General features: G+C 55.7%; 52 protein-coding genes, 2 tRNA genes and 1 pseudogene (2 of these 55 running past the window's edge). 35 read left to right on the forward strand and 20 right to left on the reverse strand.

Annotation, left to right across the window (positions count from 1 at the left end; genetic code table 11):
• Together AGA_RS02470 and AGA_RS02475 are read right to left on the reverse strand one after the other, a co-directional pair.
• On the reverse strand, positions 1 to 809 hold the 5' end (the start) of the coding sequence (locus tag AGA_RS02470; protein ID WP_059022880.1) for a PQQ-dependent dehydrogenase, methanol/ethanol family. It extends 1423 nt beyond the left edge of the window; only the first 809 of its 2232 coding nucleotides appear in the window; the start codon lies at positions 807 to 809; its stop codon lies beyond the left edge, outside the window.
• 208 nt (positions 810 to 1017) lie between these two features.
• Positions 1018 to 1332 (reverse strand): hypothetical protein, encoded by a 315-nt coding sequence (locus AGA_RS02475; RefSeq protein WP_059022881.1) that lies wholly within the window; start codon positions 1330 to 1332, stop codon positions 1018 to 1020.
• 409 nt (positions 1333 to 1741) lie between these two features.
• On the opposite strand from AGA_RS02475, the gene AGA_RS02485 reads away from it, so the two are divergent.
• The 5 genes from AGA_RS02485 to cyoD all read left to right on the forward strand — a co-directional run bounded on the left by AGA_RS02485 (position 1742) and on the right by cyoD (position 6979).
• Positions 1742 to 2515 (forward strand): Bax inhibitor-1/YccA family protein, encoded by a 774-nt coding sequence (locus AGA_RS02485; protein WP_059022883.1) that lies wholly within the window; start codon positions 1742 to 1744, stop codon positions 2513 to 2515.
• 603 nt (positions 2516 to 3118) lie between these two features.
• Entirely contained in the window at positions 3119 to 4045 is a 927-nt protein-coding gene (cyoA, locus tag AGA_RS02490; protein WP_059022884.1) for a ubiquinol oxidase subunit II, read from the forward strand.
• A gap of 5 nt (positions 4046 to 4050) precedes the next feature.
• A complete protein-coding gene (gene cyoB / locus AGA_RS02495) occupies positions 4051 to 6042 on the forward strand; it encodes a cytochrome o ubiquinol oxidase subunit I (RefSeq protein WP_059022885.1) in 1992 nt (663 codons plus the stop codon).
• Positions 6042 to 6647 (forward strand): cytochrome o ubiquinol oxidase subunit III, encoded by a 606-nt coding sequence (gene cyoC, locus AGA_RS02500; RefSeq protein WP_059022886.1) that lies wholly within the window; start codon positions 6042 to 6044, stop codon positions 6645 to 6647. The genes cyoB and cyoC overlap by 1 nt, the downstream gene beginning before the upstream one ends.
• On the forward strand, positions 6647 to 6979 hold the full coding sequence (cyoD, locus tag AGA_RS02505) for a cytochrome o ubiquinol oxidase subunit IV (protein WP_059022887.1): 333 nt from the start codon (positions 6647 to 6649) through the stop codon (positions 6977 to 6979). Before cyoC ends, cyoD begins: the two co-directional genes overlap by 1 nt.
• 206 nt (positions 6980 to 7185) lie before the next feature.
• Here the strand turns inward: cyoD and fdxA are convergent, their stop codons facing one another.
• Together fdxA and AGA_RS02515 are read right to left on the reverse strand one after the other, a co-directional pair.
• Positions 7186 to 7518, reverse strand: coding sequence for a ferredoxin FdxA (gene fdxA / locus AGA_RS02510; RefSeq protein ID WP_059024603.1), 333 nt, complete (start codon positions 7516 to 7518; stop codon positions 7186 to 7188).
• Between the two features lie 165 nt (positions 7519 to 7683).
• A pseudogene (locus AGA_RS02515) lies at positions 7684 to 10268 on the reverse strand (helicase-related protein).
• Between the two features lie 112 nt (positions 10269 to 10380).
• Here AGA_RS02515 and AGA_RS02520 point away from each other — a divergent pair.
• From AGA_RS02520 to AGA_RS02530, 3 genes are all read left to right on the forward strand, one after another.
• Positions 10381 to 11805, forward strand: a complete 1425-nt coding sequence (locus AGA_RS02520; RefSeq protein ID WP_059022888.1) for a leucyl aminopeptidase family protein — start codon at positions 10381 to 10383, stop codon at positions 11803 to 11805.
• A 170-nt stretch (positions 11806 to 11975) separates the two neighbouring features.
• A complete protein-coding gene (locus tag AGA_RS02525) occupies positions 11976 to 12389 on the forward strand; it encodes a MarR family transcriptional regulator (protein WP_059022889.1) in 414 nt (137 codons plus the stop codon).
• Between the two features lie 197 nt (positions 12390 to 12586).
• Positions 12587 to 13030 (forward strand): hypothetical protein, encoded by a 444-nt coding sequence (locus AGA_RS02530; RefSeq protein ID WP_059022890.1) that lies wholly within the window; start codon positions 12587 to 12589, stop codon positions 13028 to 13030.
• 15 nt (positions 13031 to 13045) lie between these two features.
• Here AGA_RS02530 and AGA_RS02535 read toward each other — a convergent pair whose 3' ends face one another.
• Positions 13046 to 14071 carry an MraY family glycosyltransferase gene (locus tag AGA_RS02535; RefSeq protein WP_083503514.1) on the reverse strand — a complete coding sequence of 342 codons (1026 nt, stop codon included), beginning with the start codon at positions 14069 to 14071 and terminating at the stop codon, positions 13046 to 13048.
• A gap of 65 nt (positions 14072 to 14136) precedes the next feature.
• Here AGA_RS02535 and AGA_RS02540 point away from each other — a divergent pair, with 65 nt between their 5' ends.
• From AGA_RS02540 to AGA_RS02555, 4 genes are all read left to right on the forward strand, one after another.
• Positions 14137 to 16155 (forward strand): nucleoside-diphosphate sugar epimerase/dehydratase, encoded by a 2019-nt coding sequence (locus AGA_RS02540; RefSeq protein WP_059022892.1) that lies wholly within the window; start codon positions 14137 to 14139, stop codon positions 16153 to 16155.
• The gene (locus tag AGA_RS02545; protein ID WP_059022893.1) at positions 16152 to 17288 is read left to right on the forward strand and encodes a DegT/DnrJ/EryC1/StrS family aminotransferase; all 1137 of its coding nucleotides are present in this window, start codon (positions 16152 to 16154) and stop codon (positions 17286 to 17288) included. The genes AGA_RS02540 and AGA_RS02545 overlap by 4 nt, the downstream gene beginning before the upstream one ends.
• Before the next feature lie 14 nt (positions 17289 to 17302).
• Complete coding sequence (locus AGA_RS02550) at positions 17303 to 17767, forward strand: hypothetical protein (RefSeq protein WP_059022894.1); 465 nt, start codon at positions 17303 to 17305, stop codon at positions 17765 to 17767.
• Between the two features lie 78 nt (positions 17768 to 17845).
• Positions 17846 to 19084 carry a glycosyltransferase family 87 protein gene (locus AGA_RS02555; protein ID WP_059022895.1) on the forward strand — a complete coding sequence of 413 codons (1239 nt, stop codon included), beginning with the start codon at positions 17846 to 17848 and terminating at the stop codon, positions 19082 to 19084.
• Between the two features lie 49 nt (positions 19085 to 19133).
• On the opposite strand, the gene AGA_RS02560 is transcribed toward AGA_RS02555, so the two are convergent.
• Positions 19134 to 20972, reverse strand: coding sequence for a hypothetical protein (locus AGA_RS02560; RefSeq protein WP_157065279.1), 1839 nt, complete (start codon positions 20970 to 20972; stop codon positions 19134 to 19136).
• A 586-nt stretch (positions 20973 to 21558) separates the two neighbouring features.
• Here AGA_RS02560 and AGA_RS02565 point away from each other — a divergent pair.
• The 13 genes from AGA_RS02565 (at position 21559) to AGA_RS02615 (ending at position 31161) form a co-directional block, all read left to right on the forward strand.
• Complete coding sequence (locus AGA_RS02565) at positions 21559 to 21771, forward strand: Flp family type IVb pilin (RefSeq protein WP_194299296.1); 213 nt, start codon at positions 21559 to 21561, stop codon at positions 21769 to 21771.
• Positions 21772 to 21969: 198 nt separating this feature from the next.
• Complete coding sequence (locus AGA_RS14005; RefSeq protein WP_231945919.1) at positions 21970 to 22122, forward strand: hypothetical protein; 153 nt, start codon at positions 21970 to 21972, stop codon at positions 22120 to 22122.
• Entirely contained in the window at positions 22122 to 22391 is a 270-nt protein-coding gene (locus tag AGA_RS14425; protein ID WP_408735970.1) for an A24 family peptidase, read from the forward strand. The genes AGA_RS14005 and AGA_RS14425 overlap by 1 nt, the downstream gene beginning before the upstream one ends.
• Positions 22388 to 23275: a Flp pilus assembly protein CpaB gene (gene cpaB, locus AGA_RS02570; RefSeq protein ID WP_059022897.1), complete on the forward strand. Its 888-nt coding sequence runs from the start codon at positions 22388 to 22390 to the stop codon at positions 23273 to 23275. The genes AGA_RS14425 and cpaB overlap by 4 nt, the downstream gene beginning before the upstream one ends.
• Before the next feature lie 37 nt (positions 23276 to 23312).
• The gene (locus AGA_RS02575) at positions 23313 to 24671 is read left to right on the forward strand and encodes a type II and III secretion system protein family protein (protein ID WP_231945921.1); all 1359 of its coding nucleotides are present in this window, start codon (positions 23313 to 23315) and stop codon (positions 24669 to 24671) included.
• Positions 24626 to 25009 (forward strand): hypothetical protein, encoded by a 384-nt coding sequence (locus AGA_RS02580; RefSeq protein ID WP_157065281.1) that lies wholly within the window; start codon positions 24626 to 24628, stop codon positions 25007 to 25009. Before AGA_RS02575 ends, AGA_RS02580 begins: the two co-directional genes overlap by 46 nt.
• A 5-nt stretch (positions 25010 to 25014) precedes the next feature.
• Positions 25015 to 26256, forward strand: coding sequence for an AAA family ATPase (locus tag AGA_RS02585; RefSeq protein WP_059022900.1), 1242 nt, complete (start codon positions 25015 to 25017; stop codon positions 26254 to 26256).
• A gap of 4 nt (positions 26257 to 26260) precedes the next feature.
• The gene (locus AGA_RS02590; RefSeq protein ID WP_059022901.1) at positions 26261 to 27664 is read left to right on the forward strand and encodes a CpaF family protein; all 1404 of its coding nucleotides are present in this window, start codon (positions 26261 to 26263) and stop codon (positions 27662 to 27664) included.
• Complete coding sequence (locus AGA_RS02595) at positions 27661 to 28611, forward strand: type II secretion system F family protein (protein WP_059022902.1); 951 nt, start codon at positions 27661 to 27663, stop codon at positions 28609 to 28611. Before AGA_RS02590 ends, AGA_RS02595 begins: the two co-directional genes overlap by 4 nt.
• 3 nt (positions 28612 to 28614) lie before the next feature.
• Positions 28615 to 29523 carry a type II secretion system F family protein gene (locus AGA_RS02600; protein WP_059022903.1) on the forward strand — a complete coding sequence of 303 codons (909 nt, stop codon included), beginning with the start codon at positions 28615 to 28617 and terminating at the stop codon, positions 29521 to 29523.
• 28 nt (positions 29524 to 29551) lie between these two features.
• Positions 29552 to 30295 carry a tetratricopeptide repeat protein gene (locus AGA_RS02605; RefSeq protein WP_059022904.1) on the forward strand — a complete coding sequence of 248 codons (744 nt, stop codon included), beginning with the start codon at positions 29552 to 29554 and terminating at the stop codon, positions 30293 to 30295.
• Positions 30282 to 30734, forward strand: coding sequence for a TadE/TadG family type IV pilus assembly protein (locus AGA_RS02610; RefSeq protein ID WP_059022905.1), 453 nt, complete (start codon positions 30282 to 30284; stop codon positions 30732 to 30734). The genes AGA_RS02605 and AGA_RS02610 overlap by 14 nt, the downstream gene beginning before the upstream one ends.
• Entirely contained in the window at positions 30700 to 31161 is a 462-nt protein-coding gene (locus tag AGA_RS02615; protein ID WP_157065282.1) for a hypothetical protein, read from the forward strand. Before AGA_RS02610 ends, AGA_RS02615 begins: the two co-directional genes overlap by 35 nt.
• A 15-nt stretch (positions 31162 to 31176) precedes the next feature.
• On the opposite strand, the gene AGA_RS02620 is transcribed toward AGA_RS02615, so the two are convergent.
• The 4 genes from AGA_RS02620 to AGA_RS02635 form a co-directional block, all read right to left on the reverse strand.
• Positions 31177 to 32988: a TadE/TadG family type IV pilus assembly protein gene (locus AGA_RS02620; RefSeq protein WP_083503515.1), complete on the reverse strand. Its 1812-nt coding sequence runs from the start codon at positions 32986 to 32988 to the stop codon at positions 31177 to 31179.
• A gap of 108 nt (positions 32989 to 33096) precedes the next feature.
• Positions 33097 to 34452, reverse strand: coding sequence for a dihydroorotase (locus AGA_RS02625; RefSeq protein ID WP_059022908.1), 1356 nt, complete (start codon positions 34450 to 34452; stop codon positions 33097 to 33099).
• 11 nt (positions 34453 to 34463) lie between these two features.
• Entirely contained in the window at positions 34464 to 35861 is a 1398-nt protein-coding gene (gene gorA, locus AGA_RS02630; RefSeq protein WP_059022909.1) for a glutathione-disulfide reductase, read from the reverse strand.
• A gap of 58 nt (positions 35862 to 35919) precedes the next feature.
• Positions 35920 to 36816 carry a ferredoxin--NADP reductase gene (locus AGA_RS02635; protein ID WP_059022910.1) on the reverse strand — a complete coding sequence of 299 codons (897 nt, stop codon included), beginning with the start codon at positions 36814 to 36816 and terminating at the stop codon, positions 35920 to 35922.
• Between the two features lie 361 nt (positions 36817 to 37177).
• Between AGA_RS02635 and AGA_RS02645 the strand changes: the two genes are divergently transcribed.
• A complete protein-coding gene (locus AGA_RS02645) occupies positions 37178 to 39532 on the forward strand; it encodes a helicase-related protein (protein ID WP_059022912.1) in 2355 nt (784 codons plus the stop codon).
• 11 nt (positions 39533 to 39543) lie between these two features.
• Here AGA_RS02645 and AGA_RS02650 read toward each other — a convergent pair whose 3' ends face one another.
• Together AGA_RS02650 and AGA_RS02655 are read right to left on the reverse strand one after the other, a co-directional pair.
• On the reverse strand, positions 39544 to 40494 hold the full coding sequence (locus AGA_RS02650) for an SDR family oxidoreductase (RefSeq protein WP_059022913.1): 951 nt from the start codon (positions 40492 to 40494) through the stop codon (positions 39544 to 39546).
• On the reverse strand, positions 40491 to 41075 hold the full coding sequence (locus tag AGA_RS02655) for a DedA family protein (RefSeq protein ID WP_373319894.1): 585 nt from the start codon (positions 41073 to 41075) through the stop codon (positions 40491 to 40493). Before AGA_RS02655 ends, AGA_RS02650 begins: the two co-directional genes overlap by 4 nt.
• Positions 41076 to 41341: 266 nt before the next feature.
• Between AGA_RS02655 and AGA_RS02660 the strand changes: the two genes are divergently transcribed.
• Positions 41342 to 43303: a prolyl oligopeptidase family serine peptidase gene (locus AGA_RS02660; RefSeq protein ID WP_373319893.1), complete on the forward strand. Its 1962-nt coding sequence runs from the start codon at positions 41342 to 41344 to the stop codon at positions 43301 to 43303.
• 93 nt (positions 43304 to 43396) lie between these two features.
• Here AGA_RS02660 and AGA_RS02665 read toward each other — a convergent pair whose 3' ends face one another.
• The 4 genes from AGA_RS02665 to AGA_RS02680 form a co-directional block, all read right to left on the reverse strand.
• The gene (locus AGA_RS02665; RefSeq protein ID WP_059022915.1) at positions 43397 to 45025 is read right to left on the reverse strand and encodes an NAD-dependent malic enzyme; all 1629 of its coding nucleotides are present in this window, start codon (positions 45023 to 45025) and stop codon (positions 43397 to 43399) included.
• A 189-nt stretch (positions 45026 to 45214) separates the two neighbouring features.
• A complete protein-coding gene (nusG, locus tag AGA_RS02670) occupies positions 45215 to 45745 on the reverse strand; it encodes a transcription termination/antitermination protein NusG (RefSeq protein ID WP_059022916.1) in 531 nt (176 codons plus the stop codon).
• Between the two features lie 9 nt (positions 45746 to 45754).
• A complete protein-coding gene (gene secE / locus AGA_RS02675; protein WP_059024606.1) occupies positions 45755 to 45949 on the reverse strand; it encodes a preprotein translocase subunit SecE in 195 nt (64 codons plus the stop codon).
• 135 nt (positions 45950 to 46084) lie between these two features.
• Positions 46085 to 46161, reverse strand: a tRNA-Trp gene (locus AGA_RS02680).
• A 228-nt stretch (positions 46162 to 46389) separates the two neighbouring features.
• Between AGA_RS02680 and AGA_RS02685 the strand changes: the two genes are divergently transcribed.
• The 6 genes from AGA_RS02685 to atpC all read left to right on the forward strand — a co-directional run bounded on the left by AGA_RS02685 (position 46390) and on the right by atpC (position 51757).
• Positions 46390 to 46463: transfer RNA gene (locus AGA_RS02685), tRNA-Gly, on the forward strand.
• Between the two features lie 297 nt (positions 46464 to 46760).
• The gene (gene atpH / locus AGA_RS02690) at positions 46761 to 47378 is read left to right on the forward strand and encodes an ATP synthase F1 subunit delta (protein WP_059022917.1); all 618 of its coding nucleotides are present in this window, start codon (positions 46761 to 46763) and stop codon (positions 47376 to 47378) included.
• Positions 47378 to 48913 carry a F0F1 ATP synthase subunit alpha gene (gene atpA, locus AGA_RS02695; RefSeq protein WP_059022918.1) on the forward strand — a complete coding sequence of 512 codons (1536 nt, stop codon included), beginning with the start codon at positions 47378 to 47380 and terminating at the stop codon, positions 48911 to 48913. The genes atpH and atpA overlap by 1 nt, the downstream gene beginning before the upstream one ends.
• A 16-nt stretch (positions 48914 to 48929) precedes the next feature.
• A complete protein-coding gene (locus AGA_RS02700) occupies positions 48930 to 49817 on the forward strand; it encodes a F0F1 ATP synthase subunit gamma (protein ID WP_059022919.1) in 888 nt (295 codons plus the stop codon).
• A 31-nt stretch (positions 49818 to 49848) separates the two neighbouring features.
• Complete coding sequence (gene atpD / locus AGA_RS02705) at positions 49849 to 51321, forward strand: F0F1 ATP synthase subunit beta (RefSeq protein ID WP_059022920.1); 1473 nt, start codon at positions 49849 to 49851, stop codon at positions 51319 to 51321.
• A 28-nt stretch (positions 51322 to 51349) separates the two neighbouring features.
• Positions 51350 to 51757 (forward strand): ATP synthase F1 subunit epsilon, encoded by a 408-nt coding sequence (atpC, locus tag AGA_RS02710; protein ID WP_059022921.1) that lies wholly within the window; start codon positions 51350 to 51352, stop codon positions 51755 to 51757.
• Positions 51758 to 51818: 61 nt separating this feature from the next.
• Here atpC and queF read toward each other — a convergent pair whose 3' ends face one another.
• Positions 51819 to 52289, reverse strand: coding sequence for a preQ(1) synthase (gene queF, locus AGA_RS02715; protein WP_059022922.1), 471 nt, complete (start codon positions 52287 to 52289; stop codon positions 51819 to 51821).
• Between the two features lie 125 nt (positions 52290 to 52414).
• On the opposite strand from queF, the gene rnd reads away from it, so the two are divergent.
• Entirely contained in the window at positions 52415 to 53617 is a 1203-nt protein-coding gene (gene rnd / locus AGA_RS02720) for a ribonuclease D (RefSeq protein ID WP_059022923.1), read from the forward strand.
• Positions 53618 to 53652: 35 nt separating this feature from the next.
• Here rnd and AGA_RS02725 read toward each other — a convergent pair whose 3' ends face one another.
• Entirely contained in the window at positions 53653 to 54651 is a 999-nt protein-coding gene (locus tag AGA_RS02725; RefSeq protein WP_059022924.1) for an adenosine kinase, read from the reverse strand.
• Between the two features lie 215 nt (positions 54652 to 54866).
• Here AGA_RS02725 and AGA_RS02730 point away from each other — a divergent pair, with 215 nt between their 5' ends.
• Positions 54867 to 55553, forward strand: a complete 687-nt coding sequence (locus AGA_RS02730) for a bactofilin family protein (RefSeq protein ID WP_172793713.1) — start codon at positions 54867 to 54869, stop codon at positions 55551 to 55553.
• A gap of 68 nt (positions 55554 to 55621) precedes the next feature.
• Here the strand turns inward: AGA_RS02730 and AGA_RS02735 are convergent, their stop codons facing one another.
• Together AGA_RS02735 and nadC are read right to left on the reverse strand one after the other, a co-directional pair.
• A complete protein-coding gene (locus AGA_RS02735; protein ID WP_059022926.1) occupies positions 55622 to 56239 on the reverse strand; it encodes a GcrA family cell cycle regulator in 618 nt (205 codons plus the stop codon).
• Between the two features lie 242 nt (positions 56240 to 56481).
• Positions 56482 to 56808, reverse strand: partial view of a carboxylating nicotinate-nucleotide diphosphorylase gene (gene nadC, locus AGA_RS02740; protein WP_059022927.1) — the final stretch only. Its footprint extends 537 nt past the window's final position; 327 of the gene's 864 nt are visible here — the last part of the coding sequence; its start codon lies beyond the right edge, outside the window; the stop codon is at positions 56482 to 56484.

Consider the following 56808-nt stretch of genomic DNA (forward strand, 5'->3'; position numbering starts at 1 on the left):
CATGCCCCGTTGGGGCCCCAGGTCTTGTAGGCTTTGGTCATCAGAACGTTGTCCGACGCAGCGTGGTCAGGCTCGTTCTTGTTGTTGGGAACCGTGTAGAAGCGCCATTTCAGCTTGCCGGTTTCCGCATCAAAAGCGGACACAAAGCCACGGGCGCCAAATTCTGCACCACCATTACCAATCAGGACCAAGCCTTTGGCAATGCGGACTGCACCGTCAACCGTGTAGGAGCGCTGTTTGCCCAGGGAGGCATCGGCGGGAATGGTGTTGACTTCCCACGCCTTTTTGCCGGTCTTGGCGTCCAGTGCAATCAGGCGGCCATCAAACGTGCCAAAATAGACCTTGCCGTTCCAGTAGCCAGCGCCGCGGTTTACGGTATCGCAGCAGCCTTTGTCGGCAATGTTACCCGGCACCTTCGGGTCGTATTCCCACAGCAGCTTACCGGTTGCTGCATCAAGGGCCTTCATTTTGGACCAGTTGGTCGTGGCATACATAATGCCGTCCACAATCAGAGGCGTGCCTTCCTGACCGCGGTTGCTGTCCAGGTTGAAGTACCAGGCCAGCTTCAGGTTTCCAACGTTGGAGCGGTTGATCTGATCCAGCGGGCTGTAGCGCTGTTCAGAGTAGGTGCGACCATAGGACAGCCAGTTTTCGGGGTGCTCATCAGCGTGGATGATGGCTTGTCCCGTGTCACCCTGACTATCGGCGCGGGCAGGGGCTGCTGCGTAAGGTAGGGCAGCGGCACAGATTGTTCCAGCCGCGAGAATTCCTAGCAGCGAACGTCTCTTGGCGGAGGCGGGGCGGGTCATGCGTTCATGTCCTCGACTGTGTATCAAGATGAGGAAAAATAGAGCCGGAAATCCGGTTTCTCACACATCAGCCAAGGCACGCGCTGTATGTCAATCACGCCAAGAGAATAGCTGCATCCCCACGTATTCGTTCTTTGTGCGGATCAGGCACACAAAAAATCAGTTCTGGTGCATGAGCAGGCTGGAACAGCCCCACGGAAAGGCAATGTTATAACAAATGGACGGGGGGCGTGAACATATTTGCAAACTGGTATTCCGCCATCACTTCCCAAAAAGGGTTTTCGCGGTTTTTCCCAGTCTTAAACACGGTGAATTCGCAAACTTCTTCTGTTTGGGCAAAGAGATGGCGGTGGGTTGCAAGCCACAGGTTGCACGCCTGTGGCTCGACATCGGTAATGTCTGCCAGCGCGATACCAGAGGGGAGCAGGGAGCGGCTTGAAGGCACCCCAGCACGCCGTGCCAGGTTCCGGATTTTCACGGAAAGGTGATCTATAACAGAGGCTTCCACCGTGGCCTCCAGCATGATTCGGTTCCGTTTCAGAGTCACATCAAAGCCCGTATGCCGAAGCGAGACGGGGGCGGGCATCTGGAGTGAGTACAGAGTCTGGTCCAGTTCCTCCCAGATGGGGGGGCGTTAAGCGCTCGAAAGCGACCAGGGGCAGATAGAGCTGTGGTGTGGGTTTCCATTTTTTGGATGGGAAAAATTCCTGAAAACCATGCAGGAACAGACGCATATCCACCGGGGGTGGAAGACCGGCAATAAGGTGCATATCTGGCCTTATGACTGGGGGCAGAGCGTGGGTAGGCAACAAACTGCACAGATTGTTGGTAGGTGCCTACTTATATGATGTGTCATACCCTTGACGGAAAGACAGGGCAGCCACAAGTATAAAGCAAAGCCAGACCTGTCTGGATAAGGAGAGTAGAAAACCATGTCGTTTAGTCGCGACTACCGTTCCCCCGCATCAGCGTCAGGCTGGAACGATCAGGCCAGTCTGGACGCTGGACTGCGTAGCTACATGCTGCGCGTTTACAACTGGATGGCGTCAGGTCTGCTGCTGACCGGCATTGTGGCCTACGCCATTGCCAATACCGGGCTCAGTGGCCTGTTCTTTCAGGTCTTCCAGACTGCCGCAGGTCCATTGCCGCGCCCCACATTGCTGGGTGATGTGGCTATGTTGTCCCCGTTGGCGTTTGTGCTGGTCATGTCGTTCGGGATCAATCGTTTGTCCCTTCAGGGGGCACAGGCGCTATTCTGGGCGTTCTGTGCGGCCATGGGGGCCAGTCTGGCCAGTGTGTTTGTCATTTATACGGGCACATCCATTGTGCGCGTGTTTTTGGTAACGGCCTGCATGTTCGGGGCGACTTCCCTGTGGGGCTATGTCACCAAGGCCAATCTGCTGCAGTTCGGATCGTTCCTGATGATGGGGCTTTTTGGACTGGTGATTGCCGGATTGGTGAACCTCTTCCTCAAGAGTCCGACGGTGTACTATCTCTATAGCATCGTGGGTGTCTTCATCTTTACGGCGTTCAGCGCCTTTGATGCCCAGCGGATTCGGGTGACTTACCCGCAGTTGGCGGCCTATGAAGGCCCGGAAATGACAGCAAAGCGCAGTGTGTACGATGCGCTGAGCCTTTACCTTAACTTTATCAACCTGTTTCAGTTCCTGTTGCAGTTCATGGGGGTCCGCAACTCCAGCGACTGATCCTCTACCCATAGAGTCCTCCAGAGCGATCTGGTTCTATGAAGGGAAGCCCGGCCTGTTATGGCCGGGCTTTTTTGTATGGGCAGTCATGCTTGCTTCGAATGCAGACATGAAAAACGAGAATGGGTGCAAAAATGGTCCTGATTTCAATTCTTTAAGTTGTAACAGGGATGTGAGATTTTGTGTGCTCTCTAACAATATGAAATTTCAGACTAAATTTTGCCATTATTGGAAATTTTGAAATATAATGAAACATTCCGTGATGACGCATTTCCCCCATCCAGACGCCTCAAAAGTAGGCAAATGCCATGCCGAAAATGGCTAACTGATTGTGACGAAAGGCAGATGGAACTTTTCTGACGTTTGAGAATCCGCCCGTAGGGAATAAAGTAGGCGCAATGCGTTTCCGCCGAGCTTGGGGGGCTGCATCGTGAGCAACAGATTTCGGGTATCCATCTTGGATGGCCAAAATGTGTTGCAGGTGCGGAACAGAAAGGGCTCCCTAGGCCGGGACGCGGTTTTTCTTGCTGTTGTCAGGCTTCTGTGGCAGCAGGGCAAAAGTCTTTGTGAGGCTAAGTTGATGTCAGAACCAAGAGGCGTGCGATGAAAAACAAGTTACTGGCGAGAACGGCGCGATTGGGCGGCCTATCGTCAGCGTTGCTGCTTGCCGGGTGCGAACTAGACGTTCTGGACCCGAAAGGCCCGGTGGGAGAGGGGGTTAAATCTCTTATTACCACCTCTGTGATCGCAATGCTGATCGTAGTGGTTCCGACCATTATTCTGACACTGTGGTTCGCCTGGCAGTATCGCCAGTCCAACACAAGTGCCGAATATCTGCCGAAATGGAGCCATTCCAACAAGATTGAAGTGGTGATCTGGGGCGTTCCGTCTCTGATTATTCTGTTTCTGGCAGTGATCACCTACCAGACCTGTCATTCTCTGGACCCCTACAAGCCGCTTGAGGCAGAAGCCAATACCAAGCCGCTGCATGTTCAGGTTGTGGCGCAGGATTGGAAATGGCTGTTCATTTACCCCGAACAGGGAATTGCAACAGTTAATCAGCTGGCTATGCCGGTCAATACGCCTGTTGATTTCGACATCACCTCTGATTCCGTGATGAACTCGTTCTTCATCCCGCGTCTTGGTTCCATGATTTATGCAATGGCAGGCATGCAGACCCAGCTTCATCTGCTGGCAAGCGAGCCGGGCGATTACATGGGTGAATCCGCCAACTACAGTGGGCGTGGTTTCTCGGACATGCGCTTCCACGCTCTGGCGATGAGCAATGATGAGTTCAATGCCTGGGTCGAAAAGGTGCGTGCATCTTCCGAACAGCTGGATAGCCAGACCTATCCTAAACTGGCTGCACCAAGCGAAGCGAACCCCGTCGAATATTTCGCGCATGTTGAACCCGGCATGTTCAACACGATCGTTGCCAAATACAACAACGGCATGGTCATGGACAAAAGCACTGGCAAAATGATTCAGGTGCAGCAGTCCGCGATGTCCGACATGAATATGAAGGAATAGGATCTATGCTAGGGAGACTATCGCTTTCGGCCATCCCGTTGGATGTGCCGATCCTAGTAGGTACGTTCATCGGCGTTCTCATTGTCGGTGTCGCGGTACTGGGACTGATTACTTATTACGGCAAGTGGGGCTACCTCTGGAAAGAGTGGTTTACCTCTGTCGATCACAAGCGTCTGGCTGTCATGTACATTGTACTGGCGCTGGTTGCTCTGGCCCGCGGTTTTGCGGACGCCATCATGATGCGTACCCAGCTTGCGCTGGCTTACGCAGGTAACCCCGGTTATCTGCCCCCGCATCACTATGACCAGATCTTCTCCGCTCACGGGACGATCATGATCTTCTTCCTGGCCATGGCGTTCATGACCGGTCTGTTCAACTTCATTGTGCCGCTGCAGATTGGCGCACGTGACGTGGCTTACCCGTTCCTGAACAACCTGAGCTTCTGGATGACGGCTGTTGCGTTCATGCTGGTGAACATCTCCCTGTTCATTGGTGAGTTCTCACAGTGCGGCTGGCTGGCTTATCCCCCGCTGTCCGAAATGCAGTTCAGCCCGGGCGTGGGTGTTGACTACTATATCTGGGCTATCCAGATCTCTGGTGTCGGTACGCTGCTGACTGGTGTGAACTTCTTCGTAACCATCGTTAAGATGCGCGCTCCGGGCATGTCCTGGATGAAGATGCCCGTGTTCACCTGGACGGCTTTCTGCTCCTCCATCCTGATCATGGCTACCTTCCCCGTGCTGACGGTTGCTGTCGCCCTTCTGGGTCTGGACCGTTACTTCGGTATGCACTTCTTCACCAATGATGGTGGCGGCAACCAGATGCTGTACCTGAACCTGATTTGGGCTTGGGGGCATCCGGAAGTTTATATTCTGGTCATTCCTGCTTTTGGTGTGTTCTCCGAAGTTGTGCCGGCCTTCTCTGGCAAGCCGCTCTTTGGTTACAACACCATGGTTTATGCGACCTGCTCCATTATGGTGCTGTCCTTCCTTGTGTGGGTGCATCACTTCTTCACCATGGGCGCTGGTCCGGACGTGAATGCCTTCTTCGGCATCGCAACCATGATCATCTCCATCCCGACCGGTGTTAAGCTCTTTAACTGGCTGTTCACCATGTATAAGGGTCGCATCCAGTACCATGCTTGCATGTATTGGGCTGTTGGCTTCATGGTGGTGTTCACCATCGGTGGTATGACCGGTGTTATGATGGCCATCCCCGGTTCTGACTTTGTGCTGCATAACAGTCTGTTCCTGATTGCTCACTTCCATAACGTGATTATCGGTGGTGTGTACTTCGGTTACATCTGTGGCATGAACTTCTGGGCTCCGAAGGTTCTTGGCTTCAAAATGAACGAAGCTTGGGGCATCCGCGCCTTCTGGTTCTGGCTGGTTGGCTTCTTCTTTGCCTTTATGCCGCTGTATGTCCTCGGTTTCGAAGGCATGACCCGTCGTATGAACCACTATGACAACCCGGCTTGGCATCCTTGGATGCTGATCGCTGAAGTTGGCGCAGTGCTCATCCTGTTCGGTGTTGTTTGCCAGCTGGTGCAGATTTACGTCTCCATCCGTGACTGCAACCTGCCGGAAAACCGCGACGTAACGGGCGATCCTTGGAACGGCCGTACGCTGGAATGGTCCACTTCTTCTCCTCCGCCGGTGTATAACTACGCCATTGTCCCGCATGTTAGCTCTCTTGATGCTTATATGCACGACAAGGAAAACGGCATTGATACCCGTCAGGCTGGCGGCCAGTATGAAGCAATCCATATGCCGAAAAACACGGCAGCTGGTATTACATGCGGTGCCTTCGCCCTGATCTTCGGTTTTGCTGCTGTGTGGTACATCTGGTGGCTGGCAGCCATTGGCCTTGTGGGCGTGATCGGTACGGTCATTGCACGCAGCGCTAACAAGGATATTGATTACTATATCCCTGCCGAAGAGGTTGCCCGGATCGAAAACGAGCACACCCGTAAACTGATGGCACAGGCAGCAGAATAATGGCACAGAACACAACTGTACCGACCGCAGGCCACGACGAACATCATCACGAATCTCCGGTGGTGTTCGGGTTCTGGGTCTATCTGATGACGGACTGCATTATCTTTGGCTCTCTGTTCGCCACGTTTGCAGTTCTGCGTAACCAGTTCAATGGTGGGCCAACCCCACACGAACTGTTTGAGTTTGGTGGGCTTGGGCTGGAAACAGCCCTCCTGCTTCTCTCTTCCATTACTTATGGGTTCGGCATGATTGCCGCCCATAAGACCCAGATCAGCAAGGTTATCCTGTGGCTTGGCGTCACATTCCTTCTTGGTCTTGGGTTCGTTGGTCTGGAGCTGCGTGAATTCGCACACATGATCGCCGAGGGCGCTGGCCCGGATCGCAGTGCATTCCTGTCTGCGTTCTTCACGCTGGTTTCCACCCACGGTCTGCATGTGACGTGTGGTCTGATCTGGATTGTTACCCTGATGGTTCAGCTGATGGGGACAACTGAAATTCCGGAACGCATGATGAACAAGCTCACTTGCCTGAGCCTGTTCTGGCACTTCCTGGATATCGTCTGGATCTGTGTTTTCACCTATGTCTATCTGGCGAGCATGATCTGATGAGCAATCCGAACACATCCTCCTCGGGCGAGAGCCACGGTAGCGTATCTTCGTACCTTATCGGCTTTGTTCTTGCCGTTATCCTGACGGTCCTGTCGTTTGGTGTGGTGATGAGCCACAGCCTTGCGCCAACCGGCACCATGGCTGCGCTTTCCATTCTGGCACTTGTTCAGGTTCTGGTGCATCTGCACTACTTCCTGCACATGGGTAGCGGCTCGGAAGCACGTTGGAACAACATTGCGTTTGTTTTCACCGTTGCATTCGTGTCCATCCTTATTGTCGGTACGGTCTTCATCATGGCCAACACGTCCATGAACATGATGTCTCGCTGATATCATGGAGGCTTTGTGGCTCTGACTTCGGTTAGGGTTGCAGCCAGCAGCAAAAAACCCCCGGGGCTTTGGCTCCGGGGGTTTTTTTGTTGTGTTGGTTTGGGGGGCCGCCTCGTTAGAGTGATGGCTGTATCGGTCTGGGGCATAAAAAAAGGCACCGGGATGTCCGGTGCCTTTTCTGTAGGGAGCCTGTTGTTGTGGCAGGCTTAGTCTTTGTGTGGCTCGGGGGAAAGAAGCTCGGCCTTGTTGGGCTTGTCCTTCCACTCTTCCGCATCTGCAGGCGCTGTGCCCTTGCGTGTGATGTTAGGCCACTGGCTGGCGTATTTTGCGTTGATTTCTGCCCACGCTGCTGAACGGTCATCGCTGTCGGGGAAAATGGCTTCAGCGGGGCATTCAGGTTCGCACACGCCACAGTCAATGCACTCATCCGGGTTGATAACCAGAAAATTTTCACCGGCGTAGAAGCAGTCAACGGGGCAGACTTCCACACAGTCCATGAATTTGCAGCGGATGCAGTTTTCAGTGACCACGTAGGTCATTGCCATCTCCGAAATTATCTGGCGGTCGAGGGGGGCTCGCCGCGTGGGGTCAGATGGCCAACCAGCCGGTCGTGCCACCAAGGATGGCGCAGATATGATGGGGTTTTTGCCCTATGGCAACCCGCTTGCACGAAAGGGCGCACTTCGGTAGCGGCAGGGCTGCTCCTACATGCGGCTTCGTAATGTGCTTAAAATGGCAAAAGGGCTGTTATTTAGGGCGTTTTGCAGATGTTTGGGGTGAGTGGCCCGAGCGGAGCGCTGTTTTCTTTTTTCTGTCTGCCGTGTTGGTAAAACCATAAAAGGAGCCGGCGGCCCTGCATAATGGCGGGGCAACGCTGCCGGAGCCTGTAGGCGGATTCCTAGCCCCTTGAGCACCTCTGGCAGTTCCTTTTTGCTTACCCCAAGGCGAGATGCCAAGGCCAAAGGTAAAGGTTTGGCCGTACGGGCGCAGAACTGGCGCATGTCCTGAACGATGCTGGCGGCAATATCGAGTCGGACCAACGTATGGTGGCTTGCCACCCAGCCAATGCTGCGGAGCAATTCCTGCGCGGGGAGGGGGAGAGGCGCGCTCAGACGCATGGAGACAGCGCCATCTGGTGGCAGGGCGGTAACGGGCAGGGCGTTGTACAAGCGTAACAGCAGGCTACGCAGCACCATGGCATGGGGTTTGAGCAGGGGGGTGCAAAAAGCCAGCGTGCCATGCAGTCGTATGGCCTGCCGCCGAAGGAATGTTGCTTCCTGAGGAGGGAGAGATGGAGGGGCCGGCAGGGCCGCAACCCCTCCGTTTTCCATCATGGCATGGACGATGCCGCGGAGCAGTGGGTGGTCGGCTACCGCTTGCTCGGCACGGAACAGTGGCGCCAGAGTCTGCTGTAATTTTGCCGTCAGAGACTGGGTAAGCCGTTGGCGTATTTTGGCCTTATGGGCGGATTCCAGAAATTCGGCGTCTTCAACATGAATAACGGGCTGGAGAACGGTGTCGCCTTTGCGCAGATGGGCAATCCGCTCGCCGTTCCACAGGAAGTGGCCTGTTAGTGTGTCCAGCGTAATGTCGCTTTCCGGTGCCTGCAAAAAACGGGTGACAAGGCGGGGAATCTCGCTACGGGCAGCGCGGCGTGCAGCTTTGAGAATAAGGGCTTGGTCGGAGCGGGCTGCCTCCTGGTCAGGCACAAAGGTGAAGCCACGCATATGCCCAACATCATGCCCTTCCACGCGGACTTCGCCGAATTTGCTGATAGCGCAAAGCAGGGGCGAGTTGTCTGCTTCCTCCAGCCTGCGGGCCAGACTGGCGGCACGTTTGTCCACAAACCGGCTGGCCAGCCTCTCATGCAGGGCATCGGAGAGTGTGTCCTCCAGCATCCGGGTATGGCGTTGCCAGTGTTCCGCGTTTTCTACCCAATCGGGGTGGGCCGAAACATAGGACCACGTGCGAATGCCCATCAGGCGGTGCATCAGGTCTTCTATTTCTCCGCCTGTATGTTCCAGATTGGCAAGGCGGTTTTTGAGCCATGAGGAGGGCAGACGCCCCTCCTTGGCCAGAATGGTAAAGAGCTGGCCGCACAGGCGGATATGGCTATCCACCCCCAGTTTACGAAAATCCGGGATCTGGCAGATTTCCCACAAAAGACGGGTCTGTTCGGGTGTGGTTGCCAGTGTCCGCACGGCAGGTGTTTGCATGAGCGCGCTGAGCGTCTGCATGTCGGAGGCAGGCTCGGCGGGTCTCAGGCAGGGGTGGGGTGTCTTCTGGCATAGGCTGGCATGGAGTGCCTGTGGGGAGGCAAAGCTGAGCCGGCTGCTACGCCACCATAAAAAGGAAAGGGGTTCGAACCTGTGTTCCTCAATGGCTTCCGCCATGTGGTCGGGCAGAGGCGGGCATTCCCCCGTTGTGCCAAAGGTACCGTCCCGCGTGCCACGGCCTGCGCGGCCTGCAATCTGGGCGATTTCGGCAGGGGCCAGCATACGGTGCCTCTGCCCGTCAAATTTGGACAGGCCCGCAAAGGCAACATGGTCGATATTCATGTTCAGGCCCATGCCAATGGCGTCTGTTGCCACCAGATAATCTACCTCGCGGTTCTGGTAGAGGGCGACCTGTGCATTGCGGGTGCGGGGGGAGAGCTGCCCCATAACCACGGCACACCCACCCCGTTTGCGTCGGATAAGCTCGGCAATGGCGTACACATCCGCCATGGAAAAGGCGACAATGGCCGTGCGCGGCGGCAGGCGGGACAGGCGCGTATGCCCTGTGTAACTCAGGCTGGACAGGCGTGGGCGTGTTTCTACCTCCACACCGGGGATCAGGGCCTTCATGAGCGGGGCAATGGTGTCTGCCCCAAGGAACAAGGTCTCGGACCGGCCGCGGGCATTGAGCAGCCGGTCGGTAAAAATATGGCCGCGTTCGGGGTCCGCGCAGAGTTGGATTTCGTCCACTGCCACAAAGTCCACCGCGCGGCTCATGGGCATGGCTTCCACCGTGCAGGAAAACCAGCGGGCCTGCGGGGGGACTATTTTTTCTCCCCAGTAATCAGGGCGACTGCACGTACGCCCTTAAGGCGCACCATGCGCTCGTAATTTTCACGCGCCAGAAGCCGGAGTGGAAAGCCGATAATGCCCGAGGTGTGCGCCAGCATCCGCTCCAGCGCCAGATGCGTTTTGCCGGTGTTGGTAGGGCCCAGAATAGCCCGAACTGGTGCCTGATCTGCAAGAGGGGAAGAGTGCAGGGCAGAGGCAAGCTGGCGGGTGGAAACCTTCATGCTGTGCATGGTCGGATGCCCAGCTCCGAAAAGCAAGCCAGCAATGTGCATAACCTCCCCCGTTGCATGATGGAAAAGGGAGGCGCAGGGTGCGGACAGAAGGAGGAATGCCATGCCTATTCACGATCTGGACTGCCTGACTGTTGCGCGCAGGCGGAAGGCTCTTTGTACTGTTCATGCCGTGCGGGCCTCTGGACGAGAGACGTGGGAGGCATTGGTAGGCGCCCCCGCTGCGGCTTTTGCCAAAAGCTGTGGTTTTGGTGGCAAGGCAGGGCAGCTTGTGCTGGTGCCCGGCCCGGATGGCAGGATGCAGGCTCTGTTTGGCCTGCCGGAAAAAGGGGTGCGGGACCCGTTTGCGTTCGGCAAGCTGGCGCTGGACCTGCCCGAGGGCGACTGGAGCGTTCAGGCACCCGATGACGTGGCGCGGGATGACGTTATTCTGGGCTTCTGTCTGGGTGCTTATCGCTACAGTTTAAAAACGGATGACAAGCCAACCGGCGCGCCCCGGCTTGTGGTGACGGCAGGCGAACGTAAGGGGCTGGCGGCGCAAATGGCGCAGTCCATCTGCTTTGCGCGTGATCTGATTAACACCCCCGCCAATTTGCTGGGACCATCCGATCTGGCACGGGAAGCCAAGAATGCGCTGCGCCCCTTAGGGGCCGAGGTCGACGTGGTTAAAGGTTCTGCGCTGGATGAGGCCTACCCGTTGCTGGCGCATGTGGGCAATGGGTCAGACCGCAGCCCTCGCGTGGTGGTGGCGCGCTGGAGCGGCTCAAGCGCGGGCAAGGATGCCCCGCTGGTGTCCCTCGTAGGCAAGGGCGTGTGTTTTGATAGCGGGGGGTATGACATCAAACCCTCCAGCGGCATGTTGCGGATGAAAAAGGACATGGGCGGGGCGGCCTCGGTGCTGGCTCTGGCGCATCTGATTATGGCGCAGGACCTGCCCATCAGGCTGGAGTTGCGGCTAGGCTGTGTGGAAAACAGTGTCTCCGGTCACGCCATGCGCCCGCTGGATGTGGTTCGTAGCCGCGCTGGCCTAACAGTGGAAATTGGCAATACGGATGCCGAAGGGCGGCTGGTGCTGAGCGATCTGCTGTATGAGGCGGGAGAAAGTCATCCCGATCTGCTGGTAGATGTGGCGACCCTTACAGGGGCTGCCCGTGTGGCGCTGGGGCCGGATCTGCCAGCCTTGTTCTGTAACAACGACTCCACAGCTATGCTGTTTGCGGAAGCGGCAGAGCACGAGGCCGACCCCCTGTGGCGGCTTCCGCTCTGGCAGGGTTATGCAGGCTGGCTCAAAAGCTCCGTGGCGGACCTGAACAACATTGCCTCCCGCCCTATGGCGGGGGCGATTACGGCCGGTCTGTTTTTGGAACATTTTGTAAAACCAGACCAGCGTTGGGCGCATGTCGATAGCTACGCGTGGAATGATTCCAGCCGTCCGGGCCGCCCGGAAGGGGGAGATGTTCCCGGAATTCGTGCACTTTTTCGTGTAATCCGTTCTCTTTGTGGAACGAATGACACGAAAAAGACTTAAAGCCGATACAGGAAGGTCAAGCGCGATAATTTTTTGTTACAACGCTTTAAAATTTCGTTTCGGTGTCTATATAAAGCCCAGCAGATTCATTCCGGTTTGAACATGGGCCGGGAAAACACCGCTGGGTGGGCCAGAGCACTGGCCCCCAGTAGAAAAGGAAGTTGATTATCATGGCACAGGCCGCAGAAAAGGCAGAGGATCTGGTCAAGACCCTGCGGGATACCATTGTTGCACTGGTGCGTGGCGAAGGGCCGGATCTGTCCGCCCGTCAGCTCGCTGTGTTCCTGACCTGCTATCTGGACGAGAGCGGGCATACGGTGCGTGGTCTGGCAGCAAGCCTGAATGTGTCCAAGCCTGCCATTACCCGTGCTCTGGACCGTCTGAGCGAGCTGGATCTGGCACGTCGTAAGGTAGACCCGCTGGACCGTCGTTCCGTTCTGGTGCAGCGTACCCCCAAAGGTGCAGCTTACCTGAAGGAAATCCGCTCCATTATGGGCACCACTGTGCGGGATGCCGCTCAGAAAACCCAGCCGGAAGAAAAAGTGGCAACGGTGCGCCGCCTGCGCCGTGTTGCTGCTGCCTGAAAGTCGGTTTTATCCGGAATTCAGATGACGAAGGTTGCCGTGTGGCGTGCCATGAACCATTTTTTACAAATGGTCATGCGCCCCTCACCGGCAACCTTTTTGTATGAGGGGCGTTGATTTTTCTAACTTGTCTGGCTGTTAGCATCCGCGCAGCTATTGGTTATTTTCCAAGACAGACCTGTAAAGGAAGCCGTCCCATGCGTTTTTCTTCTGTTGTCGCTGCTGCTGCTCTGGCTGTTTCTTTTGGTGCTGCGTCTGCGGCACATGCGGCTGATACTCTGGGTGCGCCTACGGCCAAACTGACCCTGACGGCCAAGTCTGCCGATATCGGGTTGGGCTATACGTGGGGTGATGGCACGTTGACTTATGCTGGCAAGGCGCACGCCTTCTCCATTACAGGGGGGACCATTGCCGCAGTCGGTTTTTCCAAGATCGAGGGGACCGGCACGGTGTATAATCTGCACCGCCTAAAGGACTTTAATGGCACCTACGCTGCTGCTCATGGTGAGGCTACGCTGGGGCAGGGCCTAGGCGGCGCTGTGCTGGAAAACAAGAATGGCGTGCGCATCAAAATCGAAACCATCTCCCAAGGGGCAAGGCTTGCTGGCTCCGCGCAGGGGCTGACGCTTACACTCAAATAATCTTTGGGAGGCAGCCTACCACTTGCCGATGGTGCCTTGATGGGCGCGTAGAACGCTCCACGCAGTCCATACCAGTTGGGGGAGTATGAGCAGGGTTATGCCGCTTATACTCCCCCAAACGTGTGTTTGGGGAGCAACAAGGCAGGCTATGGCGCCGCCCCATAGGGTCAGCCCCCATTCCAGAATGGAAATGGTGGTGATAGGCAGGCTGCTGCGGTGGAGAACCTGATACAGGTGCCCTCTGTGTGCGGTGACCAGCGACTGGCCCGCAGACCATCGCCGCACGAGTGTAAACAGCACATCGTAAATCAGTGGGAAAAGCAGGGCCGGTCCCAGTAGCCAGCCAGAGGGTTGTGTGGTGTGGCTTGCACCATACAGGGCTGCGGCTCCTGCCAGTAAGCCACAGCCCTGACTGCCAACATCTCCCAGAAAAATACGGGCATGGGGAAAGTTGAAGGGCAGAAAGCCTAATAGGCAACCAGCCAGTAGCAGAGCAGGCCAGAACAGTTCAGGCACACCAAAAAATGGTGCAACAAGAGCAAGAACAAACGCTGCGCAGGTCAGGCACCCCGCAATCAGCCCATTCAACCCATCCATAAAGTTGACCGCATTGGTGATGAACACCAGCCAGAGGATGGATATGGCAGCCCCAGCCAGCGGCGTTGGCCATGTCAGGCGTATGCCTCCCCCCACAATTAGGCAGGCGGCGATGATCTGCGCGGCGAGCTTGATGGACGGGGGCCACTGGTAAAGGTCATCCAGCCACGAAACACCGCACAGAAGCACAAGGGCGCAGGCTTCCATCAGAAATGGAAAAGAAAGTACCATCTGGCCGGTTGCCGCCTGTAAAACAGGGTAGAACAGACCGAATGTGGTCATGACCCCTATACCCCCACCTTTGGGTGTAGGCCGGGTATGGGCGCTACGGTGGTCGGGATGGTCCAGTATTGCCAGCCTGACCATACTGCGCACAATAATGGCGGAGAGCAGGGTTGCGCAGGGCAGGCAGAAGAAGGCCAGAGCATATGAAGGCAAAAACATGAAAAAGACCGTTGTCCGGTTGGCTGCTTCTAGGATGTCAGGCGCTAGGTTATAGGGACAGGATCATGCTCTCGTACCGTCCACCGTTCCAGCATTCCTATCCAAGATTGTGGCCGTTGAACAGGATGGCCGGGAACATCGTGCTTGATGGTGCGCTGGCAGCGGTGGCGGCGCCTCTGGCGCGTTGGCTGGCTGCCCCGCAGGATGGTCTGCTTCACCCGCTGTGGTTTCTGGCCGGGGGGAGTATCTCGCTGGTGGTGAGTGGTCTGCCATTCAGGATACCGCAGCAATACTGGCGCTTTTCCGGTGTTTCGGACCTGTTGGGCATTGCGGGCGCATCGGTTGCCAGTGCGGTGTTGTTCTCTCTGGGGCTGGTTCTGTCAGGCTTTCCGCTACCCAGCGAGACATTTCCCATTATCTACGCGCTGGTTTTGCTGGTCCTGTTGGGCGGCCTGCGTGTGTCTTACCGTTTGGCGCACAGAATCGCCGCGCGGCAAGCTAACCAGAAACAGGTTGTGTTGATTGGGTCGGACACCGTGGCCGACCTGTATCTGAGTGCGCTGGACCGTAGCCAGGATATGAATATCAGCATTATCGGGCTGGTGGGAGTTGGCACCCGTCAGGCAGGGCAGCGGATTCAGAATGTGCCGATTCTGGGGCATGTTGAAGATATAGCGTCTGTTCTTGAACGTATGCGCAAGATGGCGACCTTGCCTGAGGCGCTGGTTGTAACGGACCCGGCGTTTAGGGGGCGTGCGTTAAGCCGTGTGCTGGACGTGGCGGCGGAGTACGGCATTGCCGTGCTCAGAACACCCGTTATGACGGATCTGACCCCGGCGGACCATGTGCAGTTGCGGCCCATTCCGCTGGAGGATTTGCTAAACCGCCCACAGGTGCCGCTCGACCATGCGGGTATGGAGCGGTTGATCCGGGGCCGTACGGTTCTGGTTACGGGGGCTGGCGGCACCATTGGGTCTGAACTGGCACGTCAGATTGCCGGGTTGGGACCTGCCCGCCTTGTTCTGCTGGACCACGGTGAATTTGCGCTCTGGCAGATTGATGTCGGGCTGACAGAATGCGCGCCGGACATTCCACGCCACATGGTTGTCGCTGATGTGCGTGATGAAAACCGGATTGATGCCGTGATGGCGCATTTTCGGCCAGACTTGGTGTTCCATGCGGCGGCACTCAAGCATGTCCCAATTGTGGAGGCTAACCCAACGGAGGGACTGCTGACTAACGTGCAAGGCACACGCGTTGTGGCAGATGCCGCCGCTCGCAACGGTGTTGCCGCCATGATTGTGATTTCGACCGATAAGGCCGTTAATCCGTCCAGTCTGATGGGGGCGTCCAAGCGCGCGGCAGAAATGTACTGTCAGGCGTTGGATGTGCAGGCCCGTGCCAGCGGGCAGGATGGCGCCATGCGTTGTATTACGGTCCGGTTTGGTAATGTGCTGGGGTCAACCGGTTCGGTCGTGCCCTTGTTCCGGCGGCAGTTGGAGCGGGGTGGTCCGCTGACCGTTACCCATCCAGAGATGTGCCGCTACTTTATGACCGTGCCAGAGGCTGTAGGCCTTGTGTTGCAGGCCAGTGTGCGTGGGATGTCCGGTAAGGGAGAGAGTGGTACGGACGACCTGCTCCGGCATGGCGGCATTTTTGTGCTGGATATGGGTGAGCCCGTTAAAATTGTTGATCTGGCACGCCAGATTGTGCGGTCTGCGGGCCTTAAACCGGATGAGGATGTGGCCATTCAGTTTACCGGCCTGCGTGCGGGAGAAAAACTGTACGAGGAGCTGTTCCACGGGCGGGAGGCTCCGGTGCCGACCGATGCGCCGGGCCTGCTTATGGCAACCCCCCGCGTGGTTGAACTGGCGGATGTGCGGGCGGCGGTGGACCAGCTTACGGCTTATGCCCGGCAGAACAACGTGCAGGCTGCTTTGCAAACTCTCCACTTGCTGGTGCCCGAATTCGATCATAACCCCAATGGGGAAGTGCGGGCCCGGGCTTCGACTGGTGCAAAATCCTCCGGTGTTGTACAGGATGCACAGATAAAGGCCGATGGTACGGAGCAGATGGCACCATGAGCAGTTCAGACAACAGGCCCATTGCGTTTCTTGATCTTGCCGCCCAGCAGAAGCGGATGGAACCTGTGCTCCGTCAGCGGCTGGAGGCTGTTCTGGCGCATTGTCGGTTTGTTATGGGGCCAGAAGTGACCGAGTTGGAAGAACGTCTGGCAGCTTGGTGTGGTGCGCGTGAATGTGTGGGCGTGTCGTCCGGCACAGATGCGCTGCAGATCGTTATGATGGCAGAAGGCATAGGTCGAGGGGATGCCGTGTTCCTGCCTGCCTTTACATATACCGCCACGGCGGAAGTCCCTTTGGTGCTGGGGGCTACGCCTGTTTTTGTGGATGTGGACCCGCATACGTTCCAGATTGATCCAGCCCATTTGCAAAGCCGTATTCAGGCCGTGCGGGCGGAAGGTAAGCTGCGGCCACGCGCCATAGTAGGGGTGGACCTGTTTGGCCAGCCTGCACCATGGGCACAATTGCGCAGCATTGCTAAGCAGGAGGACCTGTTTTTGCTGGCGGACTGTGCCCAGTCTTTTGGGGCAGAGCTGGCGGGCAAGCCATTGGGGCGGGAAGCTACGGCTACAACCCTATCCTTTTTCCCTTCCAAACCTTTGGGCGGGTATGGCGATGGTGGTGCCATCCTGACCGATGACCCGGAGCGTGCGGCCTTATACCGCTCCTTGCGCACACATGGTGAGGGCACCAGCCGGTATGAAGTCCTGCGCACAGGTATGAACGGTCGGCTAGATACCCTGCAGGCTGCGGTGCTGCTGGCCAAACTGGAGAGCTTTAAGGACGAGCTAGCCCGGCGGAACCAGATTGCCACGCAGTATGACAAGGGCCTTACCGGTTGTGTGCAGGTGCCGGTGCGTGTGGCGGACAGCCAGAGTGCGTGGGCTATTTACGCTATTCTGGTGGGGAGCACGGCTGAGCGGGACGCTCTGCAGGCCCGGTTGAAGGATAAAGGTGTGCCTTCAGCTATTTACTATCCCCTTCCATTGCACAAGCAGCCAGCCTACCGAGACCACCACGATGGTACGGCGCTCCCTGTTTCCGAAGATCTGGCGCAGCGTATTCTGGCTCTGCCCATCCACCCGGAACTGACAGACCAAGACGTGGCGCGCGTAATTGCCGCAGTCAGAGGGTAAGAAAGAGTATTACGATGCGGAAAGAAACTGCGTTTATCATTGGTTTTCTGGTTCTCACCATAAGCACAACGGCTGTGATCTGGACATTCGCGCTGCCCAACTTCAAACCTGTATCGTTCCCACAGGTGGCCAGTGGCGTTATTGATGTGGGGCCAATGCACCATCAGCGCCCATTGGGTGCGGACGAAGTGGCTGATGTGAACAAATGGCTTTCTGGCCACAAGTCCGGTTGGGGACCGCTGAGCCGGACGCCGCCTTCTTCAGGAGATTCCCACCTGTTCCTCAAGGATGAGCAGGGTAAGGATGTGCTGACCCTCACTTTGTGGACGGGCATTAGCGCGGCTGACTGGAATGCCACGGTGTTTGTGGAATCTCCCGATGGCTCATGGGTCCGGTCGGAAACATTCCCCAATAAGGAATTTGCACCACTCCGTATGATGGTGGATCGTTATCCCTTCAAACATTCCAGCTTTCCGTAAGGCATTCATGGTCGGAAAAAACACGGTCCATAGCTCGCTACCGGGGTATGGGCCGCGTTTGGTATTTGGGGAAAAATAATGGGAAACCTGAGCGGGTTTCGTAATTTTTTTAGAACCGCACAGTGGATTACCCCGCAGAGAAGCCGGTTGTATTGTCTGCTTTTTCTTGTGCTCATCAGCGCCATGATCGGGGGGCTTCTGGTTACGTCCCATTCGGGTATTGATGCGAACGGGAAAATTCTGGGAACCGACTTTATAAGCTTCTGGGCTGCGTCCGACCTCGCCTTGCATGGTCATCCTGCCGATGTTTACCAGATGCACGCCCATGAGGCGCAACAGTTAAAAATTTTTCCGCAGGCCAGTCAGTCTGGCTATACGGCTTTTTTCTATCCCCCCTTATTTCTTTTAATCTGTTTGCCGCTAGCGGTTTTTCCGTATCTTGTCTCTTTGTGTCTCTGGTTGTCTGTTACAGGGTATGCCTGCTGGCGGGCGGTTAAGGGGTTTTTGCCGGAGAAGACATCATGGGTATTTGTGGCCAGCTTTCCGGCAATTTTTATCAATATTCTGCATGGTCAGAATGCCTTTTTAACCTGCGCACTTTTTGCTGGAGCGGTTTATCTGTTGGGTAAAAGGCCAGTTGTTTCTGGCATATTTTTTGGTTTGCTCTGCTTTAAGCCACATCTTGCCCTATGTGTGCCTTTTGCGCTGACCATGGCGCGGCAATGGCGGGCACTGTGTGCATTCATAATGACCGTTGTTGTGTTTGTTCTGGTGAGTTGGGGTTTGTTCGGAACCGCAACATGGCTCGGTTTTCTTCAGAACATCCCGTTTGCCACCGCAACGTTGGAAAAAAACTATGTGGGATACGGCAAGATGGTCAGCATTTTTGCCGCTGTCCGGTTGCTGCATGGTAGTCTTTTTGTGTCTTACTTTGTGCAGGCCGTTACTGCGTTTCTTGTTTTTTCGGTTTTAATGTACATTGCGTTTTATAGAAGAGCGTCTCAGGCAACCGGGGTCATGCTCATTATTACCGCATTGGTGGTGACGCCTTTCCTGCTGGATTATGACCTGATGCTTCTGGCTCCGGTTCTTGCGTGGCTTGCACGGCAGGCTCAGTTGCACGGTTTTCTGCCCTATGAACGCTTTTTACTGGCCTTTGCTTTTTTAATGCCTCTGTTCGTGCGGTATCTGGCGCTTTCTTTGAACGTGCCGGTCGGGCCGGTTATCCTGCTGGCTGTCGCCTATATGGTGGCGCGGCGTGCTCTGGGGCAAACAACTGTTTGCTTGCCACGTGGCGTTGCTGTCTCGCCGGTATAGTCTCGGGGGCCCTGCCTGTAGTTTGTTAGGCAGGGGAGGATTTTTAGCCCTAATGGGCTTGTGTCTGGACGGCGGAGGGTTCCTGATCGGGGAGAATACGAAGGATGCGGATATTCGTATTTTCCTTGAGGGGAACAGGTTCTAGCCATGCGGGAGGATGCCCCGCTGCAATCATGTGTGCGATGCTGGTCGGAGGCAATACGTCATTGCTGACGTGATTGGCCGCAATGCAGAGCACAACGCCAGTAAGATGCCTTTTGTCTATAATATTACGGATAATTTTATGGCCCTGTGGCTGTGTGTCATCAGAGGTCCATAAAAGGCCAAGGTCGTGAATGCCCTGGGTATTGGGGTGGTAAGGGCCAGCAACAATGTTGACGCCACCTGCAGGGAGCGTGGTCCATATTAGAAGAGGGCCAAGCCATATTTCGTTCATGATATTGGCATTGGCGCCAAAAGTCTGAACAATTTGTGCGCCGGTTTTTGCATCAAGCATACAGGTATCGGTGTTGTGCTGTGTGCTTGGGGCTTTGGTCATATAGGCCTGTGCCAGCAGGAATATCCCTAAAAACAGAGTGAAAAACGCCATAAACAGGTCCCCATCAGCCTGTGGGTGGCGTTGGGCCAGGGTGCGGCGCAAGGCAAGCGCGCAAACTATCGCGCCCAGTCCCCCGGCGTATGAACCAAGACGCACATGCAGCAACCCCAGTATGGTTGTGGTGCCTAGAATGAGGGTCATCAGTGCGAGTGCCCAGACCTGCGGTCGGCGTCTTTTTCGCCAAGTCAGACGCAGGCATATGAGAACGGCCACGAACTGCACGCATACAAGTGCGATATCGGAGGGGAGTCTGCTTTTGAAAAGGCTTCGGTTTTCGATGATATGATTGAAAAAGTAGCTACGAAAAACAGGGTCTGCTGTGTTGACGGGAGGGGCCGCCAGCAGAGTTATGCCGCTGCCACCGATCAGGCAGAATATTGCGGTTACGATGCACAAAGCCAGAAATTTCGTTTTGCTGGCAGTATTGGGTGCGATGTGGACAAACCAGCGGCATCCGCCCGCGGCTAGGCCACAAAGGAGCAGCAGGGCAATGTGGACGCAGCTATATCGGTCTGTGCGCGGGAACATCAGACCCTCAAAAGGGGGGTCAATCAGAAGCGCGAGAACAGCAAAGCTGACTGCGGACGCAAAAAGAACAATCAGATTGATATTCAGACGGTGCGCGATGATGGCGCTTTGTCCCCGCCACAAACAGCCAGCCCACAGCACAAAAAAGGTCAGGAGTTCAAACGGGAGTGTCTCAATGGAACTCCACATGGCCAGAACCAGAGTAAGGCCTGCAAAAAAAGCTTTGCTTGGAGCCGGGGTTCTTAAAAAACGTAACGTGCAGGCCAGCGAGAGGACGGCCAAAGCAAAAGACAGACCATGGTGGCTGACCCGGCCCGGAAGGATATAGGCGGTGAGCACGGCTGCTGTGGGCATAAACAGGCTGACCCAGACCAACACACCCGGTCGGGCGTGACGAGGGGTAACAACCGTTGTCAGCACCCAGCAGGCCCAGACTATGATGAGGAACGACAAAGGCCCAACAATAAAATGCGCCTGCGCAAGAGCCTGATGAATGGTTAAGCCGTGGGGGAGGAACGGCAGCGCCGTCAGCGCAACCAAAAGATCGTATGGAAGAGTCCAGTGGATGGGCATACCCCCATAACCAGCGCCCTCATGCCGATACCAATATTGGGTCAGATGTCCGATAAAACCGCCCGTGTGGGGGTGCGTAGGGTCTGTGTAGCCCGTAAAATAATCCGTCAGGCACTGCTCAATAAATGCCAGTCGCATCCATGTATCGGAGTCATGGTACGTATTGCCGGTTCTGGGGAGAAGATTCACGATGAATCCTAAAAACAAAACCAGAACTGCTACTATTTTCAGCCATGCAGACAGTGTGTCGTGACGTTTTTTGCGGGCAGTATTGAGGGACATTAAAAAGACGTTCTTTCGCCATGCTTGTTATGTATAAATATTTTTCCACGCATCAATGAGGGAAAAATCATGACTATCTGTGTCGAGATTACGCGTTAAGCTGTTGATTTTGAAAGGTCCGGATTTTTCACGGCAAGTATAGGTCCAATTAATTTTTTTGCGCAATGTATAGATCTGGCTTTTCCGGCCGATAAACGGGGTGCGAGTCGAAAAAAATAGGGCTTCCTATTCTTTATAAATTCATAGATCTGTTATTCAGACGGTTTAAGTATATGTTCAAAATTCATTAAAAAATATTTTTCAAATTGTATCGATCATACACATGCCGCAGAAAAGTGCAGTTTTTGGCTATTTTTTTGATGAAGTCATGGATACATCTCATCATGTTTGTTAAATATGTTTAATCATCTTTGCTTCCTCTTTGTTTGATCAGAGTAAGATCTTATATTGAATATTGAAGGAAGATAACTTTTCTTACCACTAAGGAAGAATCATGGAAAATTTCGTTTTTCGTATTAAGCAGTTTGCTCGTGGGTTCATGCAGGACCGTAAGGGCGTTACCGCTCTGGAATACGCTCTGGTCGCTGCGGTGCTCGTGACCGTTATCGGTTATGCTTTTGCTCATCTGGGCACCAGCCTGAACACCGCGTTTAACGACATCGGTTCCGGCCTGACCAACCAGGCTTCGAAAGCCGCTTCGAGCTAATAGTTCGTCGTAAGGTTACCCTCGGCATTGTGGCTGCGTGGTGTTGTGGAAGCAATACCATTGCAGCCCTGCGGAGGCGCATAACAGGGCGTGCGCCCTTTATGTTTTTTGAGGCGTAAAGGTGACGAGCGCTCTGTTGTGTAGTTTAGAGGGGAGAATTGTAGTTTTATCTGCAATTCTCCTTCTTTTTTTGCGGCCGTGACGGATATCCGGGCTAGGGAGATCCCGGACTGGATTTCTGGTGCGTTCGTATTGCTTGGCCTCCTGATGGTGCCAGTGCTTGGCTGGCATGGCATTGTGGGTGGCGCTGTTATCTTCTGTGTATTTTTGTTTTATGGCTCCTCCGCCTGATCGGCGGAGGAGACGTCAAGCTTATTGCTGCGTCATCTCTCCTGTTTTCGCCTTCCCAGCAGCTGTGGTATATTTTTCATATAGCCATTGCAGGAGGTGTGCTGGCAGCGGTTTATCTTGCTTTCAGGGGGCGCCTGCGTGTGCCATCGTCCCGTCGGTTTGGGCGCGCCGTACGGGTTGAGTGCTGGAGAATTAGGCGTGGTGCACCATTGCCTTATGCTATAGGCATTGCGTCTGGCTTTGTATGGACGATCGGGCGTAATTTATGAACCCTCGCATACTGTTAATTGTATTTCTGGCTGTAGGTGGTCTGGGCGGTTTTCTGTTTTTTCGTGCGTTGACACGCCCTGTCGTACAGCCCAAAGCACCGCCGCCGATTCCTGTCGAGCGGGTGCTGGTTGCGACTCATGCTTTTCAGGTTGGGGATTTTGTGCGAGGCGATGACAGCTTTGTCACGAAGGTTCTGCCGCGTTCCGAACTCCCCGAAGGTGCGGTAAAGGATACAAAAGCCGATCGTAAAAGTGTACATGGTGCGGTGGTAATCGGCGCTATTGAGCCGGGTAATATTTTACGGTCGTCACAGGTTTTGCCAGTGGGGGCTCCGGGGTTTCTGCCTGCGGCGCTCAAGCCCAATATGCGGGCCGTGAGTATACAGGTTACACCTGTAAGCAGCGTAGGTGGACTGGTGGAGCCGGGAGACCATGTGGACCTGATTCTGACGCAGTCTTTTCATTCTGGCAGCGCACCGCCTTCTGTCGTTGCGCGTGGCGTGGCTGCAGGGGTGCGGGTTATTGCTGTCGATCAGACATTTCTGCCTCCTGATATACTGAGTGCAGAAAGTGGGTCTGAAGGTCCGCTTCACAATAATAAACCTTCAGTTCCTCCGGCACCCCCTACGACGGTTACGCTTGAAGTCACGCCAGAGCAGGCTGTTGCCATAACTGTTGCAGCGGAAATGGGGCATCTTTCTCTCGCCATTCAGTCTTCTCATCGGCATGATCAACTGCTGGCCCCGGAGGTTAAGGACAATCAGGTGGGCGATGTGCCTGACTTTGGGGCAAAAACGGTTGGTAATGTTTCAGCTGTGAATGACGGTGGGACAACGGTGCATGTTTATAACGGGACGGCAGGCTCACTTAATGTACAGTTTTAAAAAGTATGGGCTGTGCCTGTTGACCCTCGCAGCCTCCATGACGTCCGGCCTTTTGGATGGGCTGTGCCCACAAGCATATGCTGCGGAGGCGGGCGTTCCTTCCGGGCAAATTGTACTGGCTGGTGGGGCTGGGCGTGTTGTTAAGCTGCCAGCTAGCGCGACCAGTCTGTTTTCGGCCGACCCCAAGGTGGCAGAAGTCCGTCCTGCCAGCCCGCGCAGCTTTTTTGTGTTCGGGGTGGCGCCGGGGAACACAAGCATTGAGGCAACATCGGCCACAGGGGACGTTATTGCTCGTTATACGGTGCATGTTGTTGCATCTGGCTATAATGCCTCTCTACTCAGGCAGAAATATGGCTCTGAGACGCCCGGCGTAACAATCTCACCCTCTCCAGATGGTATGAGTATAGAAGGGCAGGCTCCAGACCCGCAGGCGGCGCAAAAGCTGGTTGATCATGCCAAATCTCTTGCTGGCAAAGATGGCTATGTGGCGGATTATATGACTGTGCCGGGGTCCATTCAGGTCAATCTGCGCGTTCGGATTGTGGAAATGGATCGTTCCCTTGTGCGCGAACTGGGCGTGGAATGGCAGAATGTAAACGCATTGGGTACGTCTGTAACGGTGGCTGCGGCAACGCAGAGTCCGTTGGCCGCCATGACGACCCTACAAAGCAGCATTGGCATTACTTCTCGCTTTAATGTGGGCAAGACCCCGGTCACGATGGAAACGGTGATTGACGCACTGGCGACCGATGGGCTGATCCATAGTCTTGCAGAGCCCAATCTGACGGCCATAAGCGGCCAGCCAGCCAGCTTTCTTGTCGGGGGTGAATACCCTATTCCGACATCCAGCTATGGCGGCAACACCAACGTGCAGTTCAAACAGTATGGTGTGTCGTTGGGTTTTGTTCCAACAGTTCTGGCGGATGGCCGTATTAACTTACATGTTCGGCCGGAAGTCAGTGCTCTGTCCAGCGATGGGGCGGTGACCTACCAGAATGGTTCCAACTCTGTTCAGATTCCGGCCATTACGGTGCGCCGGGCCGATACAACGGTGGAGTTGGGGAGCGGGCAAAGCTTCATTATTGCCGGGTTGTTGTCAGACAGCACAAAAATCAACACAACTGGCCTGCCTTGGCTGGGGGATATTCCCATCCTTGGAGCGCTTTTCAAGTCCAGCAGTTTCCAGAAAAACGAGTCTGAACTCGTTATTATTGTCACGCCTTATCTGGTTGCTCCGGTTGATGACATCAACAGTCTGCACACGCCAGATGAAGGATGGGTACCCCCGACTGACCTTGAGCGGGTTTTTCTGATGCGTCAGAGCGGCACGGATGTCAGGAAAAAACGGCCGTGGCAGAAAATGGATACTGGCGACGCTGGATTTATGGTGGAGTAAACGATATGGCACGGTATTCCGCCTATTTTAATAAGATCGTAATGTTTTCTGCGCCCTTGGTGGCCTGTGTGTTTGTGGTGGGGTGTTCCAGTATGGACCCGCAGACCCAACCGTATACTTGGCGGCCATTGCATATTTATGAGGCCAATATTGCTGCGCAGGTTGAGCGTAAATCTGACCTCGTCTCCGGCAGAAAGCTGGGGCCAAGCGATGGCCATGAGGCAGCAGAAGCTGTTCAGCGCTGGAGAGATGGCAAGGTTAAAAAACTGCCTAATACAGATGTTGCTCAGGTTCAAAGTGGTAGTAACAGTGAAAATTCCGAAGGGTCAGGGAATTAACGATTGTGTCTGAAACGCGCACGCAGATTTCCACTACGCCCGAAGCAAACGAAAGCGATATTCGTGTCTTGGCATTGGTACAAAGTGCCGAGACAGAAAGCATGTTTATAGACTTCATTCACAGTGTCTGTCCCGATCAGGGGGAAGTGCTACGTCTTTCTCTTGACCAGTCTATGGACTATCTTGAGAAAAATGATGTTCCACCCTACGTCATTGTCGATATAGGGGGCGCCTCGGACCCTCTGACCTGTGTGCGTGATATTGCTGGTACAGTTCCGCCAAGTGTTACCCTCATGATTGTGGGTGACCGGCAGGATGTGGATTTTTACCGCGCCATTACGCATGGTTTTGGTATTGCCGAGTATCTTTACCACCCATTGGTGCAGAATCTGGTTGTCCGCTTTTTTGGCGGCATTATTCTGCATGGTCAGAAGTTCAGGTCAGCGGCCAACGGCGGCAGTTTTATACTTATGACGGGGGTGCGTGACGGGGTTGGGGTTTCGACCATTTTGGCCAATCTTGGCTGGTGTGTTGCCGAGGAACTCAAGCGGCATACGCTTCTGGTTGACTTCAACCTCCAGTCCAGCAAGTTGGGACTTTTGTTGAATGCGGAAAACAACAGTGGTCTTCAGGCTGTTCTGGAAACGCCTGACCGTATGGATGGCCTGCTGATAGAGCGCAGCACACAGGTTCTTTCCGACAGGTTGCATCTGCTGGCCGCCGTTGGGCCTATTCTGAATCGCCCAAGAATTGCTCCGGCAACGTCTAAAGCTCTGATTGAGTTTGTGCGGACCAAATTTCACTTTATCATGGCAGAATCCAGCTGGCGTGATGGAGATATGTATCTGGCATTGCTGGAAGAGGCTCAGCAGCTTATTTTTGTGTTGGACCCTACACTTATTTCTATTCGTGATACGCTGCGTGCTTTGGCGGCGCTGCCAAAAGGGTCTTTGCCAACACGGCCAATTTACGTTTTGAACAACTATGGCCGACCGGGCACATTGTCCATGGAAGAAGTGTGCAAAAGTCTTAATCTGCAACCGGATGTGGTTATCCCTTATATGCCAAAGGATTTTGGTGAGGCAGAAATTAATGGGCAGCCGCTGATTAGCCAGAATGTGCAGTTTCGTAACGCCATGATGCTTCTAGCTCAGACTGGTCTTTCGGTGCATGTGCCGGGTCAGCATAGCCAGAGTGGATGGCGTGGCCGGATTTCTGCATTGTTCTCAAAATTAAGAAGAAAGTAAAACCATGGCTAATGAAGATAGCGGCGATCGCGTTGAACGTTTGAGGCGTCTTCAGTTTTTGCAGCCACCAGCAGAAACAGCCCCAGAGCCATTGCCGGTTATTCCTGAAGAAGTTGTAGAACCAGAGCCTGCGGAACAGACCCTGACGCATGACCAGTGGTTGATGTTAAGGGGGGGCTGCCTGACCCAGCTTGACCCGGCCCTTATTCTCCCTCTGTCAGCAGATCAGTTGGCCCATGCCATTGAACGGGTGGTTGATCAGGTAGCAACAGATCAGCGCATCCATTTGAATCTGCGTGAACAGAAGGAAATCACGTCCGAACTGGTTAACGACATTAAAGGGTTGGGGCCGATCCAGCCTTTGCTGGAAGATGACCAAATCAATGATATTCTGATCAACGGACCAAACCGGGTTTTTGTCGAGCGGAGCGGTAAAGTTGTTGTCGCCCCCGTGCGTTTTCGTGATCAGAGGCATCTGATGTCTGTCTGTCAGCGTATTGCTACAGATATGGGGCGGCGTGTTGATGAATCCAGCCCTATGGTAGATGCGCGCCTTAAGGATGGGTCGCGCGTCAATATTGTGTTTCCTCCACTGGCTCTGGATGGGCCATATGTTTCCATTCGAAAATTTGCAAAGCAGAAAATAGATTTTGCAAAAATGGTGGAAAATGGTTCTTGCTCTGAAAGTCTGGCAAAAATTCTGGAAATTGCTGCCCGAATCAGGCTGAACATTATTGTTTCGGGTGGTACCGGGTCAGGGAAAACCACGCTGCTTAATGCACTTTCCCGTTTTATTGATTTTGGTGAGCGTGTCATTACTGTGGAAGATGCTGCGGAGCTTCAATTGCAGCAGCCCCATGTTGTGCGTATGGAAACGCGCCCCGCATCGCTGGAAGGGCGCGGGGAAGTGACGCAGAGAGATCTGGTCAGAAACGCCCTGCGTATGCGACCAGACCGTATTATTATTGGTGAGGTGCGCTCGGCTGAGGCTTTTGACATGTTGCAGGCCATGAATACGGGCCATGACGGCAGCATGTCCACCATTCACTCCAACAATGCCAAAGACGCCATCACCCGAATAGAAAACATGGTGCAGATGGGCAGCATGTCGTTGCCTCTTTCGGCCATTCGTACGCAGATTGTTGGGGCTGTGGATCTGATTGTCCAGATTGGCCGCCAGCGTGACGGGGTGCGGCGTATTGTGCAGGTGAGTGACGTGGTAGGGCTGGAAAATGATGTTGTGGTGATGAACGACATTTTCCGGATGGCATTTGATGGGGAAGATGAAACCGGACGTCTGAAAACGCATTATAAAGTCTCTGCTGCCCGTCCAAGCTTTTTTGAGAAGCTGCAATATTGCGACATGGATCGTCTGTGGAATTCCGCTCTGTCTGAGGCCAGATTATGAATTCTCTCCTGTTATCCGGTGTTGTTTTTTTTCTGTTGTGGGTGGCCGGGGGAGTTTATATTTATTTTCTTTTGCAAAGGCAGGAAAAACGAAGCCAACGGATTGAAGAGTCTCTTTCGGCTTATGTTGTTCTGCCAAAAGTTGAAGAAGATCCTTTAAGTATTTATGTGTTCTCGCACAAAATAAACAAGGTCTTGCGATATTTTTTGTATAGGGTTCTCAACTTCAAAGTTGCGGAGTCTTCTATAAAAAATAACAGGAATGTCTTTATAATCTCTCTTTCAATTTTTGCTGTTATTTTTTCTTTTTGTGCGCTGTTCGTTAATTTCACATGGGCATTTTTGTCAATATTCGCGTGGATATTCTGCTTTCGATTTTTTTATACCTATATGGGCAAACGGTATAACCGAAAGCTGTATGATCAGTTGCCTGATACAATAGGCATGTTGGTGCGCGACCTGCGTGTTGGTATGCCGTTGTCCCGTGCTGTCCAGCTCGTAAGTAGCGAGGCCAGCGAGCCAACAGCCAGTGAATTTGGTCGAGTTTTGCAGGATGTGGCCATTGGGGCCAGTGTTCCTGGCGCGTTTCATGCCATGAGCCAGCGGATTACGCTGGAAGAATATAAACTGCTGTCTATTGTCGTTAGCCTACAGGCCGAGAGCGGCGGCACAATGGCGGATATTATGGCTAGTCTGGAGCAGACGCTGCGCAGCAGAATGGAAGTGCGGCGTAAGGGGTATGCTGCATCGGGCGAGGCCAGAATGACGAGTTACATTCTGCTGGGGATGCCAATTGTTATTGGGGCTGTGCTGGAGTTGCAGAATAAACACTACTTTGACCCGGTATTTACCACGCCTAACGGCCACTATGTTATATGGCTGGCAGCAGGCTTCTGGCTTGTCGGTCTGGCTTCCATCAAACTGTTGCTGATAAAGGTGCTAGGATAAATTATGTCGGCCCTTGCTATAGCAGCTGTCTTATTTATTACGTTGATGTGCCTGGGGATGATTTACATTGTCGAACAGGAAAAGAAGCTGGATGTACGTAAAAACAGAATTAAAAAATTCTGTATCATTGATAAGAATGTTAATTTTGAAAAAAAAGGCATCGATGTTTATGGCGTACTCTACAAAATCGGTAGGATCATTGTTCATGCCAATATTATACCCAAGAAAACAATTGATGAGATTATAGTCAGTATTTCCAAAAAATCAGAAGCGAATAACAAGGTTTTTTATACGTTTATCGGGGCAAAGGTTTTCTGTTTTTTTGTTGGGATCATAAGCGGAATTTACATTTTTTTATCGACCGACACCGGCCTGTTCAGCCATGTCATGCTTCCGCTTTTTCTGCCGGTTACAGGTATTGTTCTGCCAGATATGGTTCTGAGCCAGATTCATAAAAAGTATCTCAAGGGCGTAGAAGAGGGTATGCCGCAGGCCTTGGACCTGCTGATTATCTGTGCCGAGGCCGGTATGCCCATTGAGGTCAGTATTGGCCGTGTTGCTCAGGATCTGACCTCGCTGAACAAGGATGTGGCAAACGAGTTCCGTCTGACACTACAGGACATGCAGCTTATTCCCGATCGGTATGAGGTGTTTCGGCAGATGGCCAGAAGGACTGGCCTGCCGGTGATGAAGCAGCTGTCTTCCATTCTGATCCAGTCATTCGAGACGGGAACCCCGTTGGCAGATGCGTTCAGAACCTTGTCGGATGATGTGAAGCAGGATGCTATGATGCGTTATCAGGCACGTGTTGCTCAGTTGCCGGTTTTTATCACGTTGCCCATGATTCTTTTTATCCTTCCGGTTCTGTTCATTGTCGTGCTTGGTCCACTTGCTGTACAATTTTGGAAGTAAGGCGATTATACGCAATCAGGAGTGCATCATGTCTAATGTTTTGCGTATGTCGGCACGTTTTGCCGTCGGTTTGCTCGTTCTGGTTTCCGGGTGTGCAAGCAAGCAGGATCTTGAGAAAAAAGACCTGCAGACTGCCACTGTGGAAATGAACAACGGCGCACCCATGGCGGCCCTGAAACTGCTCCAGAGGCGGATTCAGGAACACCCGGAGGATATTCCGACCCTGCTGGCGTTGGGGCGGGCCAATGCGGAATTAGGGCGCTATCAGCCTGCCATTCTGTTTTATCAGGATGCGTTGGCAAAGGACCGTAATTGTCTCGACGCGATGAAAGGTCTGGCGAGGATAGATCTGCGGCTTATGCCTAAACGCGCCCTGACCCGGCTGGAAGACATGGCCAAGCGTTTTCCTAAGGACGCTCAGGTGTGGACGGATCTGGGTATTGCGCGGGATTATGCTGGCCAGCATACGCAGGCGCAGGCCGCCTACTATCAGGCTATGAAGCTAGATCCATTGTTGATCGCAGCCCAGAGTAACCTTGGTTTATCCTACGCTTTGGTCGGCCGGTATGATTCGGCCCTCTTTATGCTTTCTCCACTGGCGGAGTCTTCTGATGCCACACCAAAAATTCGCGCTAATCTGGCCTACACGCAGTTTATGATGGGGAACGCAGCCGCCGCCCGTCAAACATTACAACATGATATGTCGCGCGATCGGGCAGAGAAGGTTCTTAACTCTTACCAACAGTTGGGCCTAAAGCATGGTACGCTTTAAAACCGACAAAAGAGGTGTTGCTGCGCTTGAAGCCGCCTTGCTTCTTCCTGTTTGCATGGTGATGATTTTTGCAATTGTGGAAACAGGCTGGCAACTGGTGACCGAGATGGTTTTCCAGAATGGTGTAGAAACTGCTGCTCGCTTTTTGGAAACAGGCTACACGGACAGCGGCGATGCCAATAGTGGACAAAACTGCCAGCCTTTGACGAGCTTTTTGCAGACGTTGGTGAGCGAACAGGCGCCAGGTATTGTGCAAAGCGCAAATGTCAGCATTTCAACTGATGGCACTTCGGTTAATGGTGCCATCCCATATACATTTACTTATACCCAGCCGTTTCTTACATCATGGGCTGGTATGGTTACCAACCGGTCAGGTTGGTCACACACAGAAAAGGTATTGGTGCATGAGACCACAGCACAATCCTGTTCATCGTCGTAAAGGCAGCGTCTCTATCGAGGCCGCATTGTTTATGATTGTTGGCGGCGTCATGTTATTTGGCATTGTTACAGTCATTGCGGAAATGCGTGATTATTATCGCCTTAATACGTTGACGGCTCATGTAGGGCAGGTTGTGGCCCGGTCTGACACTCTGTCCACGACGACGATTGAGGCGATTCTGAATGCGGCGACATCAGATACCTTGCTCAATGACCTGACAGGCCTGTGTGTGACAGTCGCCAATAAGGAAAAAACCCTTTACACCGTACCCGGTGCTTGCGCCTGCGCATCACAGACCGAGAACTCGTCCACGATTATGTCTTCCTTGCAGAATGCAGCAAGCAACATGGCTGTGGTGGTGGTGAATGGTTGTGATGCAAAGTACCAGAGCACATCGGTGTTCACGACCACCGCTACGATGGATTAAAGGTAGCCATCGTTTTTATGGATATGTGATCGAGAGAACGCCCCCGTTCTGAGACGTAATATTTGTATTCAAGCTCCCTTTTTGGGAGGAAACTGCAAAATTAATGGCGCTTTGAGAGCCATTAACGGTGCCGGTAATGCCTGACACAGTATACCCGTTAACATTCTTGAATGTGGCTGATCCACCCCCGGACACGTTGAGAACAACGTTGCTCATGGACTGCGCGTTATTAAATGTGACGGAAGCCCCATTGGTAACATTGATCGTCGTGTTGCTGATAGGAGTCTGACCGTTAAATACGAGACTACTATTGGAACCGGTTACGGTGATGACAGCACCTGATGAAATAGGCGCATAACCAGAAATGGTGGCTGAACTTGCACCAGATATATTCAGGGCCGAAGAAATGGCCGTGTTTGTTTGCCCCGTAACCGTAAAGCTGGTCGAATTACCAAGGTTCAGAGTGCCCGAATTACTCAGCGTTAAACCCGATGCGGAAATGGTGGAGGCGGATGACGTAAAAGAAGAACCGCCCTGTATGACAAGGTAGTTGTAAACATACAGGGTAGAGTTGTTTTCTATCGTCAGGGTGCTCTGGTCATTAACATTCAGGTTTACGCCTGCGTTAACACCAATGTTGACCAAGGAATCATTGATATCAAACGAGGAGGCATCGACCGTAAAATTACTGCCACCTCGGATATAAAGACTGGCGCCTGAGGACAGGAGCATCTTCGAACCGTTCTGTATGCTCCACGGCGAACTCTGTGGGTTGCTGCTACATCCCAGTGACCCGCCATTTGTCGCACTTATGGTGGCGTTGGTTGCGGTTATCCCATTGTCACAGTACTGGCCGTTATCCAGCGCCAGAGTGCTATTGGTCAGCGTTGTCTGGCTATCAACCTTGGTGACTTCGTTGCTCAGGCCATTAAATGCCGCATTGCTGAACGTGAGGGCACCACTGCTATGGTAGGTGCCTGAATTTTCGACAGTCAGGGTGCTGTTGGTTACAGACGTGCTGCCGTGGTTATCAACATTCATGCCAGTAATGGTGGTTGTGCCGGCTTTAACCGTAAAGCCACCATCCAGCTGGACAGAGTCACAGTTCGAGCAGCTATTCCCGTTCGTGTCAGTGCTTTGGGCAGTCAGGGTTGCATTTGTAGAGAGCGTCAGGCTGGACTGATTGACGATAGAGGAGGTGCTTAGGCACGCAGTGCCCAGTTCGCCAGAGTAGCTTTTATCAGAATAGCAGACCGGGCCATCTACAATCACAGGGTCGGTGCTGGAAGGTACAACCTGAAGGGCCGCGTAACTCGGATAATTGGCCTGACATTGTGTTGGCGGGCTGGCATCGGACGTTTTGTAGCACAGCAGGGCCATCCAGCCGCGCCCGGAACCGGTTTGCTGGTCAAATGTGGCGTAGCCAACGGCCGTAATTGTTGTGGCCCCCGATTTTTGTAGCATACTGAAAATAAGGGGGACCGAAACAGTAACCGTTACCGGAACCTGTTTTGTGCTTGAGTTGTAGTCGCCCACATTCATGGTGACGACGGAGGAATTGAGCACACCGCTGGTTTGTGAGGTGCCGCTGGGGTTGAAATTGCTCCAGAATATTTTTTCGGCATCAGCCTGCCCTTTGGCAGGCTCATCCGCAGACCCTTCCGATCCAATAACAAGGGCGGCTGCATCCACCCCTGCCTGGGCACGTTGTTTGACAATATAAATGCGAGTCAGATCGACAGCACCACAGACAAGAAGCAGCAGGGTAGGTATGGCAAATGCCGCAATAACGGCAATAACACCTTTGGAGTCCATACGCCTTGTCATGTGTTAGCCCGGCCTTTCTCTTGTCCAGAGTGTGTCAGATGTCGTGCTGGTCAAACTGAAGGCAAAATACCCTATTCCCTAATTATTTGGCCACCGCGTTAAAAATTTTCAAGCTGGTCTATCTGTTGCATCAAAGCGGAAGGGCTCCCCTACGGCTTTGTCAGCCAGAGTGCCTTCCCACATAACCTGATGCCCACGAATAATGGTACCAATGGGCTTGCCGGTCAATGTTTCGCCAGTAAAGGGGGACCACCCACACCGGGAGGCCAGCCAGTCCTGCTCAATCGTCCAGCGGGCTTTGAGGTCCACGATTGTGAAGTCCGCATCATACCCCACGGCAATGCGGCCTTTGCGCACCAGACCGAACAGGCGCTGTGGCCCGGCGGAAGTCAGGTCCACCAGACGGCGTAGGGTCAGGCGATGGTGGGCGACATGGTTGAGCATGAGGGGGAGCAGTGTCTGCACACCCGGCATCCCCGATGGGGAGGCGGGGTAGGTTTTGCCTTTGTTGGCCAGACTGTGGGGAGCATGGTCGGAACCAATAACATCAGGCATCCCTTGCGAGACCCAATGCCACAGTCCATCGCGATGTGCGGCGGAGCGAATAGGCGGGTTCATTTGGGCAAAGGTGCCCAGCCGGGGGTAGGCTTCCTCGGCAGCCAGCGTGAGGTGCTGCGGTGTCAGTTCACAGGAGGCGACATCGCGGTGCTGGGAGATCAGTTCCAGTTCCGCCGGGGTTGTAATGTGGAGGATATGCACCCGCCGTCCGGTTTTGCGTGCCAGATGCAGCGCCCGCGTGGTGGCGCGCATGGCTGTTTCATCATCCCGCCAGACGGGGTGAGAGGCCGGGTCACCCTCCACGCGCTCACCCATGCGCTCGATCAGTCGGGCTTCATCTTCAGCATGAATGGCAACACGGCGCTGGCCTGATCGTAGGACGCGCTCGAGCATGTCATCATCCGAGACCAGAAGGTTGCCTGTGGAAGACCCCATAAACACCTTAATGCCCGCAGTGCCCGGAAGTTTTTCCAGTTCGCCGCAATGGTCGGCATTATCGGATGTTGCACCAACATAGAAGGCGTGTTCACACCACATCCGGCCTTTGGCGCGGGCCAGTTTGTCGGCTACGGCTTCAGGCGTGGAGGTGGTGGGCTTGGTATTGGGCATTTCAAAAACGCCCGTCACACCGCCAAGAACGGCGGAGCGGCTGCCGGATTCAAGGTCTTCATTTTCGACAGCACCCGGCTCCCGAAAATGGACCTGTGTGTCAATCACACCGGGCAGAATGGTCAGGCCGGTGCAATCCACCACCCGCGCAGCATCGGCTGTGCCACCAATGGCGCTAATTCGGCCATCGCGCACATAAACCGTTGTTTCCACCGTGCCGTCAGGCAGGACGACAGAGCCATTTTTAAGCGCCAGATCATGCGCCTTGTGCGGGACGTTCTGTGCGGGTGCGGCCATGGGGTCTGTCCTTACTTGTCAGCTTTAGGAGTTTCACGCGTGCGGGTGCGCATGGTCACCAGTTCTTCGGCTGAAGTGGGGTGGATGCCAATGGTGCGGTCAAAGTCCGCCTTGGTCAGCCCAGCGGTTACGGCAATAGCAACGGCCTGAAGCATTTCCGGTGCTTCATCGCCCAGAATGTGCACGCCAACCACCTTTTGGCTCTGTTGGTCCACAACCAGCTTCATAACCGTTTTGCGCACGCGGCCAGCCAGCGTGTAGCGCATGGGGGTAAAACGGGTGAGGTAAATATCGACCGCACCGTTCTGAGCCGCTTCATCTTCCGTCAGGCCAACGGTGGCGACAGGGGGGGAGAAAAAGACAGCTTTGGGCGTGGTAGCGTAGCACCACTGGCGGGGTGGAGCCTTGCCAAACAGGCGGTCGGCAAGGTTATGGCCTTCCGCAATGGCAACGGGGGTCAGGTTGATGCGGTCGGTTACGTCCCCGATGGCGTAAATGCCGGGGTGTGTCGTCTCGCTGTTGGCATCTACCTGAATACGGCCATTATCCACGGTTGTGATGGACGTATTGCCTAACCCTAGCGAATCAATTTTAGGGTGGCGCCCAGTGGCCATAAAGATGCAGTCCGCCGTAAGAGTCTGCCCGTTATCCAGTGTCAGAACCAGCGCCTGTCCGTCCTGCACAATCTGGGTGGGGTTGGCATGGTGGTGCTGGGTAATGCCGCGGGCGTCTATGGCGTCTGCCAGAGCGGTGCGCATGTCCTCATCAAAGCCACGCAGGGGCAGGTCCCGGCGGTAAACAAGGTCTACTTTGGAGCCAAGGCCCGCAAAAATACCGGCAAATTCAATGCCGATATAGCCACTCCCAATCATGACCACCCGTTGTGGGCGCTCTGGTAGGGCAAAGGCTTCGTCGGAGGTAATGGCCAGTTCGGCCCCCGGAATATCCAGCTTGGAGGGGGTAGAGCCGGTGGCAATGACGATTCGCTTAGCGGTAACAGTCCGGGGCTGTTCCGTAGGCGCCAGAGGGGAGGGGGTAATACGCAGGGTATGCCCGTCCACAAACTGGGCATGGCCGGTAAAGAGGGTAATGCCCGCTTTTTCCAGCATGGATACGTAAATGCCGTTCAGGCGCGTAATTTCGCGGTCCTTGGCGGCGATCAGGGTTGGCCAGCTATGTGTGCCGGGGGTGGTAGACCAGCCAAAGCCGTGGCTGTCCTCCACCATGTCGGCATAATCGCTGGCCATGACCATCAGCTTTTTGGGCACACAGCCCAGATTGACGCATGTGCCACCCCAGTGGCGGCTTTCCACCACGCCAACACGCGCGCCATGCCCAGCGGCAATGCGTGCGCATCGTACACCGCCAGAGCCTGCTCCTATGACCAGAAGATCGAAGTCATATGTCATGGGGCAGGCTCCTTTGGTGCTGTGCTGAGGGTCTTTTCAACGTAAGGTTGGGGTATCCTTACCGTTCGGCAAAAGCTTTTTCCACCACGTAAGCGCCGGGGGTGGACATGTTGCCTTCATCAAACCCGCGGGCCTGGAGCAGGGCTTCCGTATCGGCCAGCATTTCGGGCGAACCGCAGATCATCACGCGGTCATGCTCGGGGTCGAGGGCGGGGATGTTCAGATCCGTAAAGATCTTCCCGGTTTCGATCAGCTTGGTAATGCGGTCGGTCACGGCAAAGTCTTCACGCGTGACGGCCGGGTAGTAAAGCAGCTTGCCGCTAATATCTTCACCAAGGAACTCGTGCTTGGGCAGTTCGTGGCGAATGTGGTTGGCATAAGCCAGCTCGCCGGAAATGCGCACGGTGTGGCTCAGAATGACGTGGTCGTAACGCTCGTAGCATTCCGGGTCCTTGATCAGGCTCATAAAGGGAGCCAGACCGGTGCCGGTGGACAGGAAGTACAGGTTACGGCCGGGGCGCAGGTTGTCCAGCAGCAGGGTGCCGGTGGGCTTGCGACCGATCAGAACCGTGTCGCCGACCTTGACGTGGCGCAGGCGGGAGGTCAGCGGGCCATCCGGCACGGCAATGGAGAGGAACTCCATTTCATCCGCATAATTGGGGGAGGCAATGGAGTAGGCGCGCAGCAGGGGCTTGCCGTCCACTTCAATCCCGATCATGGCGAACTGGCCGTTTTCAAAACGCAGGCCGGGGTCGCGCGTGGTGGTGAAGCTGAACAGGCGGTCGGTCCAGTGGTGCACGGTCAGCACCTTGGCCGGGTAAAGGTGACCGTACTCCTTGGTGGGGGGAGCAAGATGCCACACACCGTCCTGCCCTTCTACCGGCAGCAGGGCGCTCGGCACTTCAGAGGCAGACATCCGGGGAAGAACGTCGTTATCAAGAATGGTTTCAGACATGGACCGCTTTGTACTCCGCTTATAGCAGATCAGATAGATGGCGCGCTTCCGCCCAAAGGGGACAGTGCTTCAATAAGCAGAAGGCAACCCTGGTGCTTTGGCGGCGTTTTAAGGGGCAGGCGCGTGGGACGCCAGTGCAAATTCGTCACAAGACGTGTTCCCGCTTCACACAGCAGGGCAGGAACAGCCTCGCTTGGAAGCCACAAACCGCCATTGGCGGGCACAATGGTCACAAGGTGGCTGCCATATCAAGCGTAATCACACCCTGAACCGTGATGTTTGGGGGGTGAATGTTTGATTTTTACATGAAGCATGGGCCAGAGCCATTGTTCCGGCACGCGGGATGACGCAAGAGTAGGGCATGACGTCAGATACCCCTGCCTCCCCCGCGCGTGACGCGCTTGCCCGTGCCGTGGCCCATACGGGCCTGATGCCCGAACCCAAGGAAGAAACCGAAGTTCTGCGCCGTGTTGCCCGCGCGTTGGAGCCCGGAGCGCGTGAGGTGCCGGACGAGACCTACCGGGCTGTGTTGTGCCAGGTACGCCGCAAAAAATGGATTTCCCGCCTGCTGGACCGTACCCGGCGGAGTGGCCGAATCTGGATTACGCGTGAAGAAATAGAAGAAGCGGTCTCGGGCATAATTGATCCGGATGCGGATGATCAGGCGCTTGAACACGCGCTGGCTCCCGTCAGTCTGGCGCGGCTGCGCGGGTATGGGGCATCCCCCCGTGCGGCTTTTGCCGCTGTGCAGGCTGACCTGGTGGACATTGGGCGTGTACCCTCGCCTGCGCAGACCGATCTGCTGCTGATGGCCGTGGCCATTGCCTTTAACCTGCCGGAAGGGGACCCGTTTCTGGAAACGGCGCGGAGGGAAGAGGCGCAGCGCCAGAACACAGCAAGCCGAATTGAGAAAACTGCACAAAGCCGGCGGGAGCAGGAGGAAGAGCAGCTCAAGGCGTGGGAAAACAGCCTTGTACCGTTTAACGAGGTGCCGCGACTCCTCCACTGTTCACACCGCGAAGCTCTGCGCTGGATTGCCGAGAATCGGCTGCCCGTGGCTCGTAAAGTGCAGGAGCCGGGCGGCCGGGAACGGTGGGAGTTTGATCCGGCTGCTCTGGTAGCCCTACGTGGCCAGCTATCCGAGTGGCGGCGGGATGAGCGGGGTGGGCCAGCATCCGGGCTTGGTAAAGGCAAACATGCGCCAGATATGGGGCGTAAGGTCGCCAATTCCGTAATCGCCCGTGTGGCGGCGCTGGATAAATACGCAGCCCATTTTAGAACCGCACGCGCTCTTAACCGCCAGATTACGCTGGTTACGGGGCCGACCAACAGCGGCAAGTCCTATACTGCGCTCAATGCGCTGGCTCAGGCCGAAAGTGGGTTGGCGCTCGCCCCCCTGCGCCTGCTTGCACATGAGTTCCGCGAGGCGCTGGCGGCCCGTGGAGTCGAGGCATCCCTATCCACCGGGGAGGAGAGAATCGAGGTGCCGGGGAGCAGGCATCTGGCGGCAACGGTGGAAATGTGCCCCTTTTACAGCCCTGTTGATGTGGCCGTGATCGACGAAGCCCAGATGCTGTTTGACACGGACCGTGGTGCTGCATGGACTGCGGCCATTATGGGGGCACCTGCCCGGCACCTGTATGTGCTGGGTGCGCCCGATTGTATTCCCATGGTGCGCCGGATTGCCGAACTATGTGGTGACCCGCTGGACGAAATCTCGCTCGAGCGTAAAAGCCCGCTCAAGGCCGCCAGCCAGCCTGTGCGTCTGGCCGACCTTGGTGCCGGTGATGCGTTGATTGCGTTCTCCCGTAGGGAGGTGCTGGACCTGCGTGCAGCCCTTATGCAGCACGGCAAGCGGGTTGCTGTGGTGTATGGCGCACTCAGCCCGGAAGTGCGGCGGGCCGAAGCGCAGCGCTTTAACAACGGTCAGGCTGATATTCTGGTGGCAACGGATGCCATTGGCATGGGGCTTAACCTGTCCATCAAGCGGGTGGTGTTTGCCGCGCTCAAAAAATACGATGGCCGCCAGACCCGTGACCTGACCGTGCAGGAGGTCAAGCAGATTGGCGGGCGTGCCGGGCGCTTTGGTAAGCATGAGACGGGGGTTGTGGCTGTTCTGGCCGGGGCGGGTAGCCCTAGCTTTGTGCGCCGCCAGTTGAATGCGGACCCCGAAATGCCCGAAGACCTGCGCCCTTACGTGCAGCCGGATGCGGACATCGTCAAAGCTGTTGCGTCCGAAATAGGGTCGCAAAGCCTGTATGGTGTGCTCTCGCGCATTCACAGGGCGGTCTTGCGCAAGGATGACCCCAATTACCGTCTGTCCGATATGGAGCAGGCTTTTGCCATTGCCTCGGCTCTGGAAGGGGTAGAAGGGCTGGACCTGACCACCCGCTGGTCTTACGCCATGTGCCCGGTAGATGATCGGGATAATGGGATACGGCGTCTGGTGGGCTGGGCTGCGGACCATGCGGCTGGTCGCCGGGTGCTGCCGCCGGGCACTGGCCCTTTGCCTGCGGCGGAGCGCGCTGGGCGCGAGGAACTGGAACGGGCTGAAAAACGGCACAAGAGGCTGGTGGCATGGCGCTGGCTGGCGCTGCGCTTCCCAACCATTTACCCCGACCGGGAAGACGCAGAAGAAACAACCCGTAAACTGAACGACTGGATTGAACGGGTTCTACGCCAGCAGAGTCGGGCGCGCCGTTCCTCACACGGGTAAGGGGTTCGCCTTTACCACGCGGTGTTGGTCAACCGTTCCGAAACATCCCAAAGGCGGGCCGCAAGGCTGCCTTTGCGGGCAGTGGGGGGCACAACGGCTGGGCCGGGTGGCCCGCGCCGTTCTCCTGCTCCCTGCGGGCCGTAATAGTCTCCATCCCGCGCCTGAGGGGAAAGTGCCGCGTAAAGCAGCGGTTCAGCCCCACCGGCGGCGGACTGGCCCATAACGCGCAAGATGGCCGTGCCCAGTGTTTGCTCAATCAGCCCCAGAGGATAGGGCAGGGTAGAACCCTGGCCGTTGGCCACAATGGAAGTGGCCGCCCAGCCCGGATGCGCTGCGCGGGAATGGAGGTTCCAGCCCTGTTCGCCAGCCCTGCGGGCCAGTTCGTGCGCAAACAGCAGGTTGGCCAGCTTGCTTTGCTGGTAAGCCCCAAACGGGCTGTAGCGATGGCGGGACTGAAGGTCGTTGAAGTGGATGGTGTTCTTACCCGCAGCCAGACTGGCTACGGTTACAAGTATTCCCCCGTTTTCCGCTGCTTCCAGCAAGGGGCGTAGGTGTGCGCTTAGCGCAAAATGGCCCAGATGGTTAACGCCAAACTGAAGTTCAAAGCCGTCTTCTGTTTCCATCCGGCGGGTTGGCGCCATAACTCCGGCATTGTTGATCTGGATATCAATCCTGTCCGTTATGGCGGCAATCGCCTTTGCACATGCGGCGACCGAGCGGAGGGAGGCCAGATTAAGGGGGAGCAGCGTCACATCGGCCATGGGGCAACTGGCCCGCAGGCGGGTTAGGGCATTCTGTCCTTTTTCCGGGTTGCGGACCGGCAGGATCAGTCTGGCACCACGGTGGGCGAGGCCCAGAGCTGTTTCAAACCCCAGCCCGCTATTGGCTCCGGTAACCAGTGCGACACGGCCAGTCAGATGCGGTTGTGTATTTTTAACCCGCCAAGGGCTGCGCCCCATCATGGAAACGTGGCTTTGAGCTGTTCATCCTGTTCTGCTGCTTTCATGGCTTCCTCCGTCAGACGTTTTTCATTGTGCTTGATGAAGATAACCAGAGCACCAATGACCACCAGAGTTGCGGCACCAAAGGCAACGGCCAGCCAGCCGGAGAGTTTGGCAATCTCGCTTCCCAGCAGATAGGCGCACAGCGTGTATCCACCTGCCCAGAACAGGCCACCAAGCGCATTATAGAACAGGAACGTGTGCCAAGGCATACGGTTCGCTCCCGCCAGTATGGCGACGAACATCCGCAGGATGGCCACAAAGCGACCAAAGAAAATGACCGGCCCACCATGCCTGAGGAAAACATAGCGTCCCAGCAGCAGGCGTTCGGGGGTCAGACCAAAGCGTGGACCATGCTTGCGCAAAAGCCCCAGCCCCAGACGGTGGCCAATCATATAGCCCAGATTGTCCCCCATGATCGCGCCTGTCACGCCGGCAATAATAATGCCTTCGATCTGGAGCTTGTGGGTGGTCGCGCAAAAGATTGCGCCAGTAATAAGCAGGCTTTCCGCAGGGAGGGGCAGCCCCATGCTTTCCAGCATGACGACAACACCAACCACACCGTAGCCATAACGGGTGAACAGGGTTGTCAGATAATCAAGCGAAAAGATGGATTCCAGAGCGTGTAACAGAACAGACAATCCAATTCAGAGACAACATCAGCAGATGTGGGGAGGAGCAGAGTCGCTCCCGTCATGTCAAGCCCACAGCATAAAGCCGCCAGGTCCGCACCCCCTGCCTAGCATGGAATGGAAGGCGGCACATGCCTTTCCGTTTACGGTATTTTACATGATAGACTGAGCACATGATGGAACAGAATAGTGCTCATGCTCAAACGCCCCGGCCCATGCGTTGTGGCTGCTGGCCCTCACCCGTCACCGCGGCTCTGGTCGCCGGTAAAAGTCTGACCCTGTCGGAAGTGCGCGCCACTGATCAGCTTGTGTACTGGCTGGAGCGGCGTCCGGCGGAGGGGGGGCGTACGGTCCTTATGCGTTGGTCTGCGCAGGGCGGCGTGGCCGAAGTGCTGCCAACAGAAGCGGATGTTGGCACCCGGGTGCATGAGTACGGTGGTGGTGCCTATGCAGTGGCGCCCCATGCCATTGTGTACGCGGACCGGCGCACGGCTCAGGTCTGGCAGTTGAGGCAGGGTGACGTTACCCCCCAGTTACTAGCTGGTGCGGAAGGTGTGCGTTTTGCAGATCTGCGGTTTGACCCGACCAGCAGCACGGTTCTGGCGGTGCGTGAGGACCACAGAACTGCCGGTGAGCCGCAGGGCGCTCTGGTTGTTCTTGGTGCGCATACGGGGCCGGATGGACTGGTGTTGCAAAGTGGTGCGGATTTTTACATGTCCCCCACCTGTTCGCCCGATGGCACGATGCTGGCGTGGATTGAGTGGGACCACCCTAATATGCCGTGGGATTCTACCCGTTTGTGCTTGGCGCGTGTTGTGCGCGGGGCCGATGGGGCTGTGCTGGCATTGGAAGCCGTGCAGGTTCTGGCTGGCGCAGATGGTGGCGAATCGCTGGTGGAGCCACGTTGGACGGCTGATGGCCGGTTGTTGGTCATTTCGGACCGGGCAGAAAACTGGACGGTGTGGGAGGTGCAGTGGCAGGCCGGTTCTCATCTGCTGCCTTACCCCGCACCGGAAGGAGAAACGGGCCAACCTGCATGGGTTTTTGGCCAAAGCAGCTATCAGCCTTTGGCGGATGGAGGGTGTGTGACTCTGACTGTCCGCAACGGAGTAGGGCAGTGCTTTTTGCGCACGGCCTCCGGTCAGATTGTGCCTTTTGCTGGCAGCCCGGACCAGTGCCCCGTTGCCTTGGCGGATGGACGGTTTGCGTGGGTGCAGGCCCCGCCTGATGCCCTGCCAGCAGTTGTGGTGGGGGATGCCCGGCAAGGCGTGCAGCAGGTCCTGCGTCGCGCAGCAAAGCTGAATCTGAACCCTGCGGATATTTCCTGCCCCGAATCGGTACGTTTTGTTGTGGATGGGGCCGATGCTCCGTTAGGGCACGCTTTTTTTTATCCCCCCGCCAATGGGCAGGCCTGTGTCCCTCAGGGTGAAAAACCTCCTATGATTGTGCTGGTGCACGGAGGGCCAACCGCACGGGCGCAGGACGGTTTTTCCTTCAAGGTGCAATGGTGGACATCTCGCGGTTTTGCCGTGCTGGATGTGAATTATGGTGGTTCCACGGGTTTCGGGCGGTCATGGCGTAACAGACTTAAGGGCCAGTGGGGCATTGTGGATGTGGCAGATTGCGTAGCAGCTTGCCGCCATATGGTGGCGACAGGTCGCGTGGACCCAAAGCGAATCGCTATTCGTGGTTCCAGTGCTGGGGGCATGACCGTGTTGCTGGCTCTGGCCGCGTCTGACCTGTTTGCTGCTGGCGTCAGTTTGTATGGCGTGACCGATTTGCGTGCTCTGGCGCAGGAGACGCATAAGTTCGAGGCCCGGTATCTGGATGGTCTGGTAGGCCCGTGGCCGGAAGCCGAGGATGTTTACGTGGCCCGCTCGCCCCTTTCTGTCGCCAGTCGAATTCGGGCTCCCGTGTTGCTGTTGCAGGGGGAGGAGGACAAGGTTGTGCCTCCTTCTCAGGCGCACGCCATGGCGGAGGCGCTTCGTGCCGTGGGCACTCCCTGCACTTTGCAGGAATTCCCCGGGGAAGGGCACGGTTTTCGTAAGGAGGCGACCATTCGTCAGGCTTTGGAGATGGAGTTGGCGTTTTATGGCCGAGTCTTCGGTTTTGATCCCGCTATACCCGCTCAGACTTAACAAACACTGCACGCCGAATCGTAAAAAAACGGAGCTGGTTTTTTCCAGCTCCGTCTTGTGCAAGGCCCACAAACATATGGGGTATGGCATCAATCAGCCCGTGTAATGCGGGCTGTAAGTCAGGCTTTCAATCCATGCCCGAATGTCTGTAGGGCGTTCCACCGTTGCAGCGCCCTGCTCAAAAATAAATTCGGCAATGCGAGCCGCCGAGGTGACGGAAACATCCAGAATATCGCTCTGCGGGGGGAATAGGCGCCCCCGTTCGCGGGATGCCGGGTCAACCTGGTCGGCCAGTGCCCGGGCGGCTTCAATAACCATATCATCGGTAATGTGCTTCGGGCAGGTGGCGTAAATGGCTAGTCCCAGCGCCGGGAAGATGTAAAAATTGTTGGCCTGTCCGGGGTAGAAGGTCCGCCCGTTTCGCTCCACTTCAGGGAATTGCAGGCCAGCCGCAAACAGGGCCTGACCATTGGACCATGTGTAGGCCTGCTCGGCTGTGCATTCCGCATTTTTCTGGGGCAGGGAAAGAGGGAAGATAATAGGGCGCTCGTTAAGTGCGCTCATGGCTTCCACTATTTCCTGCGTAAAGGCTCCGCCAGAGGTTGAAACACCGACAAGTACGGTGGGTTTGATCGCCTTGATCATGGCCAGCAGGTCGCGCGATGGCGGCATGGACTTGGCATAGCGTTTTTGCTGTGGCGTCAGGTCAGTGCGGGAGGTTTCCAGCAGGCCGTTCACGTCCATAAGGGTGATTCGGTCTATGGCGTCCTGTTCGCCAAGTCCTTCCTGCTTCAGGGCGGAAACCAGCATATCCGCCGTGCCCAGACCGGAGGAGCCAGCACCAAGGAACAGGAAGCGCTGTTGTGCCAGAGTTTCGTTTTTGATCTTCAGTGCGGTAATCAGCCCCGCCAGCGTGACCGCCGCAGTCCCCTGAATGTCGTCGTTATAGCACAGGGCTTTGTCCCGGTATTTTTCCAGATAATGGAGGGCGTCTGTGCCTTTCCAGTCTTCAAAATGCAGGCAGCAGTTGGGGAATACGTCTTGGACGGCTTCCACGAATTCCTCCACGAATCCATCCAGTTCTTCTAGCGGAGGAGGTTCGCGGCGTAGGCCAAGATAAAGTGGATCCGCACGTAGGGCACTGTTGGTGGTGCCAATGTCCAGTTGCACAGGCAACAGCACTTCTGGCGGGACCGCGCCACAGGCTGTGTAAAGGTCCAGCTTGCCAATGGGAATGCCCATGCCGTTTACGCCAATGTCGCCCAGCCCCAGAATACGCCCACCTGTGGTGACACAGAGAAAGCGCACATTTTCCATAGGCCAGTTACGAAGCACCTCACGGATTCGCCCGCGCATGTCCAAACTGATGTACATGCCACGTGGACGCCGGTAGATATGGCTAAACTGCTGGCAGACAGCGGCCAGAGTAGGTGCGTAAACAATGGGAACAAATTGCGCCGGGTTGGACATAAGAACCCGGTAGAACAATGTTTCGTTCTGGTCGCGCAGGCCACTCAGGTAAATGTAACGCTCCAGATTACTGGGCTTGGCGTCCAAATGCCGGTGGATTCGCTCAACCTGCCGGTCCAGTGTTTCCACCTGTGTGGGGAGCAAACCTTCCAACCCATATTGCCGCCTTTCCGCCTCGGTAAACGCGGTCCCCTTATTGAGCAGGGCATTGTTGAGCAGGGCTGTTCCTCTGAGATTCTGGGCAGAAGGCATGGTCACTCCTTGGAAAGCAAAAACAGCGTCAGGCTATCAGACAAGGATACAACCCGGAACATGAGGTTGTGTTCCAAAGGCCGGAATGGGTTTGTTGTGTTTGCAGGGCAGATGGACGGTGCATGTGCGCAATAAAAAAGGCGGCCCGAAGGCCGCCTTTAAAACCGCATTGTGCGTTGTGCTGGCTGATTACAGCTTTTCGACCTGATTGAACTCCAGATCCACCGGGGTGGAACGGCCAAAAATTGAAACGCTGACTTTCAGGCGGCCTTTTTCTTCATCCACTTCTTCAATCACACCATTGAAGGAGGTGAATGGGCCATCTGCCACACGAATCTGTTCGCCCACTTCAAAGGTAACAGCAGAGCGGGGGTGCTGCACGCCTTCTTCCGTCTGGCGGATAATGCGCTCGGCTTCAGCCGCAGAAATGGGGGTGGGGCGATTCTTGGTGCCCAAGAACCCCGTAACCTTTGGCGTGTCCTTGACCAGATGCCACGACTCGTCGGTCATTTCCATCTTGATCAGTACGTAACCGGGGAAGAACTTGCGCTCTGCGTTGACCTTCTGGCCACGGCGCACTTCAATTACTTCCTCGGACGGGACCAGAATTTCTTCAATATGGTCGCTCAGCCCCTTCTGTTCCGCATCTTCGCGGATGTGCTGCGCGATTTTCTTTTCGAAGCCCGAATAGACGTGGACCACATACCAACGCTTGGCCATGCCGTTTCCTCAGCCTCCCAGCCCGAAAAGTTGACGTACGCCGAGGCCAATTAACTGGTCCACGACGAAAAAGAAGATAGATGCCATACCTGCCATGGCCAAAACGGCGCCGGTGGTGACAAACGTTGCGCGGCGGGTGGGCCATGTGACCCGTTCCGCCTCGGTACGCACATCATGCAGGAACTTACCGGGACTGAACGACACGAACCACACTCTCCTTGTTCTGCTCTGCCGCGCTGTGCGGACAGGGGCAGTTTTTAAATCAAACCACTCAGATTGTACGATAAAGCCGCATTTTACAGGTGAAAAGCGGAACCTTCCGTACACCACGTGAAAATCTGGCAGGGGTGGAGGGTCTCGAACCCACAACCTCCGGTTTTGGAGACCGGCACTCTAGCCAATTGAGCTACACCCCTGCAGCGTGTCCGCCACGGCTGGAAAAGACCTATAACGGAAACCCGCTCGTCTGACCAGCCACAATCTTGCGGCCATCACAGGAGCCGGAACAAAATATGTTGCGGCGCTAAAGTCAAGAGCCTGTTGCAGATTATTGTCGCATAAGGCGAGTTGGGGAGGCGCAAAAAGCATGTGGGGGCTTGCGGTGTATGTCGGGCATGGAGTATAAACACTCCCACTTCGGATTTGCGGGCATAGCATAGTGGTAATGCAGTAGCCTTCCAAGCTACCGAGGAGGGTTCGATTCCCTCTGTCCGCTCCAGAACTTCCCCAAATTATAAAAAATCTCACCTGTTCGTGATGTTCTGCGTTATTGGCCGTTTTGTGGCTCGTTGCAGGGGCGAATTGGTCTATTTGCGGTGCGTGGCGGTCAAAGTTTGCGATCTGAGAACCACGCATTTTTCTCAGTCATAATTTGCCGCATTGAGGGTTGGGAATAAAATAGGGCCGTTCTGCCAGTTGCGTGCCCGTTGTGGTCATGCTAGAGGCCGCGCCAACAGGTGCAATTAAATCTGGATTCATCGTCTGGTGGTCTGGGTTGCATCGTTGTCAGTGTGGAATGCCGGCGCGCACAGAAGGAAAGAACCAAAGAGTGGTGGCCTCGGGCGTAACGACAGCACAACCGGTTGCTTTTGCGGCTAACGGGCTAGAAGGCCGTTACGCAATTGCACTCTATGATCTGGCAGCCGAACAACGGCAGCTGGACACCGTGCTTGATGAAGGTGGCGCCCTTGCGCGCCTGATTGATGAGAGTGCGCCCCTGCGCACTGTTCTGGAAGACAGGCGTCTGGATATCCTGGTGTCTCGCAAGGCCGTGTTGGCCGTGCTGGAGGCTCAGGGATTCGGTCAGATTCTTCGTAATTTTGTGGGCGTCGTGGCTGATAACCGTCGCCTGCCCGTTCTGCGTCGGATACTCGCCGCGCTCGATGCGCTGGCAGTTGCCCGACGGGGTGAGGTCGTAGCCGAGGTCAGCAGCGCCGTGGCATTGACCGCAGAGCAGCGGACCCAGCTTCAGGCCCGACTGGCAGAAGCCGGGTATTCCCGCATCAATATTCGTGAGCGTGTTGACAGTTCCCTGCTGGGCGGCCTTGTCGTCCGTGTGGGGGCAAAGCTGTATGACGCCAGCCTCAAGACCCGCCTGTTTCGTTTGCATTACGCCATGAAGGGAGCCGCGTGATGGAAATCCGTCCCGCAGAGATTTCGGATATCCTCAAGCAGCAGATTGCCTCGTTCGACAAGGAATCTGATGTTGTCGAAACCGGCACTGTTCTGTCTGTCGGAGACGGCATTGCCCGCGTGTTTGGCCTGCAGAATGTTATGTCGGGCGAACTGGTGGACTTTCCGTCCGCTGGCCAGAAGGGTATGGCCCTGAACCTGGAAAGCGACAACGTTGGTGTCGTTATTTTCGGTGATGACACCAATATCCGTGAAGGTGACAGCGTCACTCGCTCCGGTATGGTTGTCAGTGTGCCAGTTGGTAAAGGTCTGCTGGGCCGTGTTGTTGACGGTCTGGGTAACCCGATCGACGACAAGGGGCCGCTGACCGACGTTGAACTGCGCCGTGCAGAGGTTAAGGCTCCCGGTATTATGCCGCGCCAGTCCGTAAGTGAACCCATGCAGACCGGGATCAAGGCGATTGACGCTCTGGTGCCGATCGGCCGTGGTCAGCGCGAACTGGTTATTGGTGACCGTCAGACAGGTAAAACAACCATCCTGACCGACACCATTCTGGCCCAGAAGGGCGTCAATGAACTGGGTGACGACAAGAAGTCCCTCTACTGCATTTACGTCGCCGTTGGTCAGAAGCGCTCCACAGTTGCACAGCTTGTGCGCCTGCTGGAAGAAAAAGGCGCGATGAAGTACTCCATCGTCGTGGCCGCAACCGCATCCGATCCGGCTCCGTTGCAGTACCTCGCTCCGTATGCTGCCTGCGCAATGGGTGAATACTTCCGCGATAACGGTATGCACGCCCTGATCTGCTACGACGATCTGACCAAGCAGGCTGTTGCTTATCGCCAGATGTCCCTGCTGCTGCGTCGTCCGCCAGGCCGTGAAGCTTATCCGGGTGACGTGTTCTACCTGCATTCCCGTCTGCTCGAACGTGCAGCTAAGATGTCCGATGCCAATGGCGCGGGTTCTCTGACGGCTCTGCCCGTTATTGAAACGCAGGCTGGTGACGTTGCGGCTTACATTCCGACCAACGTGATTTCCATCACGGACGGCCAGATCTTCCTCGAAACCGACCTGTTCTATAAAGGTATTCGCCCTGCCGTGAACGTGGGTGGTTCTGTGTCCCGCGTTGGTTCTGCAGCGCAGATCAAGGCCATGAAGCAGGTTGCTGGCAAAATCAAACTTGAACTTGCCCAGTACCGTGAAATGGCAGCCTTCTCCCAGTTCGCATCTGATCTGGACCCGGCAACGCAGAAAATGCTGGCCCGTGGCGCACGTCTGGTGGAACTGCTGAAGCAGCCACAGTCTTCACCTCTTTCGGTTGAAGAGCAGGTTGTTCTGCTTTTCGCAGGTACCCGTGGCTTCCTTGATGGCATTGACGCCAACAAGGTTGTGGCATGGGAACGTGCCGTGCTGAGCGACGTGCGGAGTGCTGGTAAGGATATTCTGGACACGCTGAGCAAGGAAAAGGCCATTTCCAAGGACCTTGAAGCGCGGTTGACCGAATACCTGACCGCCTTCAACCGCAACTTCGCCGGCTGAGGGAGCAGAAGCACTCATGGCTTCCCTTAAGGAACTACGCGCCCGGATCGGAAGTATCAAATCGACACGGAAGATCACGAGCGCCATGAAAATGGTGGCGGCTGCCAAGCTGCGGCGGGCGCAAGCCAGCGCAGAAGCTGCTCGTCCTTATGCGGCAGCCATGCGCCGTATGCTGGGTGAACTGGCAGGCGCTACCAAAGGTGAGGACGGAGCCCCCCGTCTTCTGGCTGGTACCGGGCAGGACAAGGTTCATCTCCTTGTCCCTATGACCAGTGACCGTGGTCTGTGCGGTGGCTTCAACGCCAACGTTCATCGGTTGACGGTACAGACGATTCGTCGCCTTCAGTCCGAAGGTAAGACGGTGCGTCTGATGCCGGTTGGCCGTCGGGCACTGAACTTTTTCATGCGTGACTACGCTGACCTGATTGTCGATCATGTGACCGGCACCAGTGCAAAGGAAATTCCTTTTTCCGTTGCCAGCGGTCTGGGTGAAAAAATTAACGCTCTGCTCGAAGCAGGCGAGATTGATGTCTGCACGCTTGTGTTCAACAAGTTTCGCAATGCGATGACGCAGGTGCCGACATGCCAGCAACTGGTACCCATGATTGTGGACGACGCAAGCACTGAGCTTGAAGCGTCCAATGACGTGGCCCAGTATGAATTTGAGCCTGATGAAGCAACGCTGCTGGCTATGCTGCTGCCGCGCAACCTGCAGGTTCAGATTTATGCTTCGCTGCTGGAAACGGTTGCGGGCGAAAACGGTGCCCGTATGACGGCTATGGATAACGCAACGCGCAATGCTGGCCGCACCATCGACAGTCTGACACAGGTCTATAACCGGACCCGCCAGACCAACATTACTAACGAACTGATCGAAATCATTTCGGGCGCACAGGCTGTCTGAGCCCGATCGTATGCCCCGCAGGAGCTGACCCATGTCGGATACCACAACCCAGACCCAGGCCCCTGCGGCCACGAAGACCAATGCTGTTGGCCGCATTACCACCATTAAAGGGCCGGTTGTTGACGTGCAGTTCGAAGGTGAACTGCCCAAAATTCTGAACGCGCTGCATGTCAAGCTGGGCGATCAGATTCTTGTGCTCGAAGTGGCGCAGGAAATTGGCGAACACGAAGTGCGTTGCATTGCCATGGACACGACCGATGGTCTGGTTCGCGGTACAGAAGTGGTTGATACGGGCGCACAGATTTCTGTGCCTGTTGGCCCCGAAACGCTTGGCCGTATTCTGAACGTTATCGGTGAGCCGATTGACGAACAGGGCCCTGTTCAGACCGCACGTCGCGCTCCCATCCATCGTGATGCCCCTGCTTTTGATGAGCAGGCTGCTGCATCCGAAATTCTGATGACCGGTATTAAGGTTGTCGATCTGCTCTGCCCTTACCTCAAGGGTGGTAAGATCGGCCTCTTTGGTGGTGCCGGCGTTGGTAAGACCGTTATTATTCAGGAACTGATCAACAACATCGCCAAGGCGCACGGTGGTGTGTCTGTGTTTGCTGGTGTTGGTGAACGTACCCGTGAAGGAAACGACCTGTATTACGAAATGCAGGATGCCGGCGTGATCAAGCTGGGCGAAAACGGTTCCACCGAAGGTTCCAAGGTGGCACTGGTGTTCGGCCAGATGAACGAACCGCCGGGTGCTCGTGCCCGCGTGGCGCTGACTGGTCTGACCATGGCGGAATACTTCCGTGATGAAGAAAATCAGGACGTGCTGTTCTTTGTGGACAACATCTTCCGCTTTACGCAGGCTGGCTCCGAAGTGTCCGCACTTCTTGGCCGCATTCCGTCCGCCGTGGGTTACCAGCCCACACTGGCAACGGAAATGGGCGCCCTGCAGGAACGTATTACGTCCACCAAGAAGGGCTCCATTACGTCCGTTCAGGCCGTGTATGTTCCTGCCGATGACTTGACCGATCCGGCTCCTGCCGCGACCTTCGCCCACTTGGATGCCACAACCGTTCTGAACCGTTCCATCGCGGAAATGGGGATTTACCCGGCTGTGGATCCGCTGGACTCTACGTCCCGTGCTCTCGACCCGCAGATTGTGGGTGAAGAACATTACGCAGTGGCTGGTGAAGTGCAGCGTATTCTTCAGACCTACAAGTCCTTGCAGGATATCATTGCTATTCTGGGTATGGATGAACTGTCTGAAGACGATAAGCAGGTTGTGGCACGTGCCCGCCGTATCCAGCGCTTCCTGTCTCAGCCGTTCCATGTGGCGGAAGTGTTTACGGGTGCGCCTGGTAAGCTGGTGTCCGTGACCGATACGGTTCGTTCCTTCAAGGCGATCTGTGCGGGTGAATATGACGATCTGCCAGAAGCGGCCTTCTACATGGTCGGGACGATTGAAGAAGCTGTTGCCAAAGCAGAAAAACTGAGGGAGTCGGCCTAACAGCCGGCTTCTGGAGGGAGCACCATTCATGCCAATCCAGATTGAGATAATCAGCCCTGAAAAGGTTCTGGTGTCGCGTGAGGTAGATATGGCCGTTCTTCCGGGCATGGAGGGCGATATTGCCGCCATGCCGGAACACTCGCCCATGATGCTTCTTCTGCGTGGTGGCGTTGTTGCCCTTTATGAAGGGGACAAGGTAACGGATCGCTATTTTGTGGGTGGCGGTTTTGCCGACATTACCCCCACGCGGTGTACGGTTCTGGCTGACAAGGCCGTGCCCGTTAGCGATATTTCCATTGATATGGCTACCGCTCAGCTGGAAGCCCTGTCTGAAGCATGGGATAAAGCGGATAAGACGGATACGTCTCGCCTTGTTGTTCTTCAGGATCAGATTCAGGCTGTGCGAGCAGAAATTGAAGCTGGCAGCGCCAACTGAATTTTTCAGGTATGTCGCATTAAAAAAGCCACCCATTGGGTGGCTTTTTTGTATCCGGCTGTTAGCCGCGCCCTTTGTAGGATGGTACATCCTGCGCTGGAATCCAGACGCCTGCTGGTGGTTCGCCTGTTTGCCAAAACACATCAATGGGAATGCCGCCTCGTGGGTACCAGTAAGCACCAATGCGCAGCCATACAGGGTTAAGCAGCTCTACCAATGTGTTGGCGATCTGCACGGAGCAGGCCTCATGAAAGGCACCATGGTTGCGAAAGCTGGTTAGGAACAGTTTGAGTGACTTGCTTTCCACAATCCACTGATCTGGCACATAATCTAGAACAATATGTGCAAAATCCGGCTGCCCCGTAATCGGGCATAGGGATGTAAATTCGGGCGCGGTAAAGCGCACCATATAGCGCTTGTCCGGGTATGGGGCCGGTACACGTTCCAGCACGGCTTCTTCCGGGCTGCTGGGGGGCGCAATCTGGCGGCCAAGCTGGGTAAGGGCGTGGCTGCCGTCATCCGGTCTGTTCATGGGGTCTCTCCAGATGGGTCATGGTTGTATCCGGTGTCCGGCTTGTTGGTGTGTTCGTCAAGTTTCACGTGTGACTTTATGGGTTCAGTCTGTCTCTTTCGGGTGTGCTAGTGTATGGAGAAAACATGGCCAAATTACCTTCTCCCGTTTTCCCCCAGCCACGGCTTGTGTCTTCCACGCAGGAACTGGCAGAAGCTCTTAAACCGTTTCATGCCGAACGCTTTGTTACGGTTGATACGGAATTCATGCGTGAGCGCACATACTGGCCGGAATTGTGTCTGGTGCAGGTTGGCAGCGCACAGGACGTGGTGCTGATTGATGCATTGGCAGACGGGATTGATCTGGCCCCTCTGGCCGCGCTGATGGCTGACCAGTCTGTGCTGAAGGTTTTTCATGCCGCCAGGCAGGATCTGGAAATTTTTCTGCATGAATTCGACGCTCTGCCCACACCAGTGTTTGATACACAGGTTGCGGCCATGGTGGCGGGTTTTGGTGATCAGGTTGGATATGACAGTCTGGTTGGTGCTCTGACCGGGCATATGATTGATAAGAGCCATCGTTTTACGGACTGGTCCGTTCGTCCGCTTTCTGATGCCCAGCTGAATTATGCGGCGGGAGATGTGACGTGGTTGCGGCTGGTTTACGAAAAACTGGTGCACAAGCTGGAGCAGGACAAACGCTTGAGCTGGGTTGCGGCTGAAATGGCGGAACTGGAAGACCCGGCGACCTTCCGTCCTGACCCCGAAAAACAGTGGGAGCGTCTTAAAGCGCGTACGGGTAACCGCCGTATGCTGGGGGTTTTGCGTGCTGTTGCCGCTTTGCGTGAGCGGGAAGCGCAGCGTGTTAATGTGCCTCGGCAGCGCTTGCTGAAGGATGAGAGCCTGCTGGAAATAGCGGCAACAACACCTGCGACAGTCGATGCGTTGGCCCGTGTGCGTGGGGTGTCGCGTGGGTTGGCGGAAGGCCGGACGGGTCTCGCGTTGCTGGAAGCCGTCAAGCAGGCTCAGGCCCTGCCGGATTCGGAGTTGCCGCGTCCTGCGCGTGGCAAGAGCAAGGACAGCGCCCGTCCTCCTGCCTCTTTGGTGGCGTTGTTAAAAGTGCTCCTGACGGCCTGTTGCGAGGAGCATGACGTGGCGCCACGTCTGGTTGCGTCCATGGATGAGCTGGAAGCTCTGGCGCTGGACCCGGCTCAGGCACGCACATTATTGTCGGGCTGGCGGAGCCAAGTGTTTGGAGACGCAGCACAGGCCCTGTGCGAAGGCAAGGTGGCCTTGCGGGTTAAAGGTGGCCGGGTAGTCACAGTGCCTAGTGAAGGTGTGGCTCCGTAAGGAGCGCACACCCACACGCGGTTAAACGGTGTGAATTAGAAGCCCATTTCTTCCCATAGGTTGGAAAGCGGGCGAGCACCGTAGTGAGAGATAATCTCGGACGCAGCGACCGAGGCCAGACGTCCACATTCTGGCAGGCTGCGGCCCGATGTCAGACCTGCCAGAAAACCGGCGGCATAAGCATCACCAGCGCCTGTTGTATCCACAACTTGTGTGGGTACGGGGGCAACTGTTGTGAGCTGACCGTCATGCACCACAACGCTGCCTAGCCCCGAGCGGGTCAGGGCTGCAAATGTGGTGTCTTCCAGCGTGTGACGGGCGGCTGTGTCAAAGTTTTCTGTTTCGTAGAGCGCGCAGATCTCGTCTTCATTGGCGAACAGAATATCGACATGGTTTTTAACCAGATCGAGGAACGCATCGCGGTGGCGGCCAACGCAGAACGGGTCGGAGAGGGAAAGCGCAACCTGCCGTCCGTTCTGGTGGGCGAGGGCGGCAGCCCGGCGGAATGCTTCCTGCGCATGGGGTGGGTCGAACAGGTAACCTTCCAGATAGATGATGCTGGAGGAGGCAATCATGTCCGGCAGTACGTCATCAGGGGTAAAGCAGGTGCAGGCTCCCAGATAGGTTGCCATGGTGCGCTGACCATCCGGGGTAACCATAACCACGCAACGTGCCGTGGGCAGGTTGTCAAACACTTGTGTGTTCAGCGGGGCGGATGGGAACTGCACCCCGTTGTCACGCAGGTCCTGTGTGAACTTCAGACCCGCATCATCGCGGGAGACCTTGCCAAGATATGCAACACGCGCACCAAACTGGGCGGCAACAACGCAGGTATTGGCGGCGGAACCACCGCCAACAACGTGTTCTGGCGCCAGCGCGGCTTCCAGCGCGTTGGCGCGGTCAACGTCGATCAGTGTCATGCTGCCGGGGGTTAGCCCCTGCTGTTGCAGAAAGGTGGTTTCCGTGCGGGCGAGAATATCGGTGATGGCGTTACCAATACCGAGAATATCGTATTGTGTGTCCTGACCGGTCATGGCGGTAAAATTTTTTCCTGAAAAAATGGTCTGTGTGGTTGTTTGGCTAGCGCGCTGCCACAAAAAGGGCAACAGTGAGGCGTAAGCAACTTGCGCTGCTTACCAGATGGCCCCCTGCATGAGAATGACTGGAGGAGGCCGGGCTGGTGCTTGTGGTGGCTTGTTAATGTGGACCGCTGCCTGGATGCAGGCAGCCAGAAAGGCGGGGGATTTTCTTGTTCAAAAGACGTAAGCCTGAAGATAGTCAGCCAAAGACTCAGGTACCCTCTACCGTTCAGCAGGGTTCTGCGCGTCCGGCAGGGGCATTTGGTTCTGTTCTTTCTTCCAACGCGGGTTCTCAGGGGAACTCTGCTGCTGGAGTTCCCGCATCGCATTCTGATAATTTAAAGGAAACGTCACCTATGGGTCGTTCACCTCTTCCTTCCGGTTCCTCCTTACCCGCTGGTGGGGGTATTCCGCCCATGCCGGGTGCAGCAGCTCGTGGGCTGCCGACGCAGATGCAGCCCAAAAAGGACGGGCCGGAACAGCGGACTCTGGTTGTTGGCCGGGGCATTAGCGTGCAGGGCACGGTGCAGGATGCGGAACGCCTTGTCGTAGAAGGCACGGTTGAATCCAGCATGATTACAGCCAAGGAGCTGGTTGTTATGCCGGGTGGCCTGTTCCGCGGTGGTGTGGAAGTGGAAAATGCAGAAATTGCTGGCACGGTGGACGGCTCGTTGACCGCCCGCGGTAGCCTGACCGTGCGGGGGAGTGGCCGCCTGCTGGGTAAGGCCGCCTGCCATCGCCTGAAGGTAGAAGACGGCGGCCAGATTACCGGTCAGCTGGAAATGCTGGCTGAAGGGAGTGCTGGCTCCAAAACGGCAGACAGTGCTGCTGAACCGGCCAAAGCTCTGGAAGGCTGAGAGATCAGTCTGCCTGTTAACCTGATGGTGGCTTGGCTGCCATCAGGTTAACAGGATGGGTCCTGTTGTCAGGATACGCTATCGCGCCGGTCACGCAGGCGCACGTAAGCGATTTGCGCGTGTTCTTCGCAATATGGCTTGCCCGGAATGGGCGTTGCACCACAAAAATGAAAACCCGGCGTGCCAGGGTCGCCAATAGGCCAGCAGCAAGATGGGCCACGGCGCTTTTTGGGTTCCGGGTCCGAGATGCTGCGCAGGAGCGTTTTGGGTTTGGCGCTGGTGCGTACAACGGGTGCGGCTTTTTCTTTCCGCGTCGTTTTGTCGTCACTGGCGGTTGGCGTTGTGGGGGCAATGGCTGCCGCCACAGGCTGCGCAACAACCGGGGCCGGTGTGGCTGCGGCAGGAGCCGGTGTGGGTTGTGCAGCAGACGTGGTTGCTACGCTGGCGCGTGGCGTTGGCGCTTCTGGCGCAGGCGTTGCTGCGGTCTGTTCGGTTTTGTCCGCCGCTGTTTTGGGTTTGCTCCCATTACGGCGAATGGGAGAGGGGCGAGGAGGTAGGCCAAGCCTATGTGCCTTGCCGACCACTGCATTCTTGGTAATGGAAAGCCGCCTGCCGATTTCCGCCGTTGAAAGACCTTCCGCCCATAGGTCCTTAAGCTGGGCGATTATTTCTTCGGACCACTCCATTAACAGGCACCTTTGAGCATTGCATGGCGGGCTGGCAAAATACCAGTGCTTCTACTGGCCCCATATTAGGAGGATGGCTCTTTTATCTCAAGCAGAAAGCCCGAAGCCGGGATGTTCTGCGGTATGTTCATGTCTGCACGGAACGGTTTGCAAGGGCCTGCTGCCGTGCAGGATCTGTCTTGAGAGGTGGGATGCTGGGCAGGCAGAGTGGAGGACGGATATAAAATTGCCAGCAGAACAGATTAGTCGGGCACAATATCCAGTCCGATATCAAGCGCTTGCACACTATGGGTCAACCACCCCAGCGAGAGGACATCCACCCCGGTCTGGGCAATAGGGCGCGCGGTTTTAAGCGTAATACCGCCAGAGGCTTCGGCCAGTGCGCGGCCATTGATCATGCGTACGGCCTGCTCAAGGTGTGGCAGGGTCATGTTGTCCAGCAGATAAACATCGGCCACGGCGCAGGTGAGCGCCTCTTCCAGTTGCTCTAATGTATCCACTTCCAGCTCTATTTTCATCAGGTGGCCAGCATACTGGCGGGCCGAGAGCAGGGTTTTTTTGATGTCACC

This window comes from Acetobacter ghanensis (assembly GCF_001499675.1).
GTDB lineage: Bacteria > Pseudomonadota > Alphaproteobacteria > Acetobacterales > Acetobacteraceae > Acetobacter > Acetobacter ghanensis.

Bases quoted from the DNA above. Each gene is read 5' to 3' on its own strand.
- AGA_RS02475 (WP_059022881.1), bottom strand. From the start codon at position 1,332: ATGCTGGAGGCCACGGTGGAAGCCTCTGTTATAGATCACCTTTCCGTG.
- AGA_RS02485 (WP_059022883.1), top strand. From the start codon at position 1,742: ATGTCGTTTAGTCGCGACTACCGTTCCCCCGCATCAGCGTCAGGCTGG.
- cyoA (WP_059022884.1), top strand. From the start codon at position 3,119: ATGAAAAACAAGTTACTGGCGAGAACGGCGCGATTGGGCGGCCTATCG.
- cyoB (WP_059022885.1), top strand. From the start codon at position 4,051: ATGCTAGGGAGACTATCGCTTTCGGCCATCCCGTTGGATGTGCCGATC.
- cyoC (WP_059022886.1), top strand. From the start codon at position 6,042: ATGGCACAGAACACAACTGTACCGACCGCAGGCCACGACGAACATCAT.
- cyoD (WP_059022887.1), top strand. From the start codon at position 6,647: ATGAGCAATCCGAACACATCCTCCTCGGGCGAGAGCCACGGTAGCGTA.
- fdxA (WP_059024603.1), bottom strand. From the start codon at position 7,518: ATGACCTACGTGGTCACTGAAAACTGCATCCGCTGCAAATTCATGGAC.
- AGA_RS02520 (WP_059022888.1), top strand. From the start codon at position 10,381: ATGCCTATTCACGATCTGGACTGCCTGACTGTTGCGCGCAGGCGGAAG.
- AGA_RS02525 (WP_059022889.1), top strand. From the start codon at position 11,976: ATGGCACAGGCCGCAGAAAAGGCAGAGGATCTGGTCAAGACCCTGCGG.
- AGA_RS02530 (WP_059022890.1), top strand. From the start codon at position 12,587: ATGCGTTTTTCTTCTGTTGTCGCTGCTGCTGCTCTGGCTGTTTCTTTT.
- AGA_RS02535 (WP_083503514.1), bottom strand. From the start codon at position 14,071: ATGTTTTTGCCTTCATATGCTCTGGCCTTCTTCTGCCTGCCCTGCGCA.
- AGA_RS02540 (WP_059022892.1), top strand. From the start codon at position 14,137: ATGCTCTCGTACCGTCCACCGTTCCAGCATTCCTATCCAAGATTGTGG.
- AGA_RS02545 (WP_059022893.1), top strand. From the start codon at position 16,152: ATGAGCAGTTCAGACAACAGGCCCATTGCGTTTCTTGATCTTGCCGCC.
- AGA_RS02550 (WP_059022894.1), top strand. From the start codon at position 17,303: ATGCGGAAAGAAACTGCGTTTATCATTGGTTTTCTGGTTCTCACCATA.
- AGA_RS02555 (WP_059022895.1), top strand. From the start codon at position 17,846: ATGGGAAACCTGAGCGGGTTTCGTAATTTTTTTAGAACCGCACAGTGG.
- AGA_RS02565 (WP_194299296.1), top strand. From the start codon at position 21,559: ATGGAAAATTTCGTTTTTCGTATTAAGCAGTTTGCTCGTGGGTTCATG.
- cpaB (WP_059022897.1), top strand. From the start codon at position 22,388: ATGAACCCTCGCATACTGTTAATTGTATTTCTGGCTGTAGGTGGTCTG.
- AGA_RS02575 (WP_231945921.1), top strand. From the start codon at position 23,313: ATGACGTCCGGCCTTTTGGATGGGCTGTGCCCACAAGCATATGCTGCG.
- AGA_RS02590 (WP_059022901.1), top strand. From the start codon at position 26,261: ATGGCTAATGAAGATAGCGGCGATCGCGTTGAACGTTTGAGGCGTCTT.
- AGA_RS02595 (WP_059022902.1), top strand. From the start codon at position 27,661: ATGAATTCTCTCCTGTTATCCGGTGTTGTTTTTTTTCTGTTGTGGGTG.
- AGA_RS02600 (WP_059022903.1), top strand. From the start codon at position 28,615: ATGTCGGCCCTTGCTATAGCAGCTGTCTTATTTATTACGTTGATGTGC.
- AGA_RS02605 (WP_059022904.1), top strand. From the start codon at position 29,552: ATGTCTAATGTTTTGCGTATGTCGGCACGTTTTGCCGTCGGTTTGCTC.
- AGA_RS02610 (WP_059022905.1), top strand. From the start codon at position 30,282: ATGGTACGCTTTAAAACCGACAAAAGAGGTGTTGCTGCGCTTGAAGCC.
- AGA_RS02615 (WP_157065282.1), top strand. From the start codon at position 30,700: ATGAGACCACAGCACAATCCTGTTCATCGTCGTAAAGGCAGCGTCTCT.
- AGA_RS02620 (WP_083503515.1), bottom strand. From the start codon at position 32,988: ATGACAAGGCGTATGGACTCCAAAGGTGTTATTGCCGTTATTGCGGCA.
- AGA_RS02625 (WP_059022908.1), bottom strand. From the start codon at position 34,452: ATGGCCGCACCCGCACAGAACGTCCCGCACAAGGCGCATGATCTGGCG.
- gorA (WP_059022909.1), bottom strand. From the start codon at position 35,861: ATGACATATGACTTCGATCTTCTGGTCATAGGAGCAGGCTCTGGCGGT.
- AGA_RS02635 (WP_059022910.1), bottom strand. From the start codon at position 36,816: ATGTCTGAAACCATTCTTGATAACGACGTTCTTCCCCGGATGTCTGCC.
- AGA_RS02645 (WP_059022912.1), top strand. From the start codon at position 37,178: ATGACGTCAGATACCCCTGCCTCCCCCGCGCGTGACGCGCTTGCCCGT.
- AGA_RS02650 (WP_059022913.1), bottom strand. From the start codon at position 40,494: ATGATGGGGCGCAGCCCTTGGCGGGTTAAAAATACACAACCGCATCTG.
- AGA_RS02655 (WP_373319894.1), bottom strand. From the start codon at position 41,075: ATGCTGGAAAGCATGGGGCTGCCCCTCCCTGCGGAAAGCCTGCTTATT.
- AGA_RS02660 (WP_373319893.1), top strand. From the start codon at position 41,342: ATGGAACAGAATAGTGCTCATGCTCAAACGCCCCGGCCCATGCGTTGT.
- AGA_RS02665 (WP_059022915.1), bottom strand. From the start codon at position 45,025: ATGCCTTCTGCCCAGAATCTCAGAGGAACAGCCCTGCTCAACAATGCC.
- nusG (WP_059022916.1), bottom strand. From the start codon at position 45,745: ATGGCCAAGCGTTGGTATGTGGTCCACGTCTATTCGGGCTTCGAAAAG.
- atpH (WP_059022917.1), top strand. From the start codon at position 46,761: ATGCCGGCGCGCACAGAAGGAAAGAACCAAAGAGTGGTGGCCTCGGGC.
- atpA (WP_059022918.1), top strand. From the start codon at position 47,378: ATGGAAATCCGTCCCGCAGAGATTTCGGATATCCTCAAGCAGCAGATT.
- AGA_RS02700 (WP_059022919.1), top strand. From the start codon at position 48,930: ATGGCTTCCCTTAAGGAACTACGCGCCCGGATCGGAAGTATCAAATCG.
- atpD (WP_059022920.1), top strand. From the start codon at position 49,849: ATGTCGGATACCACAACCCAGACCCAGGCCCCTGCGGCCACGAAGACC.
- atpC (WP_059022921.1), top strand. From the start codon at position 51,350: ATGCCAATCCAGATTGAGATAATCAGCCCTGAAAAGGTTCTGGTGTCG.
- queF (WP_059022922.1), bottom strand. From the start codon at position 52,289: ATGAACAGACCGGATGACGGCAGCCACGCCCTTACCCAGCTTGGCCGC.
- rnd (WP_059022923.1), top strand. From the start codon at position 52,415: ATGGCCAAATTACCTTCTCCCGTTTTCCCCCAGCCACGGCTTGTGTCT.
- AGA_RS02725 (WP_059022924.1), bottom strand. From the start codon at position 54,651: ATGACCGGTCAGGACACACAATACGATATTCTCGGTATTGGTAACGCC.
- AGA_RS02735 (WP_059022926.1), bottom strand. From the start codon at position 56,239: ATGGAGTGGTCCGAAGAAATAATCGCCCAGCTTAAGGACCTATGGGCG.